50 protein-coding genes, 1 tRNA gene and 1 pseudogene (2 of these 52 only partly in view) are annotated in these 56,680 nt (G+C 73.4%); 30 read left to right on the plus strand and 22 right to left on the minus strand.

Annotation, left to right across the window (positions count from 1 at the left end):
* The 5 genes in view from ACZ6O5_RS06685 to ACZ6O5_RS06705 are tightly spaced (at most 28 nt apart) and all read left to right on the plus strand, a layout consistent with a single transcriptional unit that may run on beyond the window.
* Window positions 1-29, plus strand: the 3' end of a protein-coding gene (locus ACZ6O5_RS06685) for a glycosyltransferase (protein WP_465974921.1). Its footprint begins 433 nt before the window's first position; 29 of the gene's 462 nt are visible here — the last part of the coding sequence; its start codon lies off the left edge, out of view; its stop codon occupies window positions 27-29.
* Window positions 30-31: 2 nt separating this feature from the next.
* Window positions 32-526, plus strand: a complete 495-nt coding sequence (locus tag ACZ6O5_RS06690; protein ID WP_465974923.1) for a hypothetical protein — start codon at window positions 32-34, stop codon at window positions 524-526.
* A complete protein-coding gene (locus ACZ6O5_RS06695; protein WP_465974925.1) occupies window positions 523-1,344 on the plus strand; it encodes a class I SAM-dependent methyltransferase in 822 nt (273 codons plus the stop codon). The genes ACZ6O5_RS06690 and ACZ6O5_RS06695 overlap by 4 nt, the downstream gene beginning before the upstream one ends.
* Window positions 1,345-1,372: 28 nt before the next feature.
* Window positions 1,373-2,446: a radical SAM protein gene (locus tag ACZ6O5_RS06700; protein ID WP_465974927.1), complete on the plus strand. Its 1,074-nt coding sequence runs from the start codon at window positions 1,373-1,375 to the stop codon at window positions 2,444-2,446.
* Window positions 2,447-2,450: 4 nt separating this feature from the next.
* Window positions 2,451-3,218: a class I SAM-dependent methyltransferase gene (locus ACZ6O5_RS06705; RefSeq protein ID WP_425788628.1), complete on the plus strand. Its 768-nt coding sequence runs from the start codon at window positions 2,451-2,453 to the stop codon at window positions 3,216-3,218.
* A gap of 44 nt (window positions 3,219-3,262) precedes the next feature.
* Here the strand turns inward: ACZ6O5_RS06705 and ACZ6O5_RS06710 are convergent, their stop codons facing one another.
* The gene (locus ACZ6O5_RS06710; RefSeq protein WP_465974929.1) at window positions 3,263-5,299 is read right to left on the minus strand and encodes an FAD-dependent oxidoreductase; all 2,037 of its coding nucleotides are present in this window, start codon (window positions 5,297-5,299) and stop codon (window positions 3,263-3,265) included.
* 121 nt (window positions 5,300-5,420) lie between these two features.
* Between ACZ6O5_RS06710 and ACZ6O5_RS06715 the strand changes: the two genes are divergently transcribed.
* From ACZ6O5_RS06715 to ACZ6O5_RS06750, 8 genes are all read left to right on the plus strand, one after another.
* The gene (locus ACZ6O5_RS06715) at window positions 5,421-6,035 is read left to right on the plus strand and encodes a TetR/AcrR family transcriptional regulator (RefSeq protein ID WP_107159578.1); all 615 of its coding nucleotides are present in this window, start codon (window positions 5,421-5,423) and stop codon (window positions 6,033-6,035) included.
* Between the two features lie 24 nt (window positions 6,036-6,059).
* The gene (locus ACZ6O5_RS06720; RefSeq protein ID WP_465974931.1) at window positions 6,060-6,848 is read left to right on the plus strand and encodes a TIGR03084 family metal-binding protein; all 789 of its coding nucleotides are present in this window, start codon (window positions 6,060-6,062) and stop codon (window positions 6,846-6,848) included.
* Window positions 6,845-8,524 (plus strand): acyclic terpene utilization AtuA family protein, encoded by a 1,680-nt coding sequence (locus ACZ6O5_RS06725; protein WP_465974933.1) that lies wholly within the window; start codon window positions 6,845-6,847, stop codon window positions 8,522-8,524. The genes ACZ6O5_RS06720 and ACZ6O5_RS06725 overlap by 4 nt, the downstream gene beginning before the upstream one ends.
* On the plus strand, window positions 8,521-9,711 hold the full coding sequence (locus tag ACZ6O5_RS06730) for an acyl-CoA dehydrogenase family protein (RefSeq protein ID WP_465974935.1): 1,191 nt from the start codon (window positions 8,521-8,523) through the stop codon (window positions 9,709-9,711). Before ACZ6O5_RS06725 ends, ACZ6O5_RS06730 begins: the two co-directional genes overlap by 4 nt.
* Window positions 9,708-11,309, plus strand: a complete 1,602-nt coding sequence (locus ACZ6O5_RS06735; RefSeq protein WP_465974937.1) for an acyl-CoA carboxylase subunit beta — start codon at window positions 9,708-9,710, stop codon at window positions 11,307-11,309. Before ACZ6O5_RS06730 ends, ACZ6O5_RS06735 begins: the two co-directional genes overlap by 4 nt.
* A 127-nt stretch (window positions 11,310-11,436) precedes the next feature.
* Window positions 11,437-13,437, plus strand: coding sequence for an acetyl/propionyl/methylcrotonyl-CoA carboxylase subunit alpha (locus ACZ6O5_RS06740; protein WP_465974939.1), 2,001 nt, complete (start codon window positions 11,437-11,439; stop codon window positions 13,435-13,437).
* Window positions 13,434-14,597, plus strand: coding sequence for an acyl-CoA dehydrogenase family protein (locus ACZ6O5_RS06745; protein ID WP_425788612.1), 1,164 nt, complete (start codon window positions 13,434-13,436; stop codon window positions 14,595-14,597). Before ACZ6O5_RS06740 ends, ACZ6O5_RS06745 begins: the two co-directional genes overlap by 4 nt.
* Before the next feature lie 102 nt (window positions 14,598-14,699).
* Window positions 14,700-15,386, plus strand: coding sequence for a hypothetical protein (locus tag ACZ6O5_RS06750; RefSeq protein ID WP_465974941.1), 687 nt, complete (start codon window positions 14,700-14,702; stop codon window positions 15,384-15,386).
* 88 nt (window positions 15,387-15,474) lie between these two features.
* On the opposite strand, the gene ACZ6O5_RS06755 is transcribed toward ACZ6O5_RS06750, so the two are convergent.
* From ACZ6O5_RS06755 to ACZ6O5_RS06765, 3 genes are all read right to left on the minus strand, one after another.
* The gene (locus ACZ6O5_RS06755) at window positions 15,475-16,620 is read right to left on the minus strand and encodes a hypothetical protein (RefSeq protein ID WP_465974943.1); all 1,146 of its coding nucleotides are present in this window, start codon (window positions 16,618-16,620) and stop codon (window positions 15,475-15,477) included.
* Window positions 16,617-17,555: a transporter substrate-binding domain-containing protein gene (locus tag ACZ6O5_RS06760; RefSeq protein ID WP_465974945.1), complete on the minus strand. Its 939-nt coding sequence runs from the start codon at window positions 17,553-17,555 to the stop codon at window positions 16,617-16,619. Before ACZ6O5_RS06760 ends, ACZ6O5_RS06755 begins: the two co-directional genes overlap by 4 nt.
* A 124-nt stretch (window positions 17,556-17,679) precedes the next feature.
* Window positions 17,680-19,461, minus strand: a complete 1,782-nt coding sequence (locus ACZ6O5_RS06765; protein ID WP_465974947.1) for an alpha/beta hydrolase — start codon at window positions 19,459-19,461, stop codon at window positions 17,680-17,682.
* Window positions 19,462-19,726: 265 nt separating this feature from the next.
* Here ACZ6O5_RS06765 and ACZ6O5_RS06770 point away from each other — a divergent pair, with 265 nt between their 5' ends.
* Window positions 19,727-20,161, plus strand: a complete 435-nt coding sequence (locus tag ACZ6O5_RS06770) for a hypothetical protein (protein ID WP_465974949.1) — start codon at window positions 19,727-19,729, stop codon at window positions 20,159-20,161.
* A 44-nt stretch (window positions 20,162-20,205) separates the two neighbouring features.
* Here the strand turns inward: ACZ6O5_RS06770 and ACZ6O5_RS06775 are convergent, their stop codons facing one another.
* The 7 genes from ACZ6O5_RS06775 to ACZ6O5_RS06805 form a co-directional block, all read right to left on the minus strand.
* Window positions 20,206-21,696: a serine/threonine-protein kinase gene (locus ACZ6O5_RS06775; protein ID WP_465974951.1), complete on the minus strand. Its 1,491-nt coding sequence runs from the start codon at window positions 21,694-21,696 to the stop codon at window positions 20,206-20,208.
* A gap of 30 nt (window positions 21,697-21,726) precedes the next feature.
* On the minus strand, window positions 21,727-22,197 hold the full coding sequence (locus ACZ6O5_RS06780; RefSeq protein ID WP_465974953.1) for a hypothetical protein: 471 nt from the start codon (window positions 22,195-22,197) through the stop codon (window positions 21,727-21,729).
* 100 nt (window positions 22,198-22,297) lie between these two features.
* Window positions 22,298-25,873, minus strand: a complete 3,576-nt coding sequence (locus ACZ6O5_RS06785; protein WP_465974955.1) for an adenylate/guanylate cyclase domain-containing protein — start codon at window positions 25,871-25,873, stop codon at window positions 22,298-22,300.
* Window positions 25,870-26,664: an MBL fold metallo-hydrolase gene (locus ACZ6O5_RS06790; RefSeq protein WP_465974957.1), complete on the minus strand. Its 795-nt coding sequence runs from the start codon at window positions 26,662-26,664 to the stop codon at window positions 25,870-25,872. Before ACZ6O5_RS06790 ends, ACZ6O5_RS06785 begins: the two co-directional genes overlap by 4 nt.
* 115 nt (window positions 26,665-26,779) lie before the next feature.
* A complete protein-coding gene (locus ACZ6O5_RS06795; protein ID WP_396774120.1) occupies window positions 26,780-27,241 on the minus strand; it encodes a RidA family protein in 462 nt (153 codons plus the stop codon).
* A gap of 3 nt (window positions 27,242-27,244) precedes the next feature.
* Entirely contained in the window at window positions 27,245-27,400 is a 156-nt protein-coding gene (locus ACZ6O5_RS06800) for a DUF4177 domain-containing protein (protein ID WP_013289021.1), read from the minus strand.
* Between the two features lie 62 nt (window positions 27,401-27,462).
* Window positions 27,463-27,909: a hypothetical protein gene (locus ACZ6O5_RS06805; RefSeq protein ID WP_465975060.1), complete on the minus strand. Its 447-nt coding sequence runs from the start codon at window positions 27,907-27,909 to the stop codon at window positions 27,463-27,465.
* Window positions 27,910-28,243: 334 nt separating this feature from the next.
* On the opposite strand from ACZ6O5_RS06805, the gene ACZ6O5_RS06810 reads away from it, so the two are divergent.
* The 3 genes from ACZ6O5_RS06810 to bagB are packed head-to-tail and all read left to right on the plus strand — an operon-like array spanning window position 28,244 to window position 31,059.
* Entirely contained in the window at window positions 28,244-28,852 is a 609-nt protein-coding gene (locus ACZ6O5_RS06810; protein ID WP_465974959.1) for an Rv0361 family membrane protein, read from the plus strand.
* A 26-nt stretch (window positions 28,853-28,878) separates the two neighbouring features.
* The gene (gene bagA / locus ACZ6O5_RS06815; protein WP_465974961.1) at window positions 28,879-29,853 is read left to right on the plus strand and encodes an ATPase BagA; all 975 of its coding nucleotides are present in this window, start codon (window positions 28,879-28,881) and stop codon (window positions 29,851-29,853) included.
* Between the two features lie 54 nt (window positions 29,854-29,907).
* A complete protein-coding gene (gene bagB, locus ACZ6O5_RS06820) occupies window positions 29,908-31,059 on the plus strand; it encodes an ArsA family ATPase (RefSeq protein ID WP_396774123.1) in 1,152 nt (383 codons plus the stop codon).
* Between the two features lie 19 nt (window positions 31,060-31,078).
* Here bagB and ACZ6O5_RS06825 read toward each other — a convergent pair whose 3' ends face one another.
* A complete protein-coding gene (locus ACZ6O5_RS06825) occupies window positions 31,079-31,402 on the minus strand; it encodes a WhiB family transcriptional regulator (protein ID WP_107159621.1) in 324 nt (107 codons plus the stop codon).
* Between the two features lie 400 nt (window positions 31,403-31,802).
* Between ACZ6O5_RS06825 and ACZ6O5_RS06830 the strand changes: the two genes are divergently transcribed.
* Window positions 31,803-34,244 carry a transglycosylase domain-containing protein gene (locus ACZ6O5_RS06830; RefSeq protein WP_465974963.1) on the plus strand — a complete coding sequence of 814 codons (2,442 nt, stop codon included), beginning with the start codon at window positions 31,803-31,805 and terminating at the stop codon, window positions 34,242-34,244.
* Window positions 34,245-34,311: 67 nt separating this feature from the next.
* Here ACZ6O5_RS06830 and ACZ6O5_RS06835 read toward each other — a convergent pair whose 3' ends face one another.
* Window positions 34,312-34,767: a GatB/YqeY domain-containing protein gene (locus ACZ6O5_RS06835; protein WP_343444576.1), complete on the minus strand. Its 456-nt coding sequence runs from the start codon at window positions 34,765-34,767 to the stop codon at window positions 34,312-34,314.
* 25 nt (window positions 34,768-34,792) lie between these two features.
* On the opposite strand from ACZ6O5_RS06835, the gene ACZ6O5_RS06840 reads away from it, so the two are divergent.
* Entirely contained in the window at window positions 34,793-35,686 is an 894-nt protein-coding gene (locus ACZ6O5_RS06840) for a metallophosphoesterase (RefSeq protein WP_465974965.1), read from the plus strand.
* A gap of 135 nt (window positions 35,687-35,821) precedes the next feature.
* Window positions 35,822-35,898, plus strand: a tRNA-Pro gene (locus ACZ6O5_RS06845).
* Window positions 35,899-35,991: 93 nt separating this feature from the next.
* Here the strand turns inward: ACZ6O5_RS06845 and ACZ6O5_RS06850 are convergent.
* Entirely contained in the window at window positions 35,992-36,201 is a 210-nt protein-coding gene (locus ACZ6O5_RS06850; RefSeq protein ID WP_465974966.1) for a hypothetical protein, read from the minus strand.
* 311 nt (window positions 36,202-36,512) lie between these two features.
* Here ACZ6O5_RS06850 and ACZ6O5_RS06855 point away from each other — a divergent pair, with 311 nt between their 5' ends.
* From ACZ6O5_RS06855 to ACZ6O5_RS06875, 5 genes and pseudogenes are all read left to right on the plus strand, one after another.
* The gene (locus ACZ6O5_RS06855; RefSeq protein WP_465975062.1) at window positions 36,513-37,718 is read left to right on the plus strand and encodes a helix-turn-helix domain-containing protein; all 1,206 of its coding nucleotides are present in this window, start codon (window positions 36,513-36,515) and stop codon (window positions 37,716-37,718) included.
* A gap of 185 nt (window positions 37,719-37,903) precedes the next feature.
* Window positions 37,904-38,068: a hypothetical protein gene (locus ACZ6O5_RS06860; RefSeq protein ID WP_465974968.1), complete on the plus strand. Its 165-nt coding sequence runs from the start codon at window positions 37,904-37,906 to the stop codon at window positions 38,066-38,068.
* A 61-nt stretch (window positions 38,069-38,129) separates the two neighbouring features.
* Window positions 38,130-38,195 (plus strand): annotated as a pseudogene (locus ACZ6O5_RS06865) (hypothetical protein); the annotation flags it as partial.
* Between the two features lie 1,152 nt (window positions 38,196-39,347).
* Entirely contained in the window at window positions 39,348-40,451 is a 1,104-nt protein-coding gene (locus tag ACZ6O5_RS06870; RefSeq protein WP_465975064.1) for a calcium:cation antiporter, read from the plus strand.
* 131 nt (window positions 40,452-40,582) lie between these two features.
* Window positions 40,583-42,505, plus strand: coding sequence for a hypothetical protein (locus ACZ6O5_RS06875; protein ID WP_465974970.1), 1,923 nt, complete (start codon window positions 40,583-40,585; stop codon window positions 42,503-42,505).
* A gap of 44 nt (window positions 42,506-42,549) precedes the next feature.
* Here ACZ6O5_RS06875 and ACZ6O5_RS06880 read toward each other — a convergent pair whose 3' ends face one another.
* The 4 genes from ACZ6O5_RS06880 to ACZ6O5_RS06895 form a co-directional block, all read right to left on the minus strand.
* Window positions 42,550-43,023: a hypothetical protein gene (locus ACZ6O5_RS06880; protein ID WP_465974972.1), complete on the minus strand. Its 474-nt coding sequence runs from the start codon at window positions 43,021-43,023 to the stop codon at window positions 42,550-42,552.
* A gap of 246 nt (window positions 43,024-43,269) precedes the next feature.
* Window positions 43,270-45,012 (minus strand): bifunctional metallophosphatase/5'-nucleotidase, encoded by a 1,743-nt coding sequence (locus ACZ6O5_RS06885; protein ID WP_107159640.1) that lies wholly within the window; start codon window positions 45,010-45,012, stop codon window positions 43,270-43,272.
* A gap of 307 nt (window positions 45,013-45,319) precedes the next feature.
* Window positions 45,320-46,126 (minus strand): histone deacetylase, encoded by an 807-nt coding sequence (locus ACZ6O5_RS06890; RefSeq protein ID WP_465974974.1) that lies wholly within the window; start codon window positions 46,124-46,126, stop codon window positions 45,320-45,322.
* Complete coding sequence (locus tag ACZ6O5_RS06895; RefSeq protein WP_465974976.1) at window positions 46,114-46,893, minus strand: phosphodiesterase; 780 nt, start codon at window positions 46,891-46,893, stop codon at window positions 46,114-46,116. The genes ACZ6O5_RS06890 and ACZ6O5_RS06895 overlap by 13 nt, the downstream gene beginning before the upstream one ends.
* A 164-nt stretch (window positions 46,894-47,057) precedes the next feature.
* On the opposite strand from ACZ6O5_RS06895, the gene ACZ6O5_RS06900 reads away from it, so the two are divergent.
* Window positions 47,058-48,515 (plus strand): GGDEF domain-containing protein, encoded by a 1,458-nt coding sequence (locus ACZ6O5_RS06900; RefSeq protein WP_465974978.1) that lies wholly within the window; start codon window positions 47,058-47,060, stop codon window positions 48,513-48,515.
* 231 nt (window positions 48,516-48,746) lie between these two features.
* Here the strand turns inward: ACZ6O5_RS06900 and ACZ6O5_RS06905 are convergent, their stop codons facing one another.
* Together ACZ6O5_RS06905 and ACZ6O5_RS06910 are read right to left on the minus strand one after the other, a co-directional pair.
* On the minus strand, window positions 48,747-49,805 hold the full coding sequence (locus ACZ6O5_RS06905) for an aspartate-semialdehyde dehydrogenase (protein ID WP_465974980.1): 1,059 nt from the start codon (window positions 49,803-49,805) through the stop codon (window positions 48,747-48,749).
* Between the two features lie 5 nt (window positions 49,806-49,810).
* Window positions 49,811-51,076, minus strand: coding sequence for an aspartate kinase (locus ACZ6O5_RS06910; RefSeq protein WP_281934251.1), 1,266 nt, complete (start codon window positions 51,074-51,076; stop codon window positions 49,811-49,813).
* 273 nt (window positions 51,077-51,349) lie between these two features.
* Between ACZ6O5_RS06910 and ACZ6O5_RS06915 the strand changes: the two genes are divergently transcribed.
* Both ACZ6O5_RS06915 and ACZ6O5_RS06920 read left to right on the plus strand, forming a co-directional pair.
* Window positions 51,350-52,114, plus strand: coding sequence for a hypothetical protein (locus tag ACZ6O5_RS06915; RefSeq protein ID WP_465974982.1), 765 nt, complete (start codon window positions 51,350-51,352; stop codon window positions 52,112-52,114).
* An 83-nt stretch (window positions 52,115-52,197) separates the two neighbouring features.
* Window positions 52,198-52,728: a nitroreductase family protein gene (locus tag ACZ6O5_RS06920; protein WP_465974984.1), complete on the plus strand. Its 531-nt coding sequence runs from the start codon at window positions 52,198-52,200 to the stop codon at window positions 52,726-52,728.
* Window positions 52,729-52,759: 31 nt separating this feature from the next.
* Here the strand turns inward: ACZ6O5_RS06920 and ACZ6O5_RS06925 are convergent, their stop codons facing one another.
* Together ACZ6O5_RS06925 and ACZ6O5_RS06930 are read right to left on the minus strand one after the other, a co-directional pair.
* The gene (locus ACZ6O5_RS06925; protein WP_465974986.1) at window positions 52,760-52,981 is read right to left on the minus strand and encodes an ArsR/SmtB family transcription factor; all 222 of its coding nucleotides are present in this window, start codon (window positions 52,979-52,981) and stop codon (window positions 52,760-52,762) included.
* Complete coding sequence (locus ACZ6O5_RS06930; protein ID WP_465974988.1) at window positions 52,930-53,745, minus strand: hypothetical protein; 816 nt, start codon at window positions 53,743-53,745, stop codon at window positions 52,930-52,932. The genes ACZ6O5_RS06925 and ACZ6O5_RS06930 overlap by 52 nt, the downstream gene beginning before the upstream one ends.
* A 77-nt stretch (window positions 53,746-53,822) precedes the next feature.
* On the opposite strand from ACZ6O5_RS06930, the gene ACZ6O5_RS06935 reads away from it, so the two are divergent.
* Both ACZ6O5_RS06935 and leuA read left to right on the plus strand, forming a co-directional pair.
* Window positions 53,823-55,097 carry an MFS transporter gene (locus ACZ6O5_RS06935; RefSeq protein WP_465974990.1) on the plus strand — a complete coding sequence of 425 codons (1,275 nt, stop codon included), beginning with the start codon at window positions 53,823-53,825 and terminating at the stop codon, window positions 55,095-55,097.
* A 237-nt stretch (window positions 55,098-55,334) separates the two neighbouring features.
* Window positions 55,335-56,680: the 5' portion of a 2-isopropylmalate synthase gene (gene leuA / locus ACZ6O5_RS06940; protein ID WP_465974992.1), read on the plus strand. 394 nt of this gene lie beyond the right edge of the window; only the first 1,346 of its 1,740 coding nucleotides appear in the window; the start codon lies at window positions 55,335-55,337; the stop codon falls past the right edge of the window.

Here is a 56,680-nt window from a genome sequence, read left to right on the forward strand (position 1 = left end):
GCGCGGTGCTCATCGGCGAGCTCTACTGACCATGGCCCGTGTCCTGGTCACCGTCGGCATGGGTCCGTGGCCGTTCGACCGCCTGATCCACGGCGTCGCGCCGCTCTGCGCCGGGCACGAGGTGTTCGTCCAGACCGGCACGTCGACCGTGACGCCGCCGTGCCCGCACGAGGCGTTCCTGCCGCTGGACGACCTGCGGGAGCGGCTCGCCGCCGCCGACGTGGTGATCACCCACGCGGGGAACACCGTGCGCCTGGTCCAGCGGCTCGGCCGGGTGCCGGTGGCGGTGGCCCGGGAGGCCGCGCGGGGCGAGATGGGCAACGACCACCAGGTCGCCTACCTGCGCGACGAGGAGCGTTCCGGCCGGGTGATCGCGGTGTGGGACGCGGCCGACCTGCCGGCCGTGGTGGCCGCGCACCCGGAGCGGCAGCGGCGGTTGCTGGCCGAGCGGCCACTGCCCGGCGCGGTCGACGGCGCCCGGTTGGCCGCCACGTTGGACGCGCTCTGCGCCCGGCTGGTCCGATGAGCCGCGCCGACGAGCGCCCGGCCGGGCCGACGAACCGGGCCGACGCGGCGACCCGCCGAGCGGTCCGGCAGCCCTTCGCCACCCACCCGCTGCGCCGGTACGCGTTCGCCTGGTCCGCGCTGGCCGGCCGCACCGGCCGGCACCTCGACCTGGGCTGTGGCCCCGGTGACTTCCTCGCCGCGCTGCACGAACACGGCACCGTGACCTGCGAGGGCGCCGACCCGCACCCCGGTTACCTCGCCGGGCTGGCCGCCCGCCACCCCGACCTGCCACTGCACCGGCTGCGGGTCGGTCGGCCGCTGCCGTTCACCGACTGTCGCTTCGACTCGGTCAGCCTGCTCGACGTGCTGGAGCACGTGCCCGACGAGGCCGCGCTGCTCGCCGAGACGCACCGGGTGCTCGTCCCCGGTGGGCTGCTGGTGCTCACCGTGCCGCGCCGGCACGTGTTCAGCTTCCTCGACCCCGACAACGCGAAGTTCGACTTCCCCCGGCTGCACCGTCGCGTCTACTCGTGGCGGTTCGGGTCGCAGGTGTGGCACAGCCGGTTCGCGGACCTCTCGAACGACCTGCGCGGGGACATGTCGGTCGGCCGGGACCGGCACACCAACTACCGCACCGCCGACCTGCTCGACCTGCTGCGCGCGGCCGGTTTCGCGCCGACCACGGTGACCGGCGCCAACCTGTTCTGGCGGTGGTTGCAGATCCCGGCGCTGCTCACCGGCGGGCCGGTACGCCGCCTGCTGGAGCGCGGCATCCACCTCGACGGCCGGCTGTTCCGCGCGGCCAACCTCTTCGTCGTCGCCCGGAGGCAGCCGTGAGCATCACCCACCCCGTCCGGAGGCAGCCGTGAGCGTGGCCGACACCGCGCGGCTGGCCTGGTTCTTCGGCCGGCTCGCCATCAAGGAGCGGGTCGCGCCCCGGCTGCACGTCCGGCCGCTGGTCGCCGAGCTGTTCCTCACCGACAACTGCAACCTGCGCTGCACGAGCTGCGGCTGCTGGACCACCAACACCAAGGGTGAGCTGTCCACCGAGGAGTGGCGGGACGTCATGCGCCAACTCGTCGCGATGCGCATCCACAAGGTGAACTTCACCGGTGGTGAGCCGTTGATCCGGCCGGACGCGGTGACCCTGATGGCGTACGCCCGCGAGGTGGGGGTGCGCCACCTGCACCTGAACACCAACGGCATCCGGCTCACCCCGCCCGTCCTCGACGAGGTGCTCGCCGCCGGCGTACGCAGCTTCAACGTCTCGGTCGACGGCCCGACGGCGCTGGTGCACGACCGGATCCGGGGCCGGCTCGGCGCGTTCGAGACGACCACCCGGCACCTGCGGAACCTGATCGCGGAGCGCGACCGGCTCGGCCTGAAGGTGCGGATGAACTTCACCGTCATGCGGGACAACGTGGACAGCCTGCCCGGCATCGCGGCGCTGGCCCAGGAGCTGGGCGTGGCGCTCTATCTCAACCTGGTCACCGACCGGACGTTCCTGTTCCGCACCGACGCGGTCACCGGGCAGACCGACGTGGCCGGCGACCGGCTCGACGCGGCGCTGGCCGAGTTGGAGGCGATGGCCCGGGCGGACCAGCGGTGGTTGCCGCGCTACTCGGAGCTGCGGTACCTGCGCGGGCACTTCGACGATCTCGTGCAACGGGACCTGCCCTGCGCCGAGTCGCAGCTCAAGCTGATGGTGCACTCCCGGGGCGAGATCGGCGGCTGTTGGGCGCACGACCCGACCGCCTCGGTCCGGCAGCGCCCGATCGCCGAGATCGTCGACGCCCCGGAGTACCGCGCCGAGCACGCGCGACTGTTCCGCAAGGAGTGCGTCGGCTGCGGCAGCAACTACAGCCTCAACCTGCGCTGGCGGCCGGGCACCTACCTGGCCGACCGGCAGTGGCGGCGCGGGCGGCGCAGCCTTGTCTGAGCCGATGCGCCCGAGCCAGCCGCTGTACGACGCGCTGGCGCCCGGCTACGAGGAGCACTTCGCGGTGCCGCACCGGCGCGCGTACGACGATCTGGCGTGGGAGCGGGTCAGCGCGCTGCTGCCGCCCGACGGCCCGGTGGTGGACGCCGGCTGCGGTGTGGGGCGCTGGGCCCGACGCCTGCTCGACCTGGGCCATCCGGTGACCGGCGTGGAGCAGGCACCGGGGATGGTCGCCGAGCTGCGCCGCCGGCCGCCCGGTCCCGGCTTCACGCTCGTCGAGGGCTCGATGACGGAGGTGACGCTGCCCGCCACGGCCGGTGCGGTGCTGGCGATGGGTTCGCTGCAATACACAGCCGATCCCGAGCGGGCGGTCCGGCACCTGGCCGGCTGGCTGCGTCCGGGCGGGGTGCTGGCGGTGCTCGTCGACTCGCTGGTGGGCCTGGTGCTGGAGCTGGTCGGCGCCGGCCGGGACGACGAGGCGGTGGACCGGTTGACCCGGCGCCGGGGCGTCTGGCGGGCCGACGGGCACGCCGCCGACCTGCACCTGCTGGACCGCGCCCGGTTGGCGGCCGCGTTCACCGCCGCCGGCCTGGTCGAGGTCCGCAGCGCCGGGTTGCTGGTCAGCGCCGGGCCGTTGGGCCGGGCCGGGCTGGCCGGGCGGCTCGCCGCCGACCGGGACGCGCTGCTGGCGTTGGAGCGCCGGCTCGGCGACGACCCGGTCCTCGCCGACGCCGGCAAGCAACTGCTGGTGACCGGCCGCCGCCCGGCCTGACCGCCCGCCTGACCGCCCGGCCCGCCAGCCGGTGCCGGCGAGCTTCAGCCCAGGCAGCGGCGCAGCGCGGCGACCACCCGTTCCGCCTGCTCCACAGTGAGTTCCGACGACATCGGCAGCGCGAGCGCCTCGGCGTCCAGCCGATCGGTCACCGGCAGCCGTTCGCCGCCGCCGAGCGGGCCGCGGTGGATCGCCGCGAAGTAGGGCTTGGTCTGCACGCCGAGCGCGGCCAGCGCGTCCGCCACCCGGTCCCGGTCGGCGATCCGGGCCACCCAGTGCACCCAGCAGTGCCGGTCTCCCGGGCGGACCTGCTGGAACTCCACCGGCAGGGTGCGGGCGGCGGCGGCGTACACCTCGGCCACCTCGCCCCGCCGGCGGACCAGCGTGTCCAGCTCCGCGAGCTGGTCGACCGCGACGACGGCGTGCAGCTCGTTCATCAGCTCCGAGCGGGTCCAGCCGGCCGGCGCGGCGAGCACCGCCTCGGCGGCGTCGGCGGGCAGCACCAGAGCGCCGCCGGCCCCACCGGCGGAGACCACCTTGGCGAAGCTCATCGAGTACGAGTGGGCCAGCGCCTGCTGTGCCACCGGGCGGCCCCGGTGCAGGCTGCCGAGGGCGGCGGCGGAGTCGGCCAGCAGCGCCACGCCGGCGGGGTCGCAGACCGCCCGCAGGGCCGGGTAGTCGCACGGGTTGCCGAAGGTGTCCACGCCGAGCACCACGCGTACGCCGCCCCGCGCGACGGCGCTGGCGACGGCCGCCGGGTCGAGCGTCCAGGTCGCGGCGTCCACGTCGACGAAGCGCAGCGCGTACCCGAGCTGGACCAGGATCTCCGCCGTGGCGGGGAACGTGTACGACGGCAGCACCGCCACGTCGCCGGGGCGGGCCGGGCCGACGGTGGCGGCCACCATGATCCGTAGGGCGGCGGTGCCGGACGCGGTGACCAGCACCCGGTGGTCGTCGTCGAGTTCCAGCTCCTTGCCCAGTCGTTCGGTCAGCTCCCGCGTCCACCGGTTGCCGTGCTTGACCTCGCCGCTGGCGAGCGCCGCCTGCTGGCGGTCGGCCACCAGGTCGGGGTGGGCGGGCGGCGGCGGCACGACGACCGGCAACGGCGGCCGGAACACGGGTGCCCGGTCGGCGTCGACCGCGTCGACCAGTTCGGCCAGACGCGGGCGGAGCGGCGGCACGCGGTGACCGGCGGCGGTCAACTTGTCGGTGACCACCAGGCCGGAGCTGTCCGGCGTACGCCGGGGTGTGGTCAGCAGCGGCGCCGACGACCCGCACAGGTCACGGATCCAGGTGGCGAGGTCGACCAGGGACACCGGCTCCCCGCCGACGTTCCAGACGCCGGGGCCGATCCCGTCGAGCAGCATCCGGGCGAGGGCGTCGGCGGGCAGGAAGCTGCGTACGGCGTCCGCGGTGACCGGCAGCGGCAGCCCCTGGCGGGCCCGGCGGACCAGCCGGGTGGCGACCCGGTGCTGTCCCGCGCCGAAGGCGTTCGCGAGCCGGAGCACGGTCAGCCGGTCGGGGTCGACCACGCCGGCGACGAGCCGTTCCTGGGCGAGCTTCGCCATCGCGTACGGCCACCGGCCGGTCGGGTCGGCGTCGGCCATGGCCCGGGCCAGCGGGGCGGCCCGCCAGGGCGGGCAGGGCGTCCGGGCCAGTTCGCGGGCGGCGGCGCACCAGTCGTCGAGCTCCTCGACCGACCACGGCAGGTCGGGCGGGGTCTCCTCGGTCAGCGGACCGGCCGCGGCGCCGTACACCTCGACGGAGGAGGTGAGCACCACCCGGCGTCCGGCCAGCCGGGGCAGCAGCCGGGCGGTGCTGATCGCGTTGTCGAGCGGCAGCGTCCAGGGCCGGCGGGGGCGCGGCTCGCTGGCGCCGAGCAGCACCACGACGAGGCCGGGCGGCAGCTCGGGCGGGTCGTCGACCAGCAGGTCGACGCGGATCCAGTCGGCCGCGCCGGTGCTCGTGCCGGCCGGCGGATGCCGGTCCACGACGGTCACCCGCGCACCGGCGGCCAGCAGTGCCTCGGCGGTCGCGGCGCCCAGGAAACCGGACCCGCCGACCAGCACGAATTCATCCATCGTCGTGCCTCCCCGTGAACCGAGCACAGTATCGCGGAACGGACCGTCCGAGGGGTGTCGGATAGCGGCGGCAGAAAAAGTCAGGCTTGACTGTTTGTTTCCGGGGCGGGACGCTGTCCCCGTGCCCACCGCACCGACCCGCGTCCCGCAGCAGGAACGCAGCCGCGCCACCCAGGCCCGGCTGCTGGAGGCGACTGTCGAGTGCCTGGTGGAACACGGCTGGTCCGGCACCACGACCACGGTGGTGGCCGCCCGGGCCGGCGTCTCCCGGGGCGCCCAGCTGCACCACTACCCCACCAAGGCCGCCCTGGTCACCGCCGCCGTCGCCCACCTCGCCGAACGCCGGGCGGTGGAGCTGCGCACCGAGGCGGACGCGCTGCCGGCCGGCCCGCGACGGCTGGACCGGGTGATCGACCTGCTCGGCGCCGCCTTCACCGGGCCGCTCTTCGTCGCCGCCCTCGAACTCTGGGTCGCCGCCCGCACCGACGCCGAGCTGCGCGACGCGCTGGTGCCGTTGGAGGCCACGGTGGGCCGGGAGATGCACCGGCTCACCGTCGAGCTGCTCGGTGTGGACGAACGCCGGCCCGGCATCCGCGAGGCCGTGCAGGCCACCCTCGACCTGCTCCGCGGGCTGGGCGTGGCCAACCTGCTCAGCGACGACTCACCCCGCCGCACCGCCCTGCTGCGGATGTGGAAGCGCCAACTCGCCACCCTGCTCACCCCCGACGCCCCCTGACCGGCCCACCCGCCCGGAGGCACCATGGTCGACGCGACCGCACTGCTCGCGGATCTCACCGCCGAGTCCGACCAGCTCGACGCGCTCGTCAGCGGGCTGCCGCCGGAGGACTGGGCCCGGCCCACCCCGGCCGCCGGCTGGACCGTCGCCCACCAGATCGCCCACCTGGCCTGGACCGACCACGTGGCCGGGCTCGCCGCCACCGACCCCGACGCGTTCTACGCCTCGGTGCTGTCCGCGCCCGACCCGGCCCGGCTGGTCGACGACGGGGCCGAGTCCTTCCTCGCCCCGCCGGCCGCGCTGCTGGCCCGCTGGCGGGACGGCCGCACCGCGCTCGCGGCGGCCCTGGCCGCCACCCCGGCCGGCGAGAAGCTGCCCTGGTACGGCACCCGGATGTCGCCCGCCTCGATGGCCACCGCCCGGCTTATGGAGACCTGGGCGCACGGCGAGGACGTCGCCGACGCGCTCGGTGTCACCCGCGCTCCGACCGCCCGGCTGCGGCACGTCGCGCACCTCGGCTTCCGTACCCTCGGGCACAGCTTCGCCGCGCACGGCCGCCCGGTGCCGACGGAGCCGGTCCGGGTCGAACTCACCGCACCGGCGGGCGACGAGGTCTGGGCCTTCGGGCCCGCCGCGGCGACCGACCGGTTGACCGGGCCGGCGCTCGACTTCTGCCTGCTGGTCACGCAGCGCCGGCACCGCGCCGACCTGTCCCTGGTCGCGACCGGGCCGGTCGCCGACGAGTGGCTGGACGTGGCCCAGGCGTTCGCCGGCCCGCCGGGCGCCGGCCGGGCGGCGGAGGCCCGCCCATGAGCGGGGTGCTGCGGGTCGGCAACGCGTCCGGCTTCTACGGTGACCGGCTCGCCGCCTGGCGGGAGATGCTCGACGGCGGCGAGCTGGACGTGCTGACCGGCGACTACCTGGCCGAGCTGACCATGCTGATCCTCGGTCGCGACCGGATGCGCGACGCGTCGCTGGGCTACGCGAAGACGTTCCTGCGCCAACTGGAGGGCGTGCTCGGCACCGCGCGGGAGCGCGGGGTCACGCTGGTCACCAATGCCGGCGGCCTGAACCCGGCCGGGCTGGCCGACGCGATCCGGTCGCTCGCCGCACGACTCGGCCTCGACGTGCGGGTCGGGTACGTCGAGGGCGACGCGCTCCAGCGGCCGGACGCGCTGACCGCGAACGCGTACCTGGGCGCGTTCGGGATCGCGGCCTGCCTCGACGCGGGCGCGGACGTGGTGGTCACCGGCCGGGTCACCGACGCGTCGCTGGCCGTCGGCCCGGCGATCGCCCGGTTCGGCTGGACCCGGGACGACCTCGACGCGCTGGCCGGGGCGACCGTGGCCGGGCACCTGATCGAGTGCGGGGCGCAGGTCACCGGCGGCAACTTCAGCTTCTTCACCGAGCTGCCGGACGGCGGCCGGCGCCCCGGTTTCCCGATCGCGGAGCTGCACCCGGACGGCACGTCGGTGCTCACCAAGCACCCCGGCACCGGCGGCGCGGTCACCGTCGAGACGGTCACCGCCCAACTGCTCTACGAGGTGGGCGGGCCGGACTACCTCGGGCCGGACGTGGTGACCCGGCTGGACACGGTCCGGCTGGAGCAGGCGGGACCGGACCGGGTACGCGTCTCCGGCGTACGCGGCACGCCCCCGCCGGACACGCTCAAGGTGGGCGTCAACAACCTGGGCGGCTTCCGCAACTCGATGACGTTCGTGCTGTGCGGGCTGGACATCCCGGCCAAGGCGGACCTGGTCCGGGGCCAGGTGACGGACGCGGTGGGCCCGGACGGGCTGGAATTCACGCTGGCTCGCACCGACCACCCGGACGCGGCCGACACCGAGGCGGCGAGCGCGCTGCTGCACGTACACCTGCGTGACGTCGACAAGGCGCGGGCCGGGCGGGCGTTCTCGGCGGCCGCGGTGGAGCTGGCGCTGGCCTCCTACCCGGGCTGCACGCTGACCACGTTGCCCGGCGACGCCACGCCGTACGGCGTGTTCACCTCGGACACCGTGCCCCAGGACGCGGTGACGCACGTGGCGGTGCTCCCCTCCGGCGAGCGCGTGCCGATCCGCCCGCCCTCCGTGACGGGTGGTTTGCCGGGGCCCCCTGTTATGCACCAGGCGTTAACCGGGGGCCCCTCCTTGCACCGCACGCGGCGGGGGGCGCTGGGGGAGCTGGTGGGGGCGCGGTCGGGGGACAAGGGTGGGGACGCCAACCTCGGCGTCTGGGCCCGCACGGACGCCACCTGGGCCTGGCTACGCGGCTGGCTGACCGTGGAGCGGCTGGCCGAGCTGCTGCCGGAGACCGCCCCGCTGACCGTGGAACGGTACGAGCTGCCGAACCTGCGCGCGGTCAACTTCGTGATCCGCGGGCTGCTCGGACAGGGCGTGGCCGCGTCCACCCGGTTCGACCCGCAGGCCAAGGCGCTCGGCGAGCTGCTCCGGGCCCGGGTGGTCGACCTGCCGGCGGAGGTGCCGGCATGACCATCGTGGACACCCCGGAGCGTCGCCAACTTCGCGAGCTGACCCGCGCCTTCGTCACCCGGGAGGTGTTGCCGCACCTGGCCGACTGGGAGCGGTCCGGTGAGGTGCCCCGGTCGCTGCACGAGACCGCCGCGAAGGTCGGGCTGCTCGGCATCGGCTTCCCGGAGTCGGTCGGTGGCAGCGGCGGCGACCTGCTCGACTCGATCGTGGTCACCGAGGAGATCATCCGCTCCGGCGGCTCGTCCGGGCTGATCGCCGCGTTGTTCACGCACGGCATCGCGCTCCCGCACATCATCGCGGCGCAGGACGAGCACCTGATCGACACGTACGTCCGGCCCACGCTGGGCGGGACGATGATCGGCGCGTTGGCGATCACCGAACCGGACGGCGGCTCGGACGTGGCCGCCATCCGCACCTGCGCGGTCCGCGACGGCGACCACTACGTGGTGAACGGCGCGAAGACGTACATCACCAGCGGCGTTCGGGCGGACTTCGTGACCACCGCGGTCTGCACCGACTTTCCCGGCTCCGGTTCGCTCAGCCTGCTGGTGATCGACAAGGGCACGCCCGGGTTCACCGTGGGCCGGCGGCTGGAGAAGCTCGGTTGGCACTGCTCGGACACCGCCGAGCTGTCCTTCGTCGACGTGCGGGTGCCGGTGGCGAACCGGGTCGGCCCGGAGGACACCGCCTTCCTGGCCATCATGCAGCAGTTCGCCGCCGAGCGGCTGTCGCTGGCCACCCAGGCGTACGCGACCGCGCAGCGCTGCGTGGACCTGGCGGTGCGGTGGTGCCGGGACCGCGCCACGTTCGGCCGCCCGCTCGCGAGCCGGCAGCTCGTCCGGCACCGGCTGGCCGAGATGCACACCCGCGCCGAGGCGGCCCGCGCGTACGTGCACGAGGTGGCCGAGCGGGTGGCTCGACCACTCCAGCTCGGCGCGTCTGGCGCCGCGCCGCGACCTGGAGCAGTCGGCGGGCAGCCGGTGGTGACCGAGGTGGCGATGGCGAAGAACGTGGCGGTGGCTGCCTGCGACCACGTGGTGGACGCCGCGCTGCAACTGCACGGCGGCTTCGGCTACCTGCGCGACGCGGAGGTGGAGCGGCACTACCGGGACGCCCGCATCCTCGGCATCGGCGGCGGCACCACCGAGATCATGAACGAGATCATCGCGAAGGGCATGGGCCTGTGACCGTTCTCCAGACTGCGATCGACACCTCCGCACCCGTCTTCACGGCCAACCGGGAGGCGCTGCTGGAGCGCCTCGCCGAGTTGGAGACCGCGCTGGACCAGGCGCGGGCCGGCGGCGGCGAGAAGTACGTGACCCGGCACCACAAGCGCGGCAAGCTGCTCCCCCGGGAACGCATCGAGCTGTTGCTCGACCCGGACAGCCCGTTCCTGGAGCTGTCGCCGGTGGCCGCGTACGGCACGGACTTCCCGGTCGGCGCCAGCACCGTGACCGGCATCGGCGTGGTCGAGGGCGTGGAGTGCCTGATCGTGGCGAACGACCCGACGGTACGCGGCGGCGCGATCAACCCGTGGTCGCTGGCGAAGACGCGCCGGGCGGGTGAGATCGCGCTGGCCAACCGGCTGCCGATGGTGAACCTGGTCGAGTCGGCCGGCGCGGACCTGCCCTCCCAGGCGGAGATCTTCATTCCCGGCGGGCGGGTGTTCCGCGACCTGACCCGGCTCTCCGCGGCGAAGATCCCCACGGTCAGCGTGGTGTTCGGCAACGCCACCGCCGGCGGCGCGTACGTGCCCGGCATGTCGGACTTCACCATCATGATCCGGGACCGGTCGCAGGTCTACCTGGCCGGGCCGCCGCTGGTGAAGATGGCCACCGGCGAGGTCACCGACGACGAGTCGCTGGGCGGCGCGAAGATGCACGCCTCCACGTCCGGCCTGGCCGACTTCCTCGCCGAGGACGAGCGGGACGGCATCCGGCTGGCCCGGCAGTGCGTCCGCCGGCTCAACTGGCGCAAGGGCGGCCCGCCGCCGCGCACCCCGTCCCCGCTGCCACCCCGGTACGACCCGGAGGAGCTGCTCGGCATCGCCAGCGCCGATCTGAAGGTGCCCTTCGACCCGCGCGAGGTCCTCGCCCGGGTGCTCGACGACAGCGCGTTCGACGAGTTCAAGCCCGGCTACGGCACGGCGCTGGTGACCGGCTGGGGCGAGCTGCACGGCTGGCCGGTCGGCGTGCTGGCGAACGCCCGGGGCGTGCTGTTCAGCGAGGAGGCGCAGAAGGCGACCCAGTTCATCCAGCTCGCCAACGCGGCCGACACCCCGCTGGTCTTCCTCCAGAACACCACCGGCTACATGGTCGGCACCGAGTACGAACAGCGCGGCATCATCAAGCACGGCGCGCTGATGATCAACGCGGTGTCGAACTCGACGGTGCCGCACCTGACGGTCAACCTGGGCGCCTCCTACGGCGCCGGCAACTACGGCATGTGCGGCCGGGCGTACGAGCCGAGGTTCCTGTTCACCTGGCCGAACGCGAAGTCGGCGGTGATGGGTCCGGCACAGTTGGCCGGCGTGCTGTCGATCGTGGCCCGGCAGGCCGCCGCGGCCCGGGGGCGGGACTACGACGAGGACTCCGACACCGCCATGCGGATGATGGTCGAGCAGCAGATCGAGTCGCAGTCCGGGGCGCTGTTCCTCTCCGGCCGGCTCTACGACGACGGGGTGATCGATCCCCGGGACACCCGTACCGTCCTCGGGCTCTGCCTGTCGGCGATCCACAACGGACCGGTGAAGGGCGCCGACGGTTTCGGCGTCTTCCGGATGTAGCCGTGAGCGCGAGGAACGCAGCGAAGCGGAGTCCCGCAGTCGCGAACGAAAGGCAGGCACCCGTGAGCGCGAGGAACGCAGCGAAGCGGAGTCCCGCAGTCGCGAACGAAAGGCAGGCTCAGCGCTGATGATCACTCGACTTCTGGTGGCCAACCGGGGGGAGATCGCCCGCCGGGTCTTCGCCACCTGCCGCGCGCTCGGCGTGGCCACGGTCGCCGTGCACTCCGACGCGGACGCCGACGCGCCGTTCGTCGCCGAGGCCGACCACGCGGTCCGGCTGCCGGGGAACACGCCGGCCGAGACGTACCTGCGGATCGACCTCGTCCTGGACGCGGCCCGGCGCTCTGGCGCGGACGCGGTCCACCCCGGCTACGGCTTCCTCGCCGAGAACGCGGAGTTCGCGGCGGCGGTGACCGACGCGGGCCTGACCTGGGTCGGCCCGTCCGCCAAGGCGATCGCCGCGATGGGCGACAAGATGGCGGCCAAGGCGCTGCTCGCCGACGCGGGCGTGCCGATGCTGCCCACCTGGACCGACCCCGACCAGGTAACCGCGTTCCCGGTGTTGGTCAAGGCCAGTGCCGGCGGCGGCGGCCGGGGCATGCGGATCGTCCGCGACGCGGCCGGGCTCGGCGAGGCCGTCGCGGGCGCGCGCCGCGAGGCGGCGGCGGCGTTCGGCGACGGCACGGTCTTCATCGAGCGGTACGTCGAGCGTGGCCGACACGTCGAGGTGCAGATCTTCGGCGACACCCACGGCACGGTCGTGGCGCTCGGGGTACGCGACTGTTCGATCCAGCGCCGGCACCAGAAGATCGTCGAGGAGGCGCCCGGGGTGCTGCCCGACGGGGTGCGCGAGCGGCTGCACTCCGCGGCGGTGGCGGCCGGCCGGACGGTCGACTACGTCGGCGCGGGCACCGTGGAGTTCCTGCTGGCGCCGGACGGGCAGGTGCACTTCCTGGAGATGAACACCCGGCTCCAGGTCGAGCACCCGGTCACCGAGCTGACCACCGGCCTGGATCTGGTCCGGCTGCAACTGCTGGTCGCCGACGGCGAGCCGCTGCCGGTCACCACCACACCGGCCCCCGACGGCCACGCCATCGAGGTCCGGCTCTGCGCGGAGGAGCCGGCCGAGGGTTTCCGCCCGGCCACCGGCACGCTGCACCGGTTCGCGATCCCCGGCGTCGACGCCGAGTTCGGGCCCACCCGGGCACTGCGCCTGGACTCCGGCGTGGTGGACGGCTCGACGGTGAGCGTGCACTACGACTCGATGCTGGCCAAGCTGGTCGCCTGGGCGCCCACCCGCACCGAGGCGGCCCGCGCCCTGGCCGGCGCGCTGGCCCGGGCCGAGCTGCACGGCGTGGCCACCAACCGGGACCTGCTGGTCCGGGTGCTGCGCAGCGGCGAGTTCGCCGCCGCCGACGTGGACACCGGCTTCCTGGACCGGCACCCCGAGGTCTTCGCGCCGCTGCTGCCGGCCGACCAGCTCCCGGTGGCCGCGTTGGCGGCGGCGCTGGCCGGGGCCGCCGCGCGCCGGGCCGCCGCACCGGTGCTGGCCGGGCTGCCGTCGGGCTGGCGCAACGTGCCGGCCGTCCCACAGGTCACCCGCTTCACCGACCTGGAGATCCACTACCGCCTCACCCGCACCGGCACCCTCGCCGAGTGGACAAGGACGGGCCCCCTCCTAACGCCTGGCGTAGAGGAGGGGCCCCCTCTTAACGCCGACGCTCCCGATGTGGAGCTGGTGACGGCCACGCCGGAGCGGGTGGTGCTCGACGTGGACGGGGTGCGGCGGGCGTTCCGCGTACACCGGGTGGGGTCGTCGGTCTTCGTGGACGGCCCGGACGGGGCGGCGAGCCTCACCGAACTGCCGCGGCTGCCCCAGCCCACCGCGGAGCTGGCGGCCGGGTCGCTGCTCGCGCCGCTGCCCGGCGCGGTGACCCGGGTGCACGTCGAGGTCGGCCAGCGGGTCGCCGCCGGTGACCTGCTGCTGACGCTGGAAGCGATGAAGCTCGAACATCCCGTGCTCGCCCCGGCCGACGGCGTGGTGGCGGAGCTGCCGGTCGCGCCCGGCGGCCAGGTGGAGACGGGTGCCGTGCTGGCCGTGGTCGACCCCGAGGAGGACCCGCAGTGAACTTCGACCTCACCCCCGAACAGGACCAGCTCCGCGACGCGGTACGCGCGCTGGGCCGCCGGTACGGCCACCCCTACTTCGTGGCCAAGGCCAAGTCGGGAGAACACACCACCGAGCTGTGGCACGAGGCCGGTCGGCTCGGCTACCTCGGCGTCAACATCCCCACCGAGTACGGCGGCGGGGGCGGCGGCATCACCGAACTGGCGCTGGTCTGCGAGGAGCTGGCCGCGGCGGGCTGCCCGCTGCTGCTGCTCGTGGTCTCCCCCGCCATCGCCGCCACCGTGATCAACAAGCACGGTACGGAGGAGCAGCGCAAGAAGCACCTGCCTGGCCTCGCCGACGGCTCCCAGAAGATCGTCTTCGCGATCACCGAGCCGGACGCCGGGTCGAACTTCCACCGCCTCGGCACGGTGGCCCGCCGCGACGGCGACGACTGGCTGCTCACCGGCCGCAAGGTCTACATCTCCGGGGTCGACGAGGCCGACCATGTGCTGGTGGTGGCCAGGACCGAGGACGCCTCCTCCGGAAAGCTCAAGCCGGCGTTGTTCATCGTGCCGACCGACGCGCCCGGCCTGGAGAAGTCCAAGCTGGACATGGAGATCCTGTCCCCGGAGAACCAGTTCCAGCTCTTCCTGGACGACGTCCGGCTGCCCGCCGACGCGCTCGTCGGTGAGTCGCTGGACGCCGGCCTGCCGGCGTTGTTCGCCGGGCTCAACCCGGAACGGATCACGGTCGCCGCGATGGGCGCCGGCACCGGCCGCTACGCCGTCGAGAAGGCGTCCGACTACACCGCCACCCGCAAGGTCTGGGGCGGGCGCTCGATCGGCTCGCACCAGGGCGTCTCGCACCCGCTCGCGCATGCCGCCGTCCAGGTGGAGCTGGCCCGGCTCATGATCTACAAGGCGGCCAGCCTCTACGACGCCGGCCGCGACCTGGAGGCCGGCGTCTCCGGCAACATGGCCAAGTACGCGGCCGGCGAGGCCGCCGCGCTCGCCGTGGACACCGCCGTCCAGGCGCTCGGCGGGGCCGGCATGACCACCGAGTACGGCGTGGCGACGCTGCTCGGTGCCGTGCGCGCCGGCCGGATCGCCCCGGTCAGCCGCGAGATGATCCTCAACTTCGTCGCCCAACACGTCCTGTCCCAGGACAAGTCCTACTGACCGTGGGTGTCCCCACCGTTCGGGGGGTGGAACGCCGTGGCTGTCTCCGGCCCCGTTTGACAGCCGTGGCGTGCCACCCGAGCGGTCGGCGAGACTGGCAGGGTGGGAACGGGCGAGGTGGAGCGGGCGGGTGAACGGCTGTACGCCGTGTTCGCCCGGCACCCGATGCCGGACGACATGGCGGCGTGCGATCACTGCGTGGACCCGGCCGACGTCGACCGCTTCCGGCGTACGCCGCTGCGCGCGTTGACGCCGGACCAACTCGGCAGCTACCTGTCCAACCCCGGCACCTGGGGTGACGGGAACGAGCTGCCGCACCTGGTGCCCCGGCTGCTGACCGCGTACGCCGCCGGCGAGATGGTCGACCAGTCGTGGCCCGACACGCTGGCCCGCCGGATCGCCGGGCACTGGGCGGACTGGACGCCCGTCGAGCGGGGCGCGGTGGAGGACTTCCTCCGCGCCTGGTGGCGGTCGACGCTGACCTCGTGGCCGTCCGAGCATCCGGCGGAGGACATCCTGGACGCGGTGGCCGCGCTGGAGCTGGACCTCGGCCCGTACCTGGCGGCCTTCGCCGAGCTGCCGGGCGGGGCGGTCACTCGGCACCTGACGGAGATCGTCGGATGGTCGGCACCCGACGATCGGGCGAGACGCGCGCTGGACCGCTGGCTGGCCTCCGACACCCCGGCCGAGCTGCTGTGGGCCGCAGCGGTCGCCGACGCGGGAACCCCGCTCGGCGACGAGCTGGCCGAGGCGGCCGACCTGGCCGACCTGCTCCGCAAGACACGCTGACCCCGGTTCGGGCAGATCTTGGAAGCACACGGCCCTCGGAAGGGCCCTCGTCTTCCAGGATCTGCGTGCGGGTCGCGAGCCGCGCCGGTCAGCGGACCGTGCGGCAGGCGGCGTCGATGCGGTGGACCGGGCGGACCCGGCGGCCCAGCCCCTCCAGCAGTGAATCCTCCACGTGGAAGTCACGCACCCGGAGCTGCCGCCGGGGCAGCTCGTCCTCGCTCGGGCAGAGCACCTGCGCGCGTACCTGGCCGACCGGCAGGTAGCGGACGCCGCCACGTTCCTGGAGCAGCACCACGTCGACGTCGTCCACGGTGACCACGTGACCGCGGACGTCCTCGGTGACGCCGGGCGACGTCTCGACGGTGGTGACGGTCAGCGGCAGCACCGGCGTACTGATCACCGGCAGCGCGGCCCAGACCAGCATGGCCAGCACCGCCGCCTCGGTGACCGAGGCGAGCGGCCGGACCACCGCCGCCGGCAGCGGACCGGTCACGAACAACGCCAGCACCGGCGGTACGACAAGCAGCGCCAGCGCCAGCGCCTCCCCCTGCCGGCCGGCGTCGAGCAGAGTGGGCCCGAGCAGCCAGAGGTATCCGGCGAACCCGGCGGCGAGCAGCAGCAGCCGGGGCACCCGCTGCTCGTGCAGCCGTTCCGGGCCGAGCTGGAACGCGGCCACGAACGCCGGCAGCAGCAGCGGCAGGTAGAGCAGCGGCCAGGTGCCCAGCGCGAGCAGGAAGCTGGCCACCGCGAACCAGGCCGGCGTGCTGTCCACCCAGCGGGCGAAGAGCGGCCGACGGATTCCGGGCGGCATCCGGTCCACGCTGACCCGCAGCACCGCGCCGAGCGCGAACACCGCGACCAGTGCGGTGGAGAGCAGCGCGGCGGCGGTGGTGAGGAAGCCGGCCAGCAGGTTCACCGTGCCGACGTTGGCGACCAGCAGCAGCGTGGTCTGCAACTCGCCGCCCGCCTCGACGCCGAGCCGCAGCACCGAGAAGACGGCCGGCACCCCGACGACCGCGGTCCAGAACGACTGGGTGGCCCGCGCGCGACGCTCGGCCGGGTCGGCCGGCGGTGGCACGGCCCGGGTCGGCGCGGCGGCACCCGGGCCGGCGGTCCCGGCAGTCCCGGCAGCACCCGGGCCGGCGGTCACGGCAGCACCCGGGCCGGCAGCGCCCGCCGGGACCGCGTCCGGCGGGGCGGCGTCCGGCGGGGCGGCGTCCGGCGGGGCGGTCATCGCCGGGGCGCCTTGTCGTCGAAGTCGACGAGCTTCGGCACGTTCAGCGGCTGCGGCTGGGACTTGTCCGCCTTGAGCCACGGCCCGAGCGTGCGGTTGTACGCGGTCAGCCACGGGCTGCTGATCCCGTCCCGCCCTTCCAGGTAGCTCTTCTGAAGCGCGAACGCGACCAGGTCACGCAGCGCCGGGTCGCCGATCGGCACACCGATGCCGAGCAGTTCGCTGGTGCCGAACGGCATGTCGACGATCTCGAACTCGGTGGGGTACTGGGACAGGAAGCCGGCCAGGATCGTCTCGTCGGAGCTGACCACGTCGTACCGCTTCTCCCGGATGCCCCGTACGCAGTCGCCGACGGTCTTCACCACGTACGCCCGGACCTGGTGTTTCTCCAGTTCCGCCTCGGTGGTGGAGCCGCCGCTGGTGCAGACGCGCAGCCCCGGCCGGCGCAGGTCCTCGATGGTGCGGACCCGGTCGCGCAGCCGCGTCGGCACCATCACCTCCTGGGTGGTGACGAAGTACGGCCCGGCGAAGCTGATCAGTTTCTGGCGCTCCTCGGTCATCGAGAAGCTCGACACGATCAGGTCGACGGTGCCGCCCTGGAGCGCGGGAATGCGGTCCTCGGTGGCCAGCGCCACCCACTGGATGCGCTGCTCACCCTGGAAGCCGAGAAACGCGGCGATGTAGCGGGCGATCTCCACGTCGAAGCCGATGTGCGCGCCGTTGCGCAGCTCGCCCATCAGCGGCTCGGTCTCCGACACCCCGATCTTGATCTTCGCCTGACCGTCGATGTGCGACTCGTGCAGCTTGTCGAGCACCGAGGGCAGCGGGGGTTCGCGGCGGTTGTCGCAGCCGGCGGCGGCGGCCAGGGTGAGTGTCAGCGCCACGGCCAGCGTGGTGGCGAGGGAACGGAGCCGGCGGGGAGAGATCTCGGGCATCGGACACCTCGATCGCGGAACACGACGACGGGGAACTCAGCGTAGCGACCACCACACAACGCGCTGCATCCCACGGCCCGGGGTACGGCGGACGCCCGATCGCCCGCCGTACCCCGGGGGTCCGTCAGCGGACGGTCAGCGTGCCTACCGCCGGCCGCGGCGTGCTCACCGGCGGCAGCCGCTTCGGCTCACCCCGAGCGGGCGTGCCGGCGCGGGCCAGCTCGCTTTTGGACGCGGCCACCCGGCCGGTCGGCGGGTCCTCCTGGAACGGCTGGGCGTCACCGACGCAGCGCGCACCCTTGGCCGGCGGCTTACCGGTGAGCAGGTACGCGTCGATCTTCCCGGTCACGCACGTCGAGGTGCCGTACGCGGTGTGCCCCCAGCTGTCACTGCTCAGCAGCCGGCTGTTCGGCAGCAGCGCGGCCGAGCTGACCGCACCCTGGTAGCTGGTCGCCGGGTCCCAGTAGTTGCCGACCACGAGCACAGGGGCGGCGGTGGTGCGGTTGAACGGGCCGGTGTAGGCATCCTCGTCGCGCACCGTCCAGGCGTCCCGGGCGCAGGGCGCGGTGCCCCAGGCCCAGGCCCGCCCGAAGTACGGTGCCCGCTGGTCCTCCCGGGCCGTCAGCGCCGGCCAGGCGTCCGCGTTCCCCGGGTGGTACGCGTCGGTGCAGTCGACGGTCAGGAACGTCTCCAGCCCGTTGTCGTAGGGGAAGTCGTACCCCCGCTGCTGCCGGGCCTGCGCGGCACGGGCGGCGAGCGCCCTGCGGGCCGTCGTGGCGGTGGCCTTGTCGGTGGCCGGGTCGGTCGCGGCCAGCAGCTGCATGGTGATGTCCACGACCGACTGCCAGCCGTACGGGTCGTAGAGCGCGTTGAGCGTGGCGCCGACGAAGTCGGCGTAGCTGACGGTGAACGAGCCGTACTCCGGGTCGTCGATCACGGCCGGCTTCTTGCGCAGCCGTTTCGCCACCGTGTCGTACCCGGCGACCGGGTCACCGCCGGCGGCCAGCGCGCACTGCTCCGCGCCGACCTTGCCGCACCGCACCAGGATCTCGTGCAGCGCCCGGTACGCGCCGACGGCGCTGCGCAGCCGCGTCTCCTGGAGCTGGTTGCGGGCCGGGCCCTGGCCGACCCAGGCGTTCGGGTTGAGCACACCGTCGACGACGAGCGCCCGGAACCGGTCCGGGAACATGTTGGCGTAGTACTGGCCCAGCGCGGTGCCGTAGCTGAAGCCCAGGTAGCTGAGCTTCTGGTCGCCGACCGCCCGGCGCAGCACGTCCATGTCGCGGGCCACCTCGGCGGTGGACGCCGCGCCGGTCAGCGGCTTGCCGGTGGTCGAGCACGCCGTGCCGACCGCCTTGGAGGCGGCGACGTATGCCTTCTCCTCCGCCTTCGTCCACGGGAACGCGACGTTCAGCCCGGCGTACGCCCGGGTCTGCTCCTTGACGGTGCGGAAGCACCGGATGTTGTCGCTGGCCTCGATGCCGCGCGGGTCGACGCCGACCACGTCGAAGCGGTCGAGCAGGTCGTCGCCGAGGAAGTAGGGCGCGGCGAGCGCGATGCTGGTGCCGGAGCCGCCCGGGCCGCCCGGGTTGAGGAACAGGCTGCCGACCTTGTGCTGCTGGTCGCGGGCCTTGACCCGGAGCAGCGCGACCTCGGTGGTGGTGCCCTTCGGGTTGTCGTAGTCCAGCGGGAGCCGGACCGTGGTGCACTCGGCGTAGTCGTAGCAGGCGTACCAGTCCAGCTTCGGCGTCGGTACGCGGTCCACCAGACGTGCCTCGGCCGCGCTGGTGCGGTCGTACGTCGGCGGTTGCGGTGTCGGCGCGGCCACAGCGGGCGAGACGGCCGATCCGGCGAGGAGGATCCCGGCGATCCCGGTTGCGGCGAGGGGCCGGATTACACGGGGCATGTGACTGCCTTCCGGTGGGGAACAGATCCGTCGAGGAGCGTCTCGACCCCGTCACTTTAGGATTCCCCCAGGACCGGAAGTGACCCCCAAAAGCGGACCGATGCCGCAAAATGCCGAGTTATGTAACGATTTTTTCTCGATCGACGCTTTTCGCGATCCGATGTGGAGCTGGAGTGACGGGAAGCCGTCCCGGGTCGACGGTTGACAGGTCGACGCGCTAAGCCATGCTTGTCGGGTGAGTTCGTTCCCGAGGTCCGATGCGCGGGTGAAGGCCGTCGCCGCGTCCGCGGCGACGGTGGCGGCGCTGGTGACGCTGGCGGTGTGGCGACCGCCCGGCATCCTGTCGGTGGTGCTGGCCCTGATCTGCGTCGTGCTGGGCATGGTCGCCGGCGTGACGATCACCGCCGCCCGGCAGTCGCCCGGCGGCGGGGTCGCCGCACCGTCGGCCGAGGGCTGGCCGACCCCCGACCCGGGGTACGGCGTGGACGCCGACACGCTGGAGGCGATCGACCCCCGCGCGGTGCGGAACCTGCGCACCCCGGGCGGCGCTCCGGTCGACGCGGACACGCTGGAGGCGCTCGACCCCCGGGCGGTCCGCGGGCTGCGCGCGGCCGGCGCGCTCGACGCCGACACGCTGGAGGCGCTCGACCCGAGGTCGGTGCGACAGCAGCGGACGGTGAACGGGATCGGCGACCGGTAGGCGCGACGAACGGGATCGGCGACCGGTGAGCGCGACGAACGGGCTCAGCGGCCGGTGAGCGTGGGGCGGGCCAGCGCGTTCACGCCCTGCCCGGCCAGGCAGCGGTAGGTGCGGTCGGCCTCGCTCTCGGCCGGCGGCAGCACCTCCAGGTTCCACCCGGCCCCCGACTTGACGCCACTGACCAGCCGGAACGTGCCCGCGTTGCAGACCTTGCGGACAGCCGGATCGGCGGCGACCGCGTCGTGGCCGGCCCCGGTCAGACCGGTCGGCAGGTCACCGGCGGCGTAGGTCTCCCAGGTGTGCTGGCCGTCGCACGGCACCCGGCTCGCCTCGGCGCGTTCGCGGCGCAGGCGCACCGGGCCGTAGCACTCCAACTCGGGCGCACAGCGCGCACCGGCCGGGAGGCGGACGTCGGCGGACGCGCAGCCGGGCAGCGGCGTCATCCCGGCCGCACCGCTCGCCACCGGGGTCGGCGACACCACCGGCGGGGTGCCGCCGGCCAGCCAGGCGCCGCCGGCTGCCGAGGCGGCCAACGCCAGCACCCCGGCTCCGCCGAGGAACCAGCGCCTCGGCCAGCGCCGGCTCCGCGCCGGCACGGTCGGGTGGTCGTCCCGGACCGGCTGCCGCGGGCTCGGCCCGCCACTACGGTCGTACGGGCCGCCGGTGCGGTCGTACCGGCCGCCGGTGAACGGGGGCGTCGGGGTGCCGGGGTCGAGCGGGAGCGCGGCGAGCAGGCCGCGCAGCTCCACGGCGGACGGCCGCTCGCCCGGGTCGTTGGACATGCCCAGGCGCAGCACGTCGATCAGCTCGTCGGGCACCCCGGGCAGGCCGGGGATCGGGTGCTGGAACATCTCCAGCACGGTGACCAGGCTCGGGTTGCGCTCGGACTGCCAGCGCGGCGGTCGGCCGTGCATCACCGCGTAGAGCGTGGCGCAGAGCGCGTAGACGTCGACGGCCGGGCTGGGCGGGCTGTGGTTGAACATCTCCGGCGGCGCGTACGCCGGGGTGAGCACCTCCAGCGTCACCGAGGCGTCGCGCACCTCGGCCAGCACCGCCAGACCGAAGTCGGCGAGCACCGCCGAGTTGAACTCGGAGTGCAGGATGTTGGCCGGCTTGACGTCGCGGTGCAGCACGCCGGCCGCGTGCGAGTGGGCCAGCGCGTCGGCGATCTTCACGCCGAGGTCGCGGGTCTCCGACGCGTCGAGCGGCGAGGTGCGCATCCGTTCCGCGTACGAGCCGTCGCACAGCTCCATGATGAGGTAGGGGTGCTGGTCGACGGTGACCCCGACGTCGAAGAGGTCGACCACGTGCGGGTGCGACGACATCCGCCCGGCGGCGCGGGCCTCGCGCAGGAAGCGGGCCTGGTCGCGCTCGTTGTTCAGCGTCCGGTTCTCGACCTTGACGGCCACCTCGCGCCCCACCGAGATCTGGGTGGCCCGGTAGACGGTGGCGTAACCACCACGGGCGAACACTGACAGGTCGGTCAGACCGGGCACGATGGGCAGCCGCATGGCGCCGGGCGGGGTCTCGGTCACGGCTCGAAAATACCCAACGGTCCCGGTCGGTCAGCGCGCCGCGTCGGAGGCGGGCGCCGGCGCGGAGTCGTCCGACCGGGTCGGGACCGTCGGAGCCGCGGCTCCCCGACGGGCGTCCCACCACAGGCCGGCGGCGGTCGCGAGCGCGCCCAGCCCTTCCCAGGCGGCCACCCCGAAGAACCGGTCCGGCGCGACGTCGGAGAGCACCGCGATGGTGAACACGGTGAACGTGACCAGCCGGAACCAGACCGTGAACCGGTAGAACGGACGCCACTCGGTGGCCACCGCGAGCAGGTAGTAGACCCCCATGTTGAACGAGGCCATCGAGGACGCGGTGAGGAACGTGCCGGTGTAGTCACCGGGGGCACGCTCAGCCGGCACCTCGAAGCCGAGCAGGCGCAGCTGCGTCTCCGGCCAGAGCAGACCCAACGCGCCGAGCAGCAGCGCCAGGAGCCCGAAGACCGCGATCGTCCAGCCGGCGCCGGAGCGCGGCAGCCTCATCGTCCCTCCCCACGAACTCCTCCGACGGCGCTCGCCGGCCGCCCCACGCTAACCGGCCCCACCGACGAGCACATCCCCGGAACCGACAGAACAGGGGTGCTCAGCCGGCGAGGCGCGACCGCAGCGCGTCCGCGGCGGCCCGCTCGCTGAGCTGCTCGGTGGCGTACGCCAGGCGGACCGCCTCCTCGGCGCTGGCCAGCGCCTCCGCCGGGCGGCCGGCGGCGTCCAGCGCCTCGGCCAGCGCCAGCCCGGCCACCACCTGGCTGCGGACGTCCTCGGCGGGGGCGGCGACCGCGCGCTGCGCCCAGTCCAACGCCTGCTCCCGCTGGCCGTGGGCGAGCAGCGCGGCAGAATACCGGGCCATCGTCTGTCGCCGGGAGATCAGCAGCGAGGGTGCGTTCGCCGCCACCATGGCCACCGGGGCGAGCAGTCCCACCGCGGTCCCCGGGTCACCGGCCGCGACCCGGGCCATCGCGAGCAGCACCCGTGGCGCGACCTGGGCCGGCGCCTGCGGGTTGTGCGGCTCCACACTGGTCAGCACCGACCGCGCCTCCCGCTCGGCGGTCTCGCAGTCGCCCATGTCCAGCGCGACGAAGCCGCGCAGCGTGCCGGCCATGCCGGTGAGCAGCGGATGGGTGGTGCGGGCGGCGTACTCCAACGCGTCGGAGAACAGGTCGGCGGCGTGCTCCGGCTCGCCCAGCCCGCGCGCCACCACCCCACGCACCACGAGCGCGAAGCCCTGCCCCCAGTCGTCGCCCACCTCGGCGAAGTCCCGGTACGCGCGCCGCGCCGCGCGGTCCGCCTCGGCGAGGTCGCCCAACTCGGCGGTGGCGTACGCCTCGACCGCCCGCAGCGTGCCCACCGCCCACGCCTCGCCGACCCGCTCCCCGAACGGCAGGAACACCTGGGCCAGCCGGCACGCCTCGCGCAGCCGGCCGGCGAGCAGCCGGGCGAACGCGGTGGTGCCGCGCAGCCAGGCCCGCCCGTACGGGTCCTTCAGCTCGGCGAACAGCCGGGCGGCCCGGCCGAGCACCGCGTCGGTGCCGGCGAAGTCGCCCCGGGTGGTGGTCACCCAGGCCAGGTTCTGCAACGACCAGGCCTGCCCACGCGGATCCTTCGCGGCGAGACTGACCTGGTAGGAGGCGGCCAGCCGGCTGCTCGCCTGCCCCAGCCGGCCGGCGATGAAGTCGGCCATGCCGAGCCGGCGCATCACCGAGGCCCGCAGCGTGGGCAGGTCGGCGGCGGTGGCCACCTGCAACGCCTCGGAGTAGCTGCGTTCGGCGCGCTCGGCGTCACCAAGCGTCTGCTGGGCCTGCCCGGCCAGCAGCAGCGCCGCGGCCCGGGTGGCGGCCTCGCCGGTGTTCGCGGCGATCTTCTCGGCCGCGGCGAGCGCGTCGGTCGGGCGGCCGATCTGCAACAACGCGCGGGCGTGCACCACCCGGTCGGCCGGGGGCACCGCGCCACGGGCCAGTTCGGCGGCGCGTTCGGCGTACTCGACGGCAAGCGCCGGCTCGCCGACGCGCAGCGACCGGCGGGCGGCCCGGCCCAGCGCGGCCACGCCCAGGCCGGCGACCGCGCGGGCCGGCGCGTCCGGGCGGAGCTTGACCGCGTCGGCGAGCGCGGTGGCCCGCTCGACGTGCTCGGCGACGAAGTCGTCGCGGGCCGCCTCGGTGAACCCGCCCGCCGGGGCGCCCGCCTCGGTCACGCTCTCCGGGGCGGCCCAGCGGGCCAGCGCGGCGTGTCGCTCGGCCAGCTCCGCCTTGCTCACCCCGGTGTACGCGGCCTCCCGCATCAGCGGGGTGGCGAACGCGAACCCGGTGCGGGTGCGGTGCAGCATGCGACGTTGCAGCAGCTCCTCGACGGCCCGGTCCAGCTCGACCGCGGCCACCGCGGCGGGCCGCCCGTCCCGCCCGACCCGCTGCTCGCGCAGCGCCTCCAGCGCGCCGGCGGCCACCGTGTCGCCGACCACCGCGGCGTCACGCAGCACCGAGCGGGCGTCCGGCGGCAGCGCGTCGATGCGCGCCGCGAGCACGGCGGCCAGGTCCCGGGAGAGCAGCCGGCTGCCCAGCGAGCCGGGGGCCAGCCGCCAGGCCACGTCCGCGCCCCGCCCCGCGCCGGCGGTCAGCGCGCCGCGTTCCATCAGCAGCGTGACCAGTTCGGCCAGGTAGAACGGGTTGCCCTGGGCGGTGGCGAGCAGCCGGGCCGCGTCGGCCTGGGGCAGCCGGCCCCCGGCCAGGTAGCTGGTGAGCAGCCGGGCCGCGTCCGCGCCGCGCAGCGGCGGCAACGCGTGCACCTCGGCGTCCGCGAGCCGGGTGAGCGCGCCGGCGGTACGCACCAGCTCGGGGCGGCCGAGCAGCAGCACCAGCACCGGCCCGGTGAGCCGGTTGAGGGTCAACGCGAGTGCCTTGACCGTCTCGGCGGTGGCGTCGTGCAGGTCGTCCACCACGATCACCAGCGGGGCCTCGCCGGCCAGCCCGCTGAGCAGGTCCGCGACCGCGTTCGGCACCACCTCGGCGTCCGCCGGTCCGGTGGCGGCGTTCCACTCGACGCTCTCCGCGGCGGGTGGCAGCTCGGCGTACCCGAGCAGGGCCAGGAGCTGGTCCACGGCGATCGGCGGCGGGTCGCCGGGGAGCCGGGCGAGGCGCTGGCCGAGCCGGCGCAGGCGTTCCTCGACGGCCGGCCGGGTCACCGCGGTCGCCGCGTCGCCGGGCAGGCCGACCGCGGCGCGGACCAGGTCGGCCAGCGGCGCCAGCCGGCGTCGTTCGCCGAACGCGGCGCAGCGGACCGACAGCACCCGGGCGCCGGTGTGCGCCGCGTACCGGCCGGCACCGACGTCGTAGCCGGCGGCGAGGCGCTCCACCTCGGCGGCGAACCGGGACTTGCCGATGCCCGCCTCGGCGGTCATCAGCAGCACCCGGGGCTCACCCCGGTCGATCACCTCGGCGAGCCGGCCGGCCATGCGGCCGATCTCGGTCTCCCGGCCCACATAGGGCGCCTCGTCACCGAGGCCGGACCGGGTGCCCGGCGCGTCCAGCAGGCCCAGCAGCTCGTACGCCTCCACGGGTTCGCGCTTGCCCTTGAGCCGCAGCGGGCGCAGCGCCCGCCAGGAGGCGACGTGCCGGGTGGCGGTGGAGGTCCGCGCACCGGCGTAGATCGCGCCGACCGCGGCGGCGTCGGCGAGGCGCGCGGCGGTGTTCACCGTGTCGCCGATGACGGTGTACTCGATCGCGGCCTGGATGCCGGCGATGACGTCCCCGGTGTTGAGCCCGACCCGCAGGCCGAGCGGCGCGCCACCGCCCCGCTCGTCGTCGAGCACCCGGCGGACGGCCCGCTGCATGGACAGCGCCGCGCGGACCGCCCGCTCGGCGTCGTCCTCGTGCGCGACCGGCGCGCCGAAGACCGCCATGATCCCGTCGCCGGTGAGCTTGTCGACGTGCCCGCCGAACGTCTTGACCGCGCCGGCCAGCGCGGCGAGCACCCGGTCGGTGACCGCGCCGACCCGCTCCGGGTCCAGGTCCTCCGACCAGGAGGTGAATTCGGAGAGGTCACCGAAGAGCACGGTGACCACCCGGCGCTCGGCGGCCGGCAGTGTGGCGGCGGCCGGCAGCGCCGCCCCGCAGTTGTGGCAGAACCGCGCCCCGGGCACGGCGACGGTCCCGCACACCGGGCAGGTCACGGTTGCTCCACTCCGAGGTGTTCGAGCTGGGCGCGGACCGACCACTCGGCGGCCCACCACAGCGACCGGTCGACGTCGGCGTAGACCACGGCGACCACCTCGGGCGCGGTGCGGGCGCCCGCGGCCACCGCGGCGCGCACCTGGTCGAGCCGGGCCCGCCGGTGGGCCAGGTAGAACTCGGCCGCCGCGCCGCAGTCGGCGAGCGCCGGGCCGTGGCCCGGCAGCGCCGGGATCCCCCGGTACGTCGAGAGCAGCTCCAGGCTGGCGAGGTAGTCCCCGAGGTGCCCGTCCGGGTGGGCGACCACGGTGGTGCCCCGGCCGAGGATGGTGTCGCCGGTCAACACCACCCGCTCACCGGCGTGCTCGACCAGCAGGCAGACCGAGTCGGCGGTGTGCCCGGGGGTGGGCAGCAGCCGGAGGCCGAGGCCGGCGTCGGGCGTGGTCGCGGCGGTCAGCGGCTCGCCCCCGGCGGTGTGCGCCGGGTCGGCGGCCAGCACCGGCACGCCGCCGAGCAGCTCACGCAGTCGGGGCGCGCCCTCGGTGTGGTCCGGGTGCCCGTGCGTGATCAGCACCCAGCCGACCGGCCCGTGCGCCGCGATCGCGGCCAGGTGCCCCTCGTCGGCCGGGCCCGGGTCGACCACCACGGCCGGCGCGTCCGGGCCGGCCCGCAGCACCCAGGTGTTCGTCCCGTCGAGCGTCATCGGCCCCGGGTTGGGCGCACGCAGCAGCGAAACCCATCCCGGCAACTCTTCCGCCAGCGCCCCTGCGGCCCCCGTCACACGCCCACCCATGGCAGCGATCGTACGACCCCACCCGCCATCCCCCGCGATCTTGCAGGTCCGGCCCCGGGTTTGTCCTCGTTCGAGGCTTCTGCCGGGGCGGAACCTGCAAGATCACGTAGGTGGGTTACGCGACCTCGACGATGACCTCGACCTCGACCGGGGCGTCGAGGGGGAGTTCCGCCACGCCGACCGCGCTACGGGCGTGCCGGCCGGCCTCGCCGAAGACGGCGCCGAACAGGTCGGAGGCGCCGTTGATGACGCCGGGCTGGCCGGTGAAGCCGGGCGCGCTGGCCACGAAGCCGGACAGCTTCACGATCTTGACGACGTTCTCCAGCCCGACCAACGCGTCGATCGCGGCGAGGGCGTTCAACGCGCACCGCTCCGCCAGGTCCTTCGCCTGCTCGGCGGAGACACCGTTGCCGACCTTGCCGGTGGCGAGCAGCTTGCCGTCGGCCATCGGAAGCTGACCGGAGACGTAGACGTGCTGCCCGGACTGGACGGCCGGCACGTAGCTGGCCACCGGCGGCACCACCTCGGGCAGCGTCAGACCGAGTTCGGCGAGTTTCGCGTGCGGTCCGTTGCTCATTGGTCAGCCCTTCGGACGCTTCAGGTACGCGACGAGCTGCTCCGGGTTCGGTCCGGGCACCACGGAGACCAGCTCCCAGCCGTCCTCGCCCCAGTTGTCGAGGATCTGCTTGGTCGCGTGGACCAGCAGCGGGACCGTGGCGTATTCCCACTTCTGCATCGGAGGAAGGCTCCCTTGCCTGACTTGGACTTCGGTCAGGCACAGCCTACGGTCCGACCGCCTCAGCCAGACGCGGGACGCTGCTCCGGGGCGGGCGACTCGCCGCAGGGGCCCTCGTGCTCGTAGCGCTGCGGGCAGCGACCGCGGTCGGGCAGCAGCAGGTCGCAGAAGACGCGGTGCCGGTTGTTCTGGTCGTCGGCGGTGGAGACGGTGGTCTCGCCGGCGTCCAGCTCGGCCAGGAAGCCGAGGGAGGTGGCCACGATGCCGGCGAGCGCGGTCGCGGCGGCCAAGTCGGCCACCCGCACCGGCAGGTGGATGACGTAGCCCGGCTCCTCCTCGTCCCGCCGGCGACCGGCCGGCCGGAGCAGCGTGCGGACCACCTCGACCGGGGGGCGGTACGAGCGCTCGTTGAACGGTGTGCCCGCGCCGGGGCCGTCGGCGTCCCCGGGCCGGGCGGCCCGGTCACCGGGGGGAAACTGGGCTCGGGGAACGTTCTCCGCGTCGCGCATCCGCTGCCTCCGGACGTCGTACCTGCTCATGGGCACCACTGCGCGGCCCGGAATCCCCCGGTCCGGCCGCTGTGTCGCGACGAACGTAGGACGCGGCCGACCATTCCGACAACGGGACGCGCATGAATGATCACGTCGAGTCACATATGTGACACAATACTGGTCCGAAACGCGATGGCGCTCTCGCGTCCGGCACGCCATGACGCGGGGCTGGCAAGTGGCCCGCCGACCGCTACCCTTCCGGACTGGGCGCGCGCGGTCGCGCGCCCACCACCTCGACCCCGTGCCCGTCGCCTGGGGCGGCGACGGGCGCGCCGCAACCCGGGGGAGACCGATGACCCAACCGCCCGCCGGTGGCCCGACCGGCACGCCCGGCGAACCGATCCCGCAGCCCGCATCCGCCGGGGCCCTCCCGCCGACCGGGCCCGGTCAGCCACCGCCCGGTGCCGGCCCACCGCCGGGGCTCGGCCACCCGCCGTACCCGCCCGGCGCGCCGCCGCGCAAACGCCCGACCCTGTTGATCGTCTCGCTCGTGCTGGCCGCGGCGGTCCTGCTGTGCGGCGGCGGTGGCACCGCCGCGTTCCTCGCCCTCCGCGACGGCGCGGACGGCCAGGGCGCACCGGAGCCGCAGGTGGCGGTGGACGGCTTCCTCAAGGCCGTCTACCAGGAGCGGGACGCCGACAAGGCGGCCACGTTCGTCTGCTCCGCGGCCCGCGACGACAAGAAGATCACCGCCAAGGTCGCCGAGGTGCAGAAGTACGCCGGGCAGTACCAGAACCCCCGCTTCCGTTGGACCAACCCGACGGTCGACAACCAGACCGGGGACCGCGCCACGGTCTCCACCAAGGTCACCATGACCACCGCCGACGAGAAGGTCGCCGATCAGGACCTGCGCTTCACGGTGGTGCGGAAGACGGGTTGGTGGGTCTGCGAGGTCGGCTGATCCCGGCGGCTGGTTAGGCTCGACGGATGGCAGCGAGTGAGCAGCCGGCCGAGTCCGCCGGCAGATGGCCGGGCCGCCTGCACGTGGTGACCGGCAAGGGTGGCACCGGGAAGACCAGCGTGGCCGCCGCGCTGGCCCTCGGGCTGGCCGCCGGGGGCCGGCGCACGCTGCTGGTCGAGGTCGAGGGCCGACAGGGCATCGCCCAGCTCTTCGGCACCGACCCGCTGCCGTACGAGGAGCGGCACCTCACCGACGCGCCCGGCGGCGGTGAGGTGCGGGCGCTGGCGGTCGACGCCGAGGAGGCGCTCCTCGAATACCTGGACATGTTCTACAAGCTCGGCGCCGCCGGCCGGGCGCTGCGCAAGCTCGGGGCGATCGACTTCGCCACCACGATCGCCCCCGGGCTGCGTGACGTGCTGCTCACCGGCAAGGTGAAGGAGGCCACCACCCGCACCGCGGGGTCCCGCCGGGCGTACGACGCGGTGGTGCTGGACGCGCCGCCGACCGGGCGGATCGGGCGCTTCCTCAACGTCACCGCGGAGACCGCCCGGCTGGCCAAGGTGGGCCCGATCAAGACCCAGAGCGAGGGTGTCTCCGCGCTGCTCCGCTCCCCGATGACCGCGGTGCACGTGGTCACGCTGCTGGAGGAGATGCCGGTCCAGGAGACGCTCGACGCGGTGGCCGACCTGACCCAGTTCGGCTTCCCGGTCGGCCGGGTGATCGTCAACGGCGTCCGTCCGCCGGTGCCGGCCGGTCGCCCGGTGACCGCGGCCGAGCTGAAGCGGGGGTTGGCCGCCGCCGGCCTTCCGACCGACGCCCGGACCGTGGCCGGCCTCGCCGAGGAGGCCCGCGACCAGCGGGTACGCCGCGAGCTGGAGGATTCGCTCCGCGGTGACCTGGTGGAGTTGGGGCTGCCCCTGATCGAGCTGCCGCTGCTGCCCGACGGGGTCGACCGGGCCGGGCTGGAGACGCTGGCCGAGACGCTCGTCCGGGCGGATTGACTCACACCTGGGGCCGGCCCGGAGCAGAGAGCCCCTCGGGACCGATACGCTCGATTGGTGCCTTCCGAAGACGCGGCGCCTCCGCTGGACGTCGACCAGATCCTCGCCGACCCCGGCGTGCGGATCGTGGTCTGCTGCGGGGCGGGCGGCGTGGGCAAGACGACCACCGCCGCGGCGCTGGCGCTGCGGGCGGCCGAGCGGCACGGCCGGCGGACGGTGGTGCTCACCATCGACCCGGCCCGCCGGCTGGCCCAGTCGCTCGGCCTGACCGAGCTGGACAACACCCCCCGGCAGGTCAAGGGCCTCGACGTCGAGACCAGCGGCGGCGAGCTGCACGCCATGATGCTCGACATGAAGCGCACGTTCGACGACGTGGTGCTCCAGCACACCGACCCGGCGAAGGCGGCGGAGATCTTCGCCAACCCCTTCTACCAGGCGATGAGTTCCACCTTCGCCGGCACGCAGGAATACATGGCGATGGAGAAGCTGGGCCAGCTCCACGCCCGCGGCGAGTGGGACCTGATCGTGGTGGACACGCCGCCGTCGCGCTCCGCGCTCGACTTCCTCGACGCGCCGGCCCGGTTGTCCCGGTTCCTCGACGGCCGGATGCTGCGGCTGCTGCTGGCCCCGGCGCGCAGCGGTGGGCGGAGCATGTTCAGCCTGGTGACGGCGAGCTTCGGGATGTTCTCCAAGGTGGTGCAGAAGGTGCTCGGCGCACAACTGCTCACCGACCTGTCCGGTTTCGTCGCCGCGCTCGACTCGATGTTCGGCGGGTTCCGGCAGCGGGCCGAGCAGACGTACCGCATCCTCCAGGCCGACGAGACCGCGTTCCTGCTGGTCGCGGCGCCGGAGTCGGACGCGGTCCGGGAGGCCGCCTACTTCGCGGGCCGGTTGCGGGACGAGCGGATGCCGCTGGCCGGGCTGGTGCTCAACCGGGTGCACCAGCCCGCCGCGCCGGGGCTGTCCGCGGAGCGGAGCCTGGCCGCCGCGGAGCGACTGGCCGGCGTCGGCGGGCACGAGGGCACCGTCGAGGTGTTGCGCGCGCACGCCGCGCTGGCCCAGCAGGCGGTCCGCGAGGAGCGGGTGGCGGCCCGGTTCACCGAGGCGTTCCCGGCGGTGCCGGCGGTGTCGGTGCCGGCGCAGCCCGCCGACGTGCACGACGTCGACGGGCTGCGGACGATCGGCGAGGCGATCAGCCGGCGGTGAACCCGCCGGCCGGGCCCCGTCAGGAGGTGGCGGTGGTGACCAGGATCTTGTCCTTGCCGGCCTTCTCCTTGGCGTTCTTCCTCATGGCCGCCTCGAACATCTTGCGCCAGCTCGTCACCTGCGGGTGACGGCGAAGCAACGCGCGGCGCTCGCGTTCGGTCATGCCGCCCCACACGCCGAACTCGATCCGGTTGTCGAGCGCGTCGGCCAGGCACTCGTACCGAACTGGGCAGCTCCGGCAGATCCTCTTCGCCACGTTCTGTTCGGCGCCCTGTACGAACAACGCGTCCGGGTCCCCGTTCTGACACGCCGCCAGTGACGGCCAGTCAGTGATCATGCCCATCTGTACACGTCCCCCCTTGCAGTACTTACCGACGTCGCGCGAGCAGCCGCGACTTCCCCCCGGTCGTCCGGCCGGCCTCCCCAGGGCGGCACGGACGACGTGTGGCTGCGATCGCCGTCACCATCATGCTGTGTAGTCACCCGATTACGCAACGTTGTCGGCGAAATCCCTAATTTCCGGACACTCCCGGCGTGCCGGGCCTTCGCCGGCCGTCTACCCGGCTCCGGTACGGAAAAACGCCGCGCCGATCCCCCGATCGGCGGAGACTTCTGCGGATCTCACGCAACCCTGTGCCAGGGTTCGTGCGTTTAGCACAACGAGGACGGCGCGGGATGGAAATGGGGAAAGTTCCCCGTGCGCCGGCCGATCCCTGCTCGCGTACCCTGTCGAGGTGACCTGGATGCGGAAACGTGACCACAATGTCTTCACCAACGCCGCATCGCTGCTGATCTGCGGCCTGCTGGCCGGCGTGGTGGTCGCCGCGGCGGCCTTCCCCGCGGTGGCGATGACCGGGCTTGCCGCGAAGGCCGGCTCGGAGACGTTCGGCGCGCTGCCCAAGGAGTTGACGGTGGCCCGGGCCCCGCAGATCACCTATCTGCTCGCCTCCGACGGCAAGACGCCGCTCGCCACCATGTACGACGAGAACCGCAAGGACGTCAAGCTCAAGGACATTTCGCCGTACATGGTCAAGGCCATCATCGCGGCCGAGGACCACGACTTCTACAAGCACAACGGCGTGGACCTCAACGGCGTCGCCCGGGCGTTCGTCAACAACCAGTCCACCGGCTCGTCCCGGCAGGGCGCGTCCACGCTCACCATGCAGTACGTCCGGCTGGCCATCTCCTACTCGGCCACCCACCCGGCCGACGTGGTCGCCGCGACCGAGGACACCAGCACCCGCAAGCTGCGCGAGATGAGCCTGGCGCTCCAGGTCGACAAGGAACTCTCCAAGGACGAGATCCTGGAGCGCTACCTGAACATCGCCGCGTTCGGCAACGGCGCGTACGGCGTCTACGCCGCCAGCCAGGTCTACTTCGGCAAGCCGCCGAGCAAGCTCGACATCCAGGAGTCGGCGATGCTCGCCGGCATGGTGAAGGCGCCGACCGCGTTCGACCCGACCACCAAGGCCGGCTACCCGGAGGCGGTCGGTCGGCGTGACTACGTCATCCAGAACATGGTGCAGACCGGCGCGATCACGCAGCCCGAGGCGGACGCCGCCAAGAAGATCAAGCTCCAGGTGCGGGACAAGCGCACGCCGAACGGCTGCGTGCAGACCAACACCAACTCGTGGGGCTTCTTCTGCGACTACTTCTACCGCTGGTGGCTCCAGCAGGAGACGTTCGGCGGCACCTCGTACGACCGGGAGCGGCGGCTCAAGAGCGGCGGCTACACCATCGTCACCAGCATGGACGTGCAGGCGCAGAAGGCCGCCGACAAGGCGGTCCGCAACCACCTGAGCGAGAGCAGCAAGGCGGCCCGGATGGTGGCCGCGATCGAGCCCGGCACCGGCCGGGTCCGGGCGGTGGCGGTGAACCGGAAGTTCAAGATCGACGACCCGAAGAACCCGCAGAACAAGCTCTCCAGCGACCCGCGCAAGGCGAAGAAGAAGATCCGGGGCAACTACCCGAACACGGTGAACCCGCTGGTCACCGGCGGCCCCGGCATCTCCGGCTACCAGGCCGGCTCGACCTTCAAGATCTTCACGCTGGTGGCCGCGCTGGAGAAGGGCTACCCGCTCAGCTACAGCATCAACGCGCAGCCGGTCTTCAAGTCCGACTACCCGGTCGAGTTCAACTCGCCGGCCGCCTGCCCGGGCACCAACAAGTACTGCCCGAAGAACGCCAACGAGTCGATGGCCGGCATGCACACCATGTGGAGCGGCTTCGGCTTCTCGGTGAACACGTTCTTCATCGACCTCCAGCAGCGGGTCGGCGCGGAGAACGTGGTCAAGGCGGCGCAGAAGCTCGGTATCAGTTTCCGCTCGTCGAGCGACGCCCAGCTCGCCGCCAACCCGCACCAGTGGGGCGCGTTCAGCCTCGGCGTCTCGCAGACCACTCCGCTGGAGCTGGCCAACGCGTACGCCACGCTGGCCGCCGACGGGAAGTACTGCGAGCCCATCCCGGTGCAGGAGATCCGCGGCCCGGACGGCGACAAGCTCGACATCGCCAACCCGCGCTGCGAGCAGCGGATCAGCACCGAGGTGGCCCGCGCCGCCGTGGACGCCGCCCGCTGCCCGGTCGGTGACCGCTCCGCCACCTCGAAGTGCGGCACCGCCACCGCCGGCAACGTCCGCGGCATCGTCAAGGCGCCGGTGGCCGGCAAGTCCGGCACCACCGACTCGGAGAAGACGTCCGCCCTGGTCGCCATGACCAAGCAGTACGCGGTGGCCGGCATCATGGCCGACCCGGACTGGGCGCAGACCAACCAGCAGATGGGCCACGACGTGCCCAACGGCATCAACCCGGCGGTCTACGAGACGCTGCGGGACGCCATGAAGGGCAAGGAACGGAAGAACTTCACCCCGCCGGACGGCAAGATCGTGATGGGTGACCAGCGCTCGATCCCCGGCGTGAAGTGCGAGTCCGTCGACACCGCCAAGTCGCGGATCAAGGGCGCCGGCTTCGAGGCGGTGGTGTCCAGCAACAAGGTGCCGTCGGAGTGCCCGGCGGGCACCGCGGCCGGCACCAGCCCGGACGGGCGCACCATCAAGGGCGGCGTGGTGCTGATCGAGGTCAGCTCCGGCCAGGGCGCGCCGAAGCCGGGCGATTCCACCGGGCCGGGCGGTCCGGCGAACCCGCCGGGCAACGGCAACGGCCGACCGGGACGCCCTGGCCGCGGCTGACCGGCGAACAACGCAACGGGCGGGCACCCCAGCGGGTGCCCGCCCGTTGTCGTTGCGGTAGGCGCGTCTACAGGCCGAGCTGGCGGCGTACCTCGGCGGCGACCCGGCCCCCCTCGGCCCGGCCGGCCACCGCCGCCTGGGCCGCCTTCATGGCCGGGCCCATCTGCGCCTTGCCGGTGAAGCCTCCCGCGGCGAGCGCCCCCGAGACCAGCTCGGCCAACTCGTCGTCGGGGAGCTGCTTCGGCAGGTAGCGCTCCAGCACCTCGCCCTCGGCGGTCTCCTTGCCGGCCTGCTCGGCGCGCCCGGCGTCGGCGAACGCGGTGGCCGCCTCACGCCGCTTCTTCGCCTCCTTGGTCAGCACCGCGAGCACCTCGTCGTCGCTGAGTTCGCGCTTCTCGCGGCCGGCGACCTCCGCGTTGCCGACGGCCGCGAGGGCCATCCGCAGCGTGGAGGTGGTCAGCTCGTCGCGCGCCTTCAACGCGGCGCGCATGTCGGTGGTGAGACGGTCCTTCAACGTGCTCATGGACGGTGAAACTACCCTGAACACCATGCGAAAGCGCACACTATTCCGGCTCGCGGCCGGAACCGCCGCCGCCGGCGCGGCCACGCTGGCCTACGCGTCGCTCGTCGAGCGCAACCTGTTCACCCTCCGCCGGTACGACGTGCCGGTGCTCCCGACCGACGCCGAACCGCTGCGCGTGCTCCACCTGTCGGACCTGCACATGATGCCCAACCAGCGGCGCAAGCAGGACTGGGTGGCCTCGCTGGCCGCGCTCGACCCGGACCTGGTGGTGGTCACCGGCGACAACATGGCCGACCCGGAGGCGGTGCCCGGCGTGCTGCGCGCGCTCCAGCCGCTGCTCGACCTGCCCGGCGCGTTCGTGTTCGGCTCCAACGACTACACCGGCCCGGTGCTGAAGAACCCGTTCTCCTACTTCCTGCCCGACCGGGAGTACACCGAGGGCGTGTCGCTGCCGTACGAGGAACTGCGCGGCATCCTCACCGGCGCCGGCTGGGCGGACCTGAACAACACCCGCACCACGCTCAAGGCCGGCGGGCGGGCGATCGAGGTCGTCGGCGTGGACGATCCGCACATCGAGCGGGACGACTACGACGCGGTGGCCGGGCCGGTCGGCGCCGAGGTCGCGTTGTCGATCGCGCTGGCCCACTCACCGGAGCCGGCGGTGCTGGACCGGATGGCCGCCGACGGCTTCGGGCTGTTGCTGGCCGGGCACACCCACGGCGGGCAGGTCTGTGTGCCCGGGTACGGCGCGCTGGTGACCAACTGCGGGCTGCCCCGGTCGATGGCGCGCGGGCTGCACCGCTGGCCCGGCTCGGACTCCTGGCTGCACGTCTCCGCCGGCCTGGGCACCCACCCGACCGCCCCGGTCCGCTTCGCCTGCCCACCCGAGGCGAGCATCCTGACCCTGATCCCCCGCTGACGCCCACCTCTGGCGATCTTGGTACGGATCGGCCCTCGAATGGGCGAATCCGTACCAAGATCCAGGCGTCGCGTGGGGTGGGGGGTACCGAGTTGGACCCCGGAGACGGGTGGGCTACTATTTGTCGGCACGCCTCGGGGTGTGGCGCAGCTTGGTAGCGCGCTTCGTTCGGGACGAAGAGGTCGTCGGTTCGAATCCGGCCACCCCGACCAGAGGTAAGTGACGGTCAAGGCCCCTCCACGGAGGGGCCTTGACTCATTTCTGAGGTACGCCGCACCATGCGGCCTGGCTCGAGCCGGGCGGGCCTACGTACTGGGGGGATTGTGATGCCTCGCGGCCATGCCCGACCCGAAGTGCCGTTCTGCCTCGTGCTGATGCTGGTCGGCACTGGCCTGGCGGACCGCGGTCGAATCCACCTCGGACGAGAGACGATCCCGGTCCCGGCGGCTCACGAAGACAACTACCGCGAGCACCAACACCGCCAACACCACGAGCGATACCACCACCGTCGTCATGCATCGACGCTACGGCATGCGAGCTACTCGCCACCACGGCGGCAAAAAGGACCGGGTCTCACATAGGAGATGTCCCGGCCAGTGATCTTCGATCTCTTCCACACCCTGATCGAAGGGGCCGACGAGGAGCGGGACCGGGTCGTCGGCGAGATGGCGGTCATGGTCGGGGTGGCTCTCCCTGGGACACTGCCGAGGCATGGCCGCAAAGCCGCGTGCCCTGCCACGCTCCGAGGACCGTCCTGGGTCACGGAGCCGTCCGCCAGGATGCGTGACGTCACATAGCGTGGCGTTCAGGTGTACCTTCCGATGTGGTGGGGCGCGTTCCTCCTTCCTGCGCTGGGAGCTTCGTCGTGTCGCACGTCGATCCGCGTTTCGGGGCCCAGCTACGGGTGCTGCGCGCCAGCCGAGGGCTGTCTCTGCGGGCGCTCGGGCAACTCGCGCACCGGGGCAAGAGTCATCTGCACGATCTGGAGACCGCCGCCAAGGCTCCGACGCCGGAAACGGCCCGGCACCTTGATGAGGTTCTTCAGGCTGGTGGGGCACTCGTGCGGCTCGTCGGGCAGCCCGTCGACCACGACGCGGAGGCCGACGAACTGCTGGCACGGGTGCGCGCCAGTGATGTGAGTGCCGAGACGCTGGCCCGGATCGAGGCAGGCGTCGACGACCTGGCGAGTGCCTACGCGACCACGCGGCCGGTGGAACTGCTGCCGATGGTGCGGCGGCATCTGGCGTACGTGGGTCGGCTGCTCGACGGCCGGGGCACCCTCGCGCAGCGGCGGCGCCTGATCGTTGCTGGCGGTTGGCTGACCGTGCTGCGGGCGACGGTGCACATCGATCTTGAGCAGCGCTCCACGGCCGGTGCGCATCTGGCCGCCGCGGCCAAGCTCGCCAAACACGGCGAGCATGCGGAGATCCAGGCGTGGTGCCTGGAGACCCGGGCGTGGGACCGGCTCACCTCGGGCGACCACCGGCAGGCGATCGAGCTGGCTCAGCAGGCCCAGCGGGTGGCACCCGGGGGAAGCTCGGCGCACATCCAGGCGACGGCGCAGGAGGCTCGGGTCTGGGCACGCGTCGGTGACGTCCGGCGAACCCGCGATGCGCTGGACCGCTTGGAGCGGGTGACCGCGAACCTGTCCGTGCCGGAGCGGGCCGAGCATCACTACCGGTACGACCCGACGAAGGCGTTGGCGTACACGGCGACGACGTTGTCCTGGGCGGGCGACCCGGCTGCGGAACAGGTCGCCCGGATCGTGTTGGCGGAGTTGGACCCGCGCGGAGATGGTGGCGACCGCCCCAGACGCTCCGCTTCCGCGCGTCTCGACCTGGCCTTGGCGCTGGTCGCGGCTGATCAGCCCGACGAAGCCAGCGTGGTCGCCGCCGAGGCGATCCGCTCCGGACGGGTGGTGCCTTCGAACTGGTGGCGGGCGCGAGAGGTGCTCCGGCGGGTCGAGCAGACCGGCGCGAAAGACGCGTCGGCGCTGCGCGAGGTCTACGAGTCGCACCGGCCCGCCTCCTGACAGCGGACAGCCCGAACGCTCAGCGGACACGCGTCGCCTTCGAGTAACCGACCCGTCACTCCATGCTGTGATCAGGGCGGATCACGTTCGGTCCGGTACCGCCGAGAAGTGGCCTGCCTGGAGCCGGGCGCGATGGTGTCGATCCTTCCGAACACACCGTCGCGCCCCTACCAGCGGAGGTAGGGATGAACCAGAAGGTTCCGTCCGAAAATCGGGGCGAGCGGATCCAGGAGGCGGAGCGGGAGGCCGCCCGGCAACGGCTTCTCCAGCAGGCCGAGGCGGACCGAATACCGGCCGAGGAGACGACCCGGGCGGTGCCGGACCGGCGGTGGCGCCATGGACAACACTGATCTGCTGCCGGTCGGACGACGGGTGGCGTACTGGCGGGGTCGACGAAAGCTGTCCCAGCAGATGCTGGCCGACCGGCTGGGTAAGTCGAAGAGTCGGGTGGACAAGGTCGAGCGGGGTGTCCGGTCGCTGGACAAGGTGTCGACACTTCGGGACATCGCCGCCGCCCTGCGGATCGACACGGCGGTCCTACTCGGTCGACAAGCTCAACCGCTCGGGGTGACCGAGCGCGTCGAGGGGGTGGAGCGGGTCCGCGCGGCGCTGTCGAGCTACGAGATCGCTTTGGGACGTCCGGCCGGTCGCCGTCCCGTGCTGTCCGTCGAGGCGCTGTCGCGGGAGGTCGCGCACGCGTGGAGCACCTTCCAGCACGCCCGCTATCCCCAGGTGGTCGACCTGGTGCCGCAGTTGCTGACCGACGCGCAGCGCACCCACGCCCACGATCCCGAGGCAGGCCGGACGCTGTTGGTGGAGGCGTACCGGGTGACGGCGTCGCTGCTGACGAAGCTCGGTGCCACCGACGTGGCGTGGCTGGCCGTCGACCGGGCAATGATCGCCGCCACCGGAGACCGGCTCTCGGTGGCAGCCGCCGCCGTGCAGCTCGGCCCGGTCCTCCGCGAATCGGCACGGACGAGGCTGGCGACGTCGGCGATGCTGGCCGCCGCCTACCGGATCGCCCCGCCGGTGACCGAGGACGGCTCCCCGCACGAGTTGTCCCTGTGCGGAACGCTCCTCGTCCAGGCTGCCCTGGCCGCATCCCGCGACGGGGACGACCGCACCGCCGTCGGGCTGATCGACGAGGCCGCCGAGATGGCCGCTCGGGTGGGCGACGGTCACGACCACTGTCGAACCGGGTTCGGACCCACGGCGGTCGAGCTTGCCCGGATCACCACGATGGCGGAGCTGGGCGACGCACGACAGGCCATCGCCCGGCACGAGAAAGTGACCACTGACGACGGCTGGCGGTGGCTGCCCGCCGAACACCGGGCCGCGTACCTGATCGACGCCGCCCGCGTCTACCTCCACGTCCACGATCCAGTCAACGCCGGCCGCGCCCTGACCGCGGCCGACCGGCATCGCGCCGGCCGAGATCCGCCAGCGACCAGCCGGTCAGGACGTACTCGCCCTGGTCGCCCGCGAGCCCCTCGCCCCGACGACGATCACCGACCTCGCCGCCGGCCTCGGCACCGGCTGAGGACGACCGACGGGCGAGACGCACCGCAGACGATCTCCCGGCCGCGGGCGGTTGCCCGGTTCACCTGGCAAGGTAGACGCATGCCAGCGATGATCCGATCCCGCCTGACCGATTGGACCACCGTCGTACCCGTGCTCGCCGTGCTCCTGCTCGTCTTCACCTGGGGGCGGGAGCTACCCGGCGCGCTGATCTTCGTGGTGGCCGCCCTGCTCGCCGTCGCCGTGCTGGCCGCCGTCCACCACGCCGAGGTGGTGGCGCACAAGGTGGGCGAGCCGTACGGCTCGCTGGTGCTGGCGGTCGCGGTCACCGTGATCGAGGTCGGCCTGATCGTCACGCTGATGATCAGCGGTGGGGACAAGACGCAGGCGCTGGCCCGGGACACCGTCTTCGCCGCCGTGATGATCACCTGCAACGGAATCCTCGGCCTGTCGCTGCTGCTCGGCGCGCTACGCCGGCAGGTGGCGGTCTTCAACCCGGAGGGCACCGGCGGGGCGCTGGCCACCGTGGCGACGCTCGCCACGCTCAGCATGGTGGTGCCCACGTTCACCACCAGCCGGCCCGGCCCGGAGTTCTCCCCCGGTCAGCTCGCCTTCGCGGCGGTTGCCTCGCTCGCGCTCTACCTGCTGTTCGTGATGGTGCAGACCGGCCGGCACCGCGACTACTTCCTCCCGGTCACCCAGGAGGGCAGCATCCTGGCGGAGGACACCGACGGCGACGGGCACGCCGAGCCGCCGTCCACGCGTACCGCGCTGGTGAGCCTGGCGCTGCTGGTGGTGGCGCTGGTCGCGGTGGTCGGCGACGCGAAGACCATCTCCCCGGCGATCGAGTCCGCCGTCCAAGCGGCCAACCTGCCGCAGGCGTTCGTCGGTGTGGTCATCGCGCTGCTGGTGCTGGCACCGGAGACGCTGGCCGCCGCGCGGGCGGCCCGCCGGGACCGCGTCCAGATCAGTCTGAACCTGGCGCTCGGCTCGGCGATGGCCAGCATCGGCCTGACCATCCCGGCCATCGCGATCGCCTCGATCTGGCTGGACGGCCCGCTGCTGCTGGGGCTGGGCGGCACCCAGCTGACGCTGCTGGCGCTGACCGCGGTGACCGCCGTGCTCACCGTGGTGCCGGGGCGGGCCACCGTGCTCCAGGGCGGGGTGCACCTGGTGCTGCTCGCCGCGTTCGTCTTCCTGGCCGCGAGCCCGTGACCGCGTCGGAAGTGCGTCTCCCGCGCGTCCGGTGATCGACCGAAAGGCCGTTGCCCGCCCCCGCACGGGAACGGTTTGATGCCCGTAACTGTCCGGGCGGGCGCCCGGACGGCAACGGGAGGAAATCCACTGTGTTCAAAGTCAGGCCACGTCGTGACCTCATCGGCCTGCTCGGGTTGACCCTGGGGGTCACCGGGCTGACGGTCGTCAGCACCGCCGGCGCCGCCGTGGCGGCGCCGCACTACACCACCCCACCCCAGGTGCAGGGCGGCTGGGTCGACTCGGCCACTCCGGCGAAGGCGTACAACTGGGCCGAGGGCGTCAACATGCCGCTCGGCACCCGGGTCGACGACGCCGGGACGTCGCACACCTCGCGGATCTACGCCACCTTCGACCTGTCCCAGTTCGAGGGCGGCCGGAAGATCTACGGCGGAAAGGTCTTCATCCAGGAGCAGACCGCGGCGGACTGCACGAAGCGGGCGATCGAGATCTGGCGTACGAAGCAGGTGGGTGCCACCCCAACCTGGAACCGGCAGCCGGAGCCGATCGGCAAGATCGACGAGATCCTGACGCCGGAGTACTGCCCCCGGGCCAGCATCTCCTTCGACGTGGGCGCCGCGGTCCAGGAGGCGGTGGCGCAGAAGCAGCGGCGGATCACCTTCCTGCTCCGGGTGCCGGAGCAGTACGAGTCGGACCCGACGTACGCGCGTGAGCTGAACTGGTACAAGCAGGTCCAGCTCAGCGTGCAGTACAACTCGTTGCCCACGGTCGACAACACGCGCCTCTACAACGGCGGCTTCGCCTGCACCCAGTTGCGGCCGTACCCGAAGATCGGCTCCTTCGCCCACGTGCTCCAGGCGGTCGGCTCCGACGCCGACGAGTGGGACCAGCGCAGTCTGCGTACCGACGTGGCGTTCTGGCCGGTCGGTCACCCGGAGCAACGGCGGGAGCTGAGCGACGAGCACGGCAGCTCGGGCCGGGCGAACACGGTCCAACTGCCTGCCGACGCGCTGGCCGACGGCACCTCGTACGTCTGGCAGGCACGCGTCGGCGACGGCGCGGACACGTCCGCCTGGTCGAAGAAGTGCTACTTCAGCTATGACGCCACCGCGCCGGCGGCGCCGACGGTGACGTCGTCGAACTACCCCTCCGCGGAGACCGGCCAGTGGGTGCCGGCCGGCGAGCCGGGTGTCTTCACGTTCTCCGGCAACGGCAAGAAGGACGTGGCGGGCTTCCAGTACCGCTGGGGGGACCTCGGGGTCAACGTCTGCGAGTGGAGCGGTGACCTCGGCCAACTGGTCTGCCCCGACCCGCTGAGCTATCCCGGCACGGTGCGGGCCGACTCACCAGGCGGCACGGCGACGGTGACCCTCAGTCCGAACGGCGCCGGCCCGCAGCGGCTCACCGTGCGCTCGATCGACCTCGCCGGCAACGTCTCCACGCCGGTGGTCTACCAGGTGTACGTGCCGTCGTCGGCACCGCAGGTGGAGACGCCGGACGGACCGCCGGAGTGGAACAAGGACGTGCTGCTGAGGCTCACCCCGGCGGCTGGCCTCACCGGGGTGGAAGAGTACGAGATCACTCTCAACAACGACCCGCCGGAGACTCGACGGGCCGACGAGGACGGCGTCGCCTACTTCAGCTTCCGGGCCACCGATCCGAACGGCTACCGGGTCACTGTGCGCAGCCGCAGCGCCAACGGGTTCGTCTCGGAGGAGCGTTCCTGGTGGGCCTACTTCGACCCGTGGCCAGGGGTGCGTTCCGACGTCTACGGACAGCCGGCCGACGGGAGCCCGGTGGGCGGGGTCGGGGTGCCCGGCACCTTCACCTTCTCGCCGCCGCCCGGATGGACCGACGTGGCGACCTACCGGTACGCGTTCGGCGACGATGGCGAGTTCACCGACGTGACCGCCGACGGTGACGGTCGGGCGACCGTGACGTGGACGCCGCAGACCAGCGGGTGGATCACCCTGACGGTCTTCGCGGTCAAGGCCGACGGCACGTTCAGCGAGTACGCCAACTGGTACTCGTTCGAGGTCGCCGGCACCGCCTGACCGGTTGGGGGCGGGGTGGACGGGGGACCGTCCGCCCCGCCCCGTCAGTCGTGCAGCTCGGTGCGGGCCACCTCGGCGAACGCCGCGCTCAGGTAGTCGGCGAACGGGCGTCCGGTGACCGCCAGCAGGTCGGCGACGAGCAACGGGGCGTGCCGGGCGACCGCCGCCGGGTCGGGCGGGTTGTCGTCGTCGCCCGGGTCGTAGACGCCGAGCGCGCCGGCCAGCAGCACCAGCAGCACGTGCGGGTCGACCTCGGACCACCACGTCGCGGCCGACCGGACGCAACGCTCCAGCACCTGGCGTACGTCGTCGCCGTCCAGCCCGTCCGGATGCCCCTCCTCCAGCAGCAGCCGCACCGCGCCGCCGAGCACCAGCCCGGCCCGGTCGGCGGCGGCGAGCCGCTCCACCGCCGGCCGGTACGCCTCGGCGTCCCGCTCCCGGGCCGCGTCGACCGCGTCCGTGGCGCTCGCGGCGATCTCACGGGCCGGGGCAGGCAGATGACGCCACGTCGCACTCACCGCCCCAGCATGGCAGACCACCCCCTCCCCACCCCCCTCCCCACCCCCTCTCCCCACCCCCTCCCCACCCCACTCGTTGATCAAGGAGTTTGCGTCGCCACGCGGCGCGTTCTCGACGCAAACTCCTTGATCAACGCGCCGAAGGTGGGTGCGGACGGTGGGGGGACGGTGGGTGGGGAGGGTGGGGGGAGGAGGAGACGGCAGTGGGCCCCGGAGCGGTGCTCCGGGGCCCACTGGCGGTACGGGTCAGGCGGCGGGGACCTCCGCGGTGGTCTGGATCCGGTCCAGCGCCGGCGCGGACACCGGCGACTTCTCGGTCAGGTACGCGGTGAAGGCGTCCAGGTCGATCTGGCCGGTCACCGCGTTGGTGCCGCCGGTCAGGACGCTGAAGCCGTCGCCGCCACCGGCGAGGAAGTTGTTCACCGTGACCCGGTAGGTCGCGGTGTCGGTCACCGGGGTGCCGTTGATGGTGAGGCTGCCCCGGACCACCCGGCTGCCGGCACACGGTGTGCCGGCCGGCGCGGTGGTGCCGTTGACGTCCACCACGTAGTGCACGGACGAGGACGCGTAGAGCACCCGCGCCACGGTGAACTGCTGCTCCAGCATGCAGTAGAGCTGCGCGCCGGTCAGGTCCAGCGTCACCAGGTTGTTGGCGAATGGCTGGACGGTGAACGCCTCGGCGTAGGTGACCGGGCCGGCGTCGAGGTCGGCGCGGACACCACCGGGGTTCATGAACGCGGCGACCGCGTTCTGCTCGGTGTCGGTGGCGGCGAGCTGGGCGTCGGCGATCACGTTGCCCAGCGGCGACTCACCGGTCTGGTACGTCGGCTTGCCGTTGGCGTCGACCCCGGTCTGGTACAGGTTCTCCTGGGTCTTGGTGATCGCGGTGGTGGTCTCACCGACCACCCGGTCGGCCACCGGGCCGAGCGCGGTCTTGTACCGGCTGATCAGCTCGGTCGAGGCCGGGTCCTTGGCGACGTCCCGGGTGACCACCACGTTGTTCGCCGACGCGCTGACCACGTCCCGGGTACGCGGGTCGATCTTCAGGTTGATGTCGGTGACGAGGCGGCCGAACGAGCTGGCGCTGGTGACCAGCTTGCCGTTGATGTTGCAGTTGTACGCGGCGTGGGTGTGGCCGCTGACGATCACGTCGATCGCCGGGTCCATCCGGTTGGCGATGTCGACGATCGGGCCGCTGAACCCGGTGCAGTCGTTGATGCCGCCGCCGTTCTGCACGCCACCCTCGTGCAGCAGCACGACGATGCTCTTGACGCCGAGCAGCCGCAGGATCTTGGCGTACTTGTTGGCGGTGTCGGCCTCGTCGGTGAAGCGCAGCCCGGCCACGCCCTGCTGGCTGACGATGTTCGGGGTGCCCTCCAGGGTCATGCCGATGAAGCCGATCGGCACACCCTTGACGATCTTGATGCCGAACGGCTGCATCAGCGGCAGGCCGGTGGAGGTCTTGAACGCGTTGGCGGAGAGGTACTTGAACTTCGCGCCCTCGAACGGCGTGCCGTCGGCGCAGCCGTCCACCGGGTGGCAGCCGCCGCGCTGCATCCGCAGCAGCTCCTTGGCGCCCTCGTCGAACTCGTGGTTGCCGACGCTGGCGAACTCGAGCCCGGCGAGGTTCATCTCCTCGATGGTGGGCTCGTCGTGGAACGCGGCGGAGAGCAGCGGCGAGGCGCCGATCAGGTCGCCCGCGGCGACCGTGACGGTGCCCTTGCCCTGCGCCTGCGCCGCGGCGCGCATGGCCTTCAGGTGGCTGGCCAGGTATTCGGCGCCACCGGCGGCCTGCCCGTCGATGGTGCCGCTGGAGCCGGTCGGCGGCTCCAGGTTGCCGTGGAAGTCGTTGATCGCGAGCAGTTGGACGTCGACCGGCTTCGAGTGGGCCTCAGCCTGGTCGGGGGTGACGGCGACGGCGGTGAACGCGGTCGCGGCGAGTGCGGCCAGGCCGACGGCGGCCCGGCGGCGCATCCCGGGGACGGACATGGAACTCCTCGTGAGATACCGGCGCGTGGTTGCCCGGACGATGGTTCGCCCGGCGACCCTGATGCGTGCCGTGACAGGGGTCGATCGCGGAAGGCGGCACTCGGGGGAACGCCGCCCCGCCCGGGGTAGCTTCTCATCCACCGGGCCGCAGGTCGACCGGGGTGGCAATCGGAATGTTCACCGCGCCAGGCGACCCGTGCCGGTCTGCCCGACGAGTCCGACATGACCGTCGGGTGAATTCCCGCACGGCGCACGCCGGCCAGGTAAGGGCGCCGGCCCCCAGGGACCAGGGAGCCGGCGCCGTCGCTCATGTCACGCCGAAAACGTTGTTCTGGCAACCTTCCTGACCGGAAAAACTCCCGGCGGGCCATCCGTCGCCGGCCGAACGGCCGTTCATGTCCACCGGTCCGGCGACCGGAGCGGACTGTCCGAACTCGACCTGGACACCGGAGGGCGGGGCGGCGACCGCGACGTGGGCGGCGCCGACAAGCGTCCGGAGCGCCGCCCGGCTCCACCGCCCGGCGACACCCGGCCGGCCGGACAGATAGTCGACGGTGCGCGCCACACCCCAGCCGTGCGCCTCCCGCAGCCCTCGGGCCAGCATGCCGAGATAGACCGGGGCGGGGCGGGTCCAGGGCACCGCCACCGCGCGGTGCGGGGCGGTGAACGTGAGCATCGGCCGGCCGTCGCGCTCCCCGACCCGTAGCAGCGTCTCGTACCGGCCCGGACCGAGCGTGGCCCGACCGGTCGCGACCGCCGCGCGGATCCCGGCCAGATCCGCGCCGGGCGGCCGGTACATCTCCTGGGCGGCGATGTCGGCGAACTGCTCGGCCGTGACCAGGTAGCCGCGGACCGCCGCCCGGCCGGGCAGCTCCGGGTCGTAGAACGCCATGCCGCCGGTCCAGGCGCGGGACTCGCCGGCGAAGTAGACGCCGCCGGGGATCAGCGCCGGGACCGTCCGGCGCGGCGGTCGGCAGTCCCGGCAGCCCGGGTACGTGCGCAGCCCGCCCGCCGGGCGCCCGCCGCGCAGGTACCGGTCGAGCCGCGCGGCGTGCAGATTCGACCCGTACGCGACGTACCAGAGCAGGGACACCGGAGCGGTCAGAAGCCGCACGTCCGGCCGGCTGCGTGACTGACCTGGACGGTGTGCGTGACGCAGCCCCCGTCGGCGACCCGGTGCAGCAGGAACCCGGTCGGCTCGGCGACCCAGCCGATCTCGTCGCCGTCGGTCATGGTCAGGCTGGCCTGGATCCAGGTGCTCGGCGCGCAGGTCAGCACCGTACCGGCGAACGCGCTGGTCACCGGGCGGTGCAGGTGGCCCGCGGCGACGCGTACGACATGGGGGTGTCGGGCGATCACGGCGGCGAGCGCGTCGGCGTCGGCGAGCCCGATGGCGTCGGCGGCCGGGAGGCCCACCGCGACCGGCGGATGGTGCAGGCACACGACGGCGGGCGCCTCCGGCCGGCCGGCGAGCACCCCGTCGAGCCAGTCGAGCTGCTCGTCGCCGAGGCGACCGCCGGAGCCGCCCGGGGTGAGCGAGTCGAGCACCACGAGCGTCGCGTCCGGGTGGTCGACGTGGTAGTGCGCGGAGAACCCGCCGGCCAGGTAGGGGGTGCCGCCGAACGTGTCGAGCAGCGACTCGCGGTCGTCGTGGTTGCCGGCGGCCAGGTGGACCGGCAGCGGGAACCGCCCGACGATCTCGCGGAGGGCGAGGTATTCGTCCGGCCGGCCGTGGCCGGTGAGATCGCCGGTGATCACCACGCAGTCGGGCCGGGGGCGCAGGGCGAGCGCCGTGCCGAGCGCCCGGCGCAGGCCGGCCGCCGGCTCGGCGGCGAGCGGTCCGGTGGTCACGTGCGGATCGCTGAGCTGGGCGATGAGCATCGGCGCCTCCTCGGGCCGGGACCCCTCACGCTACCGCCGGCCCGGCCCGCGCGTTACCCACAGGCCGCGTCCACAGCCTGTGGATAGCACATGTGTACGAAGGTCGACGGCGGCCCCGCTGAGTACGCTTGATCGCGAACCCACCCCCTCCGAGCAGGAACGACGTGGATCACGAGCGAGTCCTCCGCGACGTCACGGTGCGCCTTCCCACGGCGTCGACCGTGCCGGAGGCGTGCCAGTGGATCGTCACCGCGCTCGCCCGGCACACCCCGGCGACCGCCTCCATCCTGCTCCGCGTCCACGACCGCCTCCGGTGCGTCGCGGCCACCGGCGCCTGGCAGGTCTTCTCCCACGTCCCGGCGACGGCCGACGATGCCGGGCCGGCCCGGCACCGGCCCGAACCGTCGGTGGTGCGGCGGGTCTACGCCTCCGGCGAGACCGCCGCCGTGCCCGACGTCGCCGCCGACCCCGACTACCTCCCGATCCGCCCGGACGTCACCACGGAACTCTGCGTGCCGGTACGCGACCCGGCCGGCCGCCCGATCGGCGTGCTCGATCTCCAGTGGAGCGAGCCGGTCACGCTGGCGCCCTGGCAGGAGACCGCCGAGCGGCTGGCCGACCGGCTCGGCGCCCGGATCGCGGCGCTCGGCGGCCCGCCCGCCGAGAGCCGCAGCGAGAAGCTGCTCCGGCACGCCGCCGCGTTCACCGCCGCCGGAACCGACTGGGACCTGATGACCGCCGCGATCGCCGCGGCCCGGGACGTGTCCGCGCTCTCCGCCGCAGTGCTGGTGCTCACCGGTCGCGGTGGCCCCCGGCTGGGTGCGCCCACCGACACCCCGGGAGAGTTGGAGGCGCGGATCCGGGCCGAGCTGACCGAGGCCGGCCCCGCCACGCTGGACCGGATCATCGACCGCGCCCACCGCTACGGGTCGGCGTACACGCTGGGCGAGGCGGGGCACCCGCCGACCGAGGAGTACCTGCCGCTGACCCGGGCCGGCGCGCGCACGCTGGTGGCGGTGCCGGTCGGCACGCCGTCGAGCGGCGGTGTGCTGCTGGTCGCCGACGGACGGTCGCTGCGGCCCGACCCGACCACGGTCAACCTGATCGAGCTGCTGGCCGGGCAGGCGTGGACCTGTCTGGACCGGCTACGGACGCTGGCGCGGCTGCGCGAGCAGGCCAGTTCGGACCCGCTCACCGGGCTGCGGCACACCGGCCCGTTCGGGCAGCGGATCGCCACCGCCACCCCGGGGCGTACCGCGCTGCTGGCCATCGACGTGGACGGGTTCAAGCACGTCAACGACACGTACGGCCACCAGGCCGGCGACCGGCTGCTGGTGGGACTGGCCCGGGCGTTGGAAGGCGCGCTGCGGCAGGGCGACGAGCTGTACCGGACCGGCGGCGACGAGTTCTTCGCGGTGATCGAGGTGAGCCATCCGCAGGAGGCGGTCCGGATCGCCGAGCGGCTCACCGAGGCGGCCCGCCGCACCGGCCGGACGATCAGCGTCGGCATCGCGCTGCCCCGCCCCGACGAGCCCCCGGAGCGCACCCTGCACCGCGCCGACCAGGCCCTCTACGCGGTGAAGCGGCACGGCCGAGACGGCGTCCACCTATCCGCCGCCTGACCCATCCGCCCCGCGCCCTCCCGCGCCCTCCCGCGCCGCGCCCCACCCGCACCCTCCCCGCCCCGCGCCCTGTTTCACGGAAAGAGTGGCTATTCGGCTCCGCATAGCCACTCTTTCCGTGAATGTGGGCACGCGCGAGGGGCGCGAGGCGGGGCACGCGCGAGGGGCGCGGGGTGGGGCACGCGCGAGGGGCGCGGGGTGGGGCACGCGCGAGGGGGTGGGGTTAGGGGGTTAGTGGGTTAGTTCTTTGGCCAGGAGTTCGGCGATCTGGGCGGTGTTGAGGGCGGCACCCTTGCGGAGGTTGTCGCCGGTCACGAACAGGTCCAGCGCGCGCGGGTCGTCCACCGCCCGGCGGATGCGGCCGACCCAGGACGGGTCGGTGCCGACCGCGTCGATCGGCATCGGGAACTCCCCGGCGGCCGGGTCGTCGACCAGGATCACGCCCGGCGCGTTGCGCAACGCCTCGCGGGCCCCCTCGGCGGCCACCTCGGTGGCGAAGACCGCGTGCACGGCGACCGAGTGACCGGTCACCACCGGCACCCGTACGCAGGTCGCGGAGACCTTCAGGTCGGGCAGGCCGAGGATCTTGCGGGACTCGTTGCGGAGCTTCAGCTCCTCGGAGGACCAGCCGCCGTCACCGAGCGAGCCGGCCCAGGGCACCACGTTGAGCGCCAACGGGGCCGGGAACGGGCCCAGTTCCTCGCCGACCGCCTGGCGGACGTCGCCGGCCCGGGAGCCGAGCGCCCGGTCACCGGCGATCTTGCCGAGCTGGAGGTGCAGCGCGTCCACCCCGGTCCGCCCCGCCCCGGAGGCCGACTGGTAGGAGGCGAGGACCAGCTCGCGCAGGCCGTACTCGCGGTGCAGCGGGGCGATCGCCACGATCATCGCCAGCGTGGTGCAGTTGGCGTTGGCGATGATCCCCTTGGGCCGGTTGCGTACCTGATCGGGGTTGATCTCGGGGACCACCAGAGGCACGTCCCGGTCCATCCGGAACGCGCCGGAGTTGTCCACCACCACCGCGCCCCGGGACACCGCGATCGGCGCCCACTCGGCCGAGACGTCGTCGGGCAGGTCGAACATCGCCACGTCGACGCCGTCGAACGCATCGGCGGTGAGCGCCCGGACGGTCAGCTCCTCACCCCGGCACGGCACCCGGCGGCCGACCGAACGCTCGGAGGCGAGCAGCCGGATCTCGCCCCACACGTTGCGGCGGGAGGAGAGGATCTGGCACATCACCGTGCCGACGGCACCGGTCGCCCCGACCACGGCGAGGGTGGGCAGCGACGGCATCCGCGCTACCGCCCGGTGCCGGCGTAGACGACGGCTTCGGTGTCACCACCCAGCTCGAAGGCGTCGTGGATCGACTTGACCGCCTTGTCGAGGTCGGTGTCCCGGCAGACCACGGAGACCCGGATCTCGGAGGTGGAGATCATTTCGATGTTCACCCCGGCGGTGGCGAGCGCGGCGAAGAAGCCGGCGGCGACGCCCGGGTGCGAACGCATGCCGGCGCCGATCAGGGAGACCTTGCCGACGTGGTCGTCGTAGAGCAGGCCCTTGAACTTGACCGGCTCCTGGATCTTGCTGAGCGCGGCCATCGCGGTCGGCCCGTCCGCCTTGGGCAGCGTGAACGAGATGTCGGTGCGGCCGGTGCCCTCGGTGGAGACGTTCTGCACGATCATGTCGATGTTGATCTCGGCACCGGCCACGGTGTCGAAGATCCGCGCGGCGGCGCCCGGCTCGTCGGGCACCCCGACGATGGTGATCTTCGCCTCGCTGCGGTCGTGGGCGACCCCGGTGATCAGTGCCTGTTCCACGGGAAGGTCCTCCATCGATCCGGTGACCATGGTGCCGGTGTTGGTCGAGTATGACGAACGGACGTGGATCGGCAACCCCGCGCGCCGGGCGTACTCGACGCTGCGCAGGTGCAGCACCTTCGCGCCGCAGGCGGCCAGCTCCAGCATCTCCTCGTAGGTGATGTGCTTGATGTGCCGGGCGTTCGGCACGATCCGCGGGTCGGCGGAGAAGATGCCGTCCACGTCGGTGTAGATCTCGCAGACGTCCGCGTGCAGCGCGGCGGCGAGCGCCACCGCGGTGGTGTCCGAGCCGCCCCGGCCGAGCGTGGTGACGTCCTTGGTGTCCTGCGAGACACCCTGGAAGCCGGCGACGATCACCACCGCGCCCTCGTCGAGCGCGCCCTTGAGCCGGCCCGGGGTCACGTCGATGATCCGGGCGCGACCGTGCACCGAGGTGGTGATCACGCCGGCCTGGGAACCGGTGAACGAGCGGGCTTCGTACCCCAGGTTGTGGATGGCCATGGCGAGCAGCGCCATGGAGATCCGCTCCCCGGCGGTGAGCAGCATGTCCAGCTCGCGGCCGGGCGGCAGCGGGCTGACCTGGTTGGCCAGGTCGAGCAGCTCGTCGGTGGTGTCGCCCATGGCGGAGACCACCACGACCACGTCGTCGCCCGCCTTGCGGGCCGCCACGATGCGCTCGGCCACCCGCTTGATCCGCTCGGCGTTGGCGACGGAGGACCCGCCGTACTTCTGCACCACGAGTGCCACGACTGTGCACTCCCTCCCGGTGACGACCCTGAGCGTGCCGACGCCGCCGGGTCTGAAGGTCCGGCGGCGCGTGTCAGACGCCCTCAGGGTATCGGGCGGGCCGCGCGGCCGGGTCGGGTGATCCCACCATCCGGCCCGGCGTGGGGCGGCTCACCAGCCCCGGGCGTCACGCGGCACGCCCGGCGGCACCGGCCCGGACGTCGTGCGACACGCCAAGCGGTACAGCCGTACGGTGGGCTGACCGGAGCCACCGTCGCACCGCAGAATGACCCGGTGCACGCTCATCGACGCGCGGCCCGCCGGCTGTCCGGCACACTCGCGCTCACCCTGCCGACGCTGCTGGCCGCCTGCGTCGCCGACCCGCCGGGTTCGGCGCCGGCCGGCACCGTCGATCCCGTGCCGGTGCAGGTCGACGCGGCCCGCGACGAGCTGGCCGGGTTGGCCGCCGCCGCGCAGGACCGGCACCTCACCGCCACGTACGCGTTCGCGCCGCCCGACGGCCCCACCCGCACGGTGGCGGTGACCAGCGGGAACGACGGAAGCTGGCGGGTCGACGTGCCCGGCTGGGGGCGGGACGGCACGGTCGACGTCTCGCTCGCCGCCACCTCGGACGGGCTCTTCCAGTGCGCCCTGCCCTCGGCCGGTTGGACGGGGCCCGCCGGCTGCGTACGCCTCGGTGACGCCGACGACGCGGTGCCCCGCCGGCTGGACCCGCGCGTGCAGCACCCGTTCACCGACTGGCTGGAGGTGCTCACCGACCGGCGGGCCCCGCTGGCGGTCTCCCCCGCCCCGCCGCCGGCCGGCGTCACCGGCCGGTGCTACGCGGTCGACTCCACCTCGGCCTCGCTGAACGCGCCGCTGGACGTGGGCGTCTACTGCTTCGGTGAGGACGGCACCCCGGTGGCGGTCCGCGCCACGCTCGGCAGCCTCACGCTGACCGGCTCGCCCGGCCCGGCGCCCGCGACCGTCGAGCTGGCCGGGGCGGTGAGCGAGGCGGAGCCGGTGGGCCGGGACGCGCCGACACCCGGAACGTCGTAGCGCTTTGTCCGTTACGGGTGGCCTTGCCCACATCACTCCACCCTGATTCGCACGACAAACCGGGCATCAGGGACGCTCTACCCATGACCGACCTGACCCCGCTGCTCGCTTTCCGCTGGAGCCCTCGTGCGTTCGACCCCGACGCCGAGCTGACCGCCGACGAGGCGGCCGTGCTGCTGGAGGCGGCCCGCTGGGCGCCCTCGGCCGGCAACGCGCAGCCGTGGCGGTTCGCGCTCGGGCGCCGGCAGGACGAGACGTGGAAGCGGATCATGGTCGGCCTGCCCGACACCGACCAGGGCTGGGCCCGGCACGCCGCCGCCCTGCTGCTCGCCGCGCACGCCGGCGGCGACCCGGAGCGCAGCGCGTACGACCTGGGCCAGGCCGTCGCCCACCTCACCGTGCAGGCCACCGCGCTCGGCCTGCACGTCCGCCAGGTCACCCGCCTGGACCGTCGCCGTCTCGCCGCCGAGTTGGACCTGCCCGACGACGTCCGGCCGCTGGTGGTGGCCGCGGTCGGCCGCCTCGGCGACCCGGCGACGCTCCCACCCGACCTGTACGCCCGGGAGACCGCGCTCCGCCGCCGCCGGCCCCTCCCCGCCCTGCTGCTGCGCTGACGGCGACCGCCCCGCACCCGACCCGGCCGGCTCAGGTGCCCCGGGCGGCGCGCAGCAGGGCGGCGCCGACCTCGGTGTTGCGGTAGAGCACGCGCCGCCCGGACGGGAACCGGGCCACCAGCCCGGCGGCGTGCAGCGCGGACAGGTGCTGGGAGACGTTCCCGGCCGACATCCCGGTGAGCCGGGCCAGGTCGGTCGTGGTCACCGCCGCGTCGAGCAGCGGCAACAACGTGGCCCGGCCGACGCCGAGCACCCGGGCCAGCGGGTCGCCGGGCGTGGCCGGGGCGCGCTCCCAGAGCGTCCCGACCGCCCGACCGGATACGCCCCGCCGGGCAGCGAGTCCTCCAGCAGGTTCCACAGCACCCGCCGGTAGGTGAACACCCCCGGGTTCAGCGCCAGCCCCCGGCCACGCAGGTCGAAGTCCCGCTCGAACGGGTCGTCGCTGACCACCCGGTCGCCGAGCCAGCGCAGACTCGGATGGAGTTGCGCGAACAACCGGCCCGCGCCGCCCTCGGCGAGCTGGGCCGCCCGGTAGGCCACGTCGGCGTCGAGCAGCGCCCGCATCCGGGGCCAGTCCGGCGCGATGGCCTCGTCGTGCCAGACCCGTAGCGCGTCGACGAGCTGCGGCAGCAGGCCGCGCGGGTCGGCGAGCAGCGCCGCCCCGAACGGGCTCAGCGGCCCGCTCGGCACGGTCGCCAGCAGATCCTGGACCACGACCTGCGGCGGCGTCGCCGCGATCTGGTCGAGCTGCTCGGCCATCCCCACGTCGGGCCGGGCCGCCGGGGTGAGGAAGTCGGGCAGCCAGCGACGCGGCCGGGTCAGCTCCACCAGCGGGCGGACCCGGACGGCCACCTCCGGACGGCGCAGCGTGGCCCGGGCCCGGTCGATCCAGGGCAGGTGCACCGCGTGTCCGACCGGGTCGCGCACCGCCCACATGCTCATGACCGTCTCGTTGGCCGGCGACACGGCGAACCGTACGCCGGCGACGTCGGCCACGGTGAACCGCAACTCGGACACACGCACCCCCGGACGCAGGATTCGGCCCAGCCTAAATGGCTCGACCGGAGCGCGTGGCCCCGGTTTGCTCAGCGGCCATGGGGGCCAGAGAGAGCATCAACACCGCCGTCCGGCACGTCGTACCGCCGGCCGGGTTGACCCGCGCCCTGGCCGTGCAGGCCATGGTGAACGCCGTCGGCAACGGCCTGTTCCAGGCCGGCAGCGCGGTCTTCTTCACCCGGGCGCTGGGGCTCGGTCCGGCGCAGGTGGGTCTCGGCCTCTCGCTCGCCGCCGGGGCGTCCCTGCTCGGCACCGTCCCGCTGGGCGCGCTCACCGACAGGTACGGCCCGCAGCGGGTGTGGATCGTGGGCCTGCTGCTCGACGCGGCGCTGTTCGCCTCGTACCCGCTCGTCGGCGGCTTCGCCGGGTTCCTCGCCGTGGTGCTCGCGTTGGCCGTGGTGGGTGCCGCCGCCGGCACCGCCCGCCAGGTCTACTCGATCAATGTGCTGCGGCCGGAGGAACGGGTCACCGCGATGGCCTACCAGCGTTCCTCGCTGAACGTCGGCTTCGGGGTGGGCGCGCTGATCAGCGGCCTGGTGCTGGCCGTCGACACGATCTGGGCGTACCGGGGGATGGTCTGGTTCATCGCCACCGTCTTCCTGGTGACCGCCGGCTTCGTCCGGCGGCTGCCCCGGCTGCCGGAGGTGGCCCGCGCGACCGAGCCGACGAGCCGGCTGGCGGTGCTGCGCGACCGCCCGTTCATGACCGTCGCGCTGCTGTCCGGGCTGCTCACCGCACACCAGACGCTCTACCTGACCGTGCTGCCGCTGTGGATCCTCACCCGCACCGACGCGCCGAAGACGCTGATCGCCGCGCTGGTGCTGCTCAACACCGTGCTGATCGTGCTGCTCCAGGTCCGGGCCAGCCGGGGCGCGGACAGCGCGCCGGGCGCGGCCCGGGCGTCCCGCCGGGGCGCGCTGCTGATCGCCCTGTTCTGCGTGGTCGTGCCGGTCTCCGGGCAGACCCGGGGGCTACTCACCGTGGTGGTGCTGGTGGCCGCCGCGACGCTGCTCATTCTGGCCGAGCTGATCGAGTCGGCGGGCACGTGGGGGCTCACCGCCACGCTGCCGCCGGCCGCCCAGCGCGGCGCGTACATCGGCGCGTTCGGGCTCGGTTCCCAGGTGCAGTTCCTGGTCGCGCCGGCCGGGCTGACCGCGCTCGGCGTGAGCACCGGCGGCTGGGGTTGGTACCCGGCGGCGGCGATCTTCGTGCTGGTCGGGCTGGTGATCGGGCCGGCGGTGACCCGGGCGGAGCGGACGCCCCGGCTGGGCGCGACGCCCGCGTCCACCGAAGCGGTGACTCCGGTCCCATAGTCCGGACCGGCCTTCCCACCGTCCGTCCCACCACGTAGGGTGACCCTGTCATGTGGCAGGCGTACCTTCTCCTTGGTCGCCGCGACGAGGCCTGACCGGCCGGCACCTCGTCGCGGAGTTGAACCGCGCCGTCCAGCACATCCGAACTTCTCCTCGGCACCGCCGCGCACCGTCGCCCGGCACCTCGCCGACACCTTCCGATCTGCTGACGCCACATGTTCCAGGGAGCACTCCGAGATGGCTCAACCTGTCACCGATCCGTTCGCCCAGCAGCGCCCCAGCCGCATGCCGGTGCACCGTTACCTCCCGTACGACAGGCAGTTCCGGGTCGAACTGCCGGACCGCACCTGGCCGACCCACCGCGTCGAGGCCGCGCCCCGCTGGTGCGCCGTCGACCTCCGCGACGGCAACCAGGCGCTGATCGACCCGATGTCGCCCGAGCGCAAGCGCCGGATGTTCCAGCTCCTGGTGCAGATGGGGTACAAGGAGATCGAGGTCGGCTTCCCGTCGGCCAGCCAGACCGACTTCGACTTCGTCCGGCAGCTCATCGAGCAGGACCTGATCCCGGAGGACGTCACCATCCAGGTGCTCACCCAGTGCCGGGAGCACCTGATCGAGCGCACGTTCGAGTCGCTGCGCGGCGCCCGCCGGGCCATCGTGCACTTCTACAACTCCACCTCGACGCTCCAGCGCCGGGTGGTCTTCGGCCTGGACCGCGACGGCATCACCGACATCGCCACCCAGGGCGCGCGGCTCTGCCAGAAGTACGCGGAGATCCACACCCCGGACACCGACATCCACTACGAGTACTCGCCCGAGTCCTACACGGGCACCGAGCTGGAGTACGCGCTGGAGGTCTGCGCGGCGGTGATCGAGGTGGTCGACCCGACCCCGGACCGGAAGCTGATCGTCAACCTGCCGGCCACTGTCGAGATGGCGATGCCGAACGTCTACGCCGACTCGATCGAGTGGATGCACCGGCACCTGCCCCGACGGGACAGCCTGTCGCTGAGCCTGCACCCGCACAACGACCGGGGCACCGGCGTGGCCGCCGCCGAGCTGGGCCTGCTGGCCGGCGCCGACCGGATCGAGGGCTGCCTGTTCGGCAACGGCGAGCGCACCGGCAACGTGGACCTGGTGACGCTGGGCCTGAACCTGTTCTCCCAGGGCATCGACCCGATGATCGACTTCTCGAACATCGACGAGATCCGGCGCGCGGTCGAGTACTGCAACCAGCTCCCGGTGCACGAGCGTCACCCGTACGCGGGCGACCTGGTCTACACCGCGTTCTCCGGCTCCCACCAGGACGCGATCAACAAGGGCTTCGCCGCGCTGCACGCCGACGCCGCCGCGGCCGGGGTGCCGGTCGACGAGTTCACCTGGGCGGTGCCGTACCTGCCGATCGACCCGAAGGACCTGGGCCGCACCTACGAGGCGGTCATCCGGGTCAACTCGCAGTCCGGCAAGGGCGGCGTCGCGTACATCATGAAGTCCGAGCACCAGCTCGACCTGCCGCGCCGCCTCCAGATCGAGTTCTCCGGCGTGGTGCAGGCGGTCACCGACCACGACGGCGGCGAGGTCGA

This window comes from Micromonospora sp. NPDC049201 (assembly GCF_055586805.1).

Excerpts from the sequence above, each read along its gene's own strand:
- ACZ6O5_RS06710 (WP_465974929.1), bottom strand. The coding sequence starts at position 5,299 with ATGGATGAATTCGTGCTGGTCGGCGGGTCCGGTTTCCTGGGCGCCGCG.
- ACZ6O5_RS06790 (WP_465974957.1), bottom strand. The coding sequence starts at position 26,664 with ATGGGTGGGCGTGTGACGGGGGCCGCAGGGGCGCTGGCGGAAGAGTTG.
- ACZ6O5_RS06765 (WP_465974947.1), bottom strand. The coding sequence starts at position 19,461 with ATGCCCCGTGTAATCCGGCCCCTCGCCGCAACCGGGATCGCCGGGATC.
- ACZ6O5_RS06705 (WP_425788628.1), top strand. The coding sequence starts at position 2,451 with ATGCGCCCGAGCCAGCCGCTGTACGACGCGCTGGCGCCCGGCTACGAG.
- ACZ6O5_RS06780 (WP_465974953.1), bottom strand. The coding sequence starts at position 22,197 with ATGAGGCTGCCGCGCTCCGGCGCCGGCTGGACGATCGCGGTCTTCGGG.
- ACZ6O5_RS06730 (WP_465974935.1), top strand. The coding sequence starts at position 8,521 with ATGACCATCGTGGACACCCCGGAGCGTCGCCAACTTCGCGAGCTGACC.
- ACZ6O5_RS06795 (WP_396774120.1), bottom strand. The coding sequence starts at position 27,241 with ATGAGCAACGGACCGCACGCGAAACTCGCCGAACTCGGTCTGACGCTG.
- ACZ6O5_RS06885 (WP_107159640.1), bottom strand. The coding sequence starts at position 45,012 with ATGTCCGTCCCCGGGATGCGCCGCCGGGCCGCCGTCGGCCTGGCCGCA.
- ACZ6O5_RS06800 (WP_013289021.1), bottom strand. The coding sequence starts at position 27,400 with ATGCAGAAGTGGGAATACGCCACGGTCCCGCTGCTGGTCCACGCGACC.
- ACZ6O5_RS06690 (WP_465974923.1), top strand. The coding sequence starts at position 32 with ATGGCCCGTGTCCTGGTCACCGTCGGCATGGGTCCGTGGCCGTTCGAC.
- ACZ6O5_RS06920 (WP_465974984.1), top strand. The coding sequence starts at position 52,198 with ATGACCGACCTGACCCCGCTGCTCGCTTTCCGCTGGAGCCCTCGTGCG.
- ACZ6O5_RS06755 (WP_465974943.1), bottom strand. The coding sequence starts at position 16,620 with ATGACCGCCCCGCCGGACGCCGCCCCGCCGGACGCCGCCCCGCCGGAC.
- ACZ6O5_RS06850 (WP_465974966.1), bottom strand. The coding sequence starts at position 36,201 with ATGACGACGGTGGTGGTATCGCTCGTGGTGTTGGCGGTGTTGGTGCTC.
- ACZ6O5_RS06830 (WP_465974963.1), top strand. The coding sequence starts at position 31,803 with ATGCGGAAACGTGACCACAATGTCTTCACCAACGCCGCATCGCTGCTG.
- ACZ6O5_RS06810 (WP_465974959.1), top strand. The coding sequence starts at position 28,244 with ATGACCCAACCGCCCGCCGGTGGCCCGACCGGCACGCCCGGCGAACCG.
- bagA (WP_465974961.1), top strand. The coding sequence starts at position 28,879 with ATGGCAGCGAGTGAGCAGCCGGCCGAGTCCGCCGGCAGATGGCCGGGC.
- ACZ6O5_RS06905 (WP_465974980.1), bottom strand. The coding sequence starts at position 49,805 with ATGCCGTCGCTGCCCACCCTCGCCGTGGTCGGGGCGACCGGTGCCGTC.
- ACZ6O5_RS06720 (WP_465974931.1), top strand. The coding sequence starts at position 6,060 with ATGGTCGACGCGACCGCACTGCTCGCGGATCTCACCGCCGAGTCCGAC.
- ACZ6O5_RS06740 (WP_465974939.1), top strand. The coding sequence starts at position 11,437 with ATGATCACTCGACTTCTGGTGGCCAACCGGGGGGAGATCGCCCGCCGG.
- ACZ6O5_RS06860 (WP_465974968.1), top strand. The coding sequence starts at position 37,904 with ATGAACCAGAAGGTTCCGTCCGAAAATCGGGGCGAGCGGATCCAGGAG.
- ACZ6O5_RS06825 (WP_107159621.1), bottom strand. The coding sequence starts at position 31,402 with ATGGGCATGATCACTGACTGGCCGTCACTGGCGGCGTGTCAGAACGGG.
- ACZ6O5_RS06695 (WP_465974925.1), top strand. The coding sequence starts at position 523 with ATGAGCCGCGCCGACGAGCGCCCGGCCGGGCCGACGAACCGGGCCGAC.
- ACZ6O5_RS06725 (WP_465974933.1), top strand. The coding sequence starts at position 6,845 with ATGAGCGGGGTGCTGCGGGTCGGCAACGCGTCCGGCTTCTACGGTGAC.
- ACZ6O5_RS06760 (WP_465974945.1), bottom strand. The coding sequence starts at position 17,555 with ATGCCCGAGATCTCTCCCCGCCGGCTCCGTTCCCTCGCCACCACGCTG.
- ACZ6O5_RS06840 (WP_465974965.1), top strand. The coding sequence starts at position 34,793 with ATGCGAAAGCGCACACTATTCCGGCTCGCGGCCGGAACCGCCGCCGCC.
- ACZ6O5_RS06895 (WP_465974976.1), bottom strand. The coding sequence starts at position 46,893 with ATGCTCATCGCCCAGCTCAGCGATCCGCACGTGACCACCGGACCGCTC.
- ACZ6O5_RS06870 (WP_465975064.1), top strand. The coding sequence starts at position 39,348 with ATGATCCGATCCCGCCTGACCGATTGGACCACCGTCGTACCCGTGCTC.
- ACZ6O5_RS06835 (WP_343444576.1), bottom strand. The coding sequence starts at position 34,767 with ATGAGCACGTTGAAGGACCGTCTCACCACCGACATGCGCGCCGCGTTG.
- ACZ6O5_RS06805 (WP_465975060.1), bottom strand. The coding sequence starts at position 27,909 with ATGCGCGACGCGGAGAACGTTCCCCGAGCCCAGTTTCCCCCCGGTGAC.
- ACZ6O5_RS06935 (WP_465974990.1), top strand. The coding sequence starts at position 53,823 with ATGGGGGCCAGAGAGAGCATCAACACCGCCGTCCGGCACGTCGTACCG.